This is a genomic window from Streptomyces sp. NPDC046557, from assembly GCF_040645975.1.
Classification (GTDB): Bacteria; Actinomycetota; Actinomycetes; order Streptomycetales; family Streptomycetaceae; genus Streptomyces.
Genome location: NZ_JBEYZH010000010.1, coordinates 110412 through 165821, shown reverse-complemented (window position 1 = coordinate 165821; position 55410 = coordinate 110412). Strand labels below are relative to the sequence as shown.

The following is a 55410-nucleotide window of genomic DNA, read 5'->3' as shown; positions in this document are numbered from 1 at the left end:
CTGAAGAACCAGACGTACAACACCCCGGCGCTCGCCACCCTCTTCCTGCTGAACCAGCAGCTGGAGTGGATGAACGGCCAGGGCGGCCTGGAGTTCACCACCGGCCGCAGTGCGGCCAGCGCCCGCAACCTGTACGGCTGGGCGGAGGCGTCGAAGTACGCGACCCCGTTCGTCGCGGACCCCGCCAAGCGCTCGTCCGTCATCGGCACGATCGACTTCTCGGACGACATCGACGCGGCCGCCGTCGCCAAGGTGCTGCGCGCCAACGGCATCGTGGACACCGAGCCCTACCGCAAGCTCGGCCGCAACCAACTGCGCGTCGCGATGTTCCCGGCGATCGACCCGGCCGACGTGCAGGCGCTCACCGCCTGCGTCGACTACGTGATCGAGAAGCTGTAACGCGCGAACCCGTACAACGGGGCCCCCGGTGCCGCAGGTGCCGGGGGCGCCGTCGTTCCCACGGCCCGGGGCGTCCCGGACATCGTCCGGGTGGCGTTCGCGCACCTCACCGGCCGGGAGGCCACCCGTACGCGATACCTTCATGAGGTCCGGGGCCGAGCGCCCCGGGTGCGGGTCCACTGATACTTGGAGGCAGCGGCGTGAGCGTGCGAGTGACGGCGGCCCAAGGCGGCGTGGACCCCTTCGGCACGGCCCGGTTGCGGCGCGGGGTGCTCGACGCCTGGGGCGCGGGCCCGGCCCGGTTCCGCGAGGACGCCAACGCCGAGGAGGACCTGGCGCTGGGCGGCTACCGCGACCGCCTCGTGGTCGAACTGGCCCAGAACGCGGCCGACGCCGCCGCCCGCGCGGGCGTACCGGGCCGGCTGCGGCTCACCCTGCACCCGGGCGACGGGGAACACGGCCACGCGGTGCTCGCCGTCGCCAACACCGGCGCCCCGCTGGACGCGACGGGCGTGGAGTCGCTGTCGACGCTACGGGCCTCCGCGAAGCGGGAGCCGGCCGGCGCGGGCGGTTCCGCCGAGACCGTGGGCCGCTTCGGCGTGGGCTTCGCGGCCGTCCTCGCCGTCACCGACGAGCCCGCCGTACTCGGCCGGCACGGCGGTGTCCGCTGGTCCCTCGCCGAGGCCCGCGAACTGGCCCGGGAGGCATCGGGCGGCAGCCCCGGCCTCGGTGACGAGCTGCGCCGCCGCGACGGCCACGTCCCGCTGCTGCGACTGCCGTTGCCCGCCGAGGGCACCGCGCCGCAGGGCTACGACACCGTCGTTGTCCTCCCGCTGCGCGACGCCGCCGCCGAGGAACTCGTGGAGCGGCTGCTGGCCGGGATCGACGACGCGCTGCTCCTGACGCTGCCCGGGCTGCGCGAGGTCGTCGTGGAGACCCCCGCCGCCGGGCACCGGGTGCTGTACCGGCGCACCGAAGGCCCGTACACCGTCATCGAGGACTCCGCCTCCGGCACCCACCGCTGGCGCACCGTCCGCCACAGCGGCCCCATCGAGCCCGCCCTGCTCGCCGACCGGCCCGTGGAGGAGCGGCTGCGGCCCTTCTGGACGGTCACCTGGGCGGTGCCCGCCGACATCGAGGGCGCACCCCAATACCCGCGCACCGCGCCCGTCGTCCACGCACCCACCCCGACCGACGAGCCGCTGGGCATCCCCGCCCTCCTCATCGCCTCGCTGCCGCTCGACACCAGCCGCCGCCACCCCGCGCCCGGCCCGCTGACCGACTTCCTCGTGGAGCGCGCCGCCGACGCCTACGCCGAACTCCTGCGCGACTGGGAGCCGGTGAGCACCGACCTCGTCGACCTGGTGCCCGGCCCGCTCGGCAAGAGCGAGCTCGACGGGGCCCTGCGCGGCGCCGTCCTCCAGCGGCTGCCCCGTACGGCGTTCCTCGCGCCCGCCGCGCCCTCCGAGGAGCTGAAGGCGCTGCGCCCCTTCGAGGCGGAGGTGGTCGAGGGCGCCGGCGCCGACACCGTACGGGTCCTGGCGGAGGTGCTGCCGACCCTGCTCCCGGCCGGGCTGGAGCGCCGCCCCGAGCTGCGCCACCTAGGCGTCGGCCGGCTTCCGCTGGGCGACGCCATCGAGCGGATCGCCGGCATCGAGCGCACCCCCGAGTGGTGGTACCGGCTCTACGACAGCCTCGCCGGGGTCGACCCGGACCGGCTCTCCGGCCTGCCCGTACCGCTCGCCGACGGCCGTACCGCGATCGGGCCGCGCCACATCCTGCTGCCCGGCGCCGACACCCCCGCCGGTCTGGCCCGCCTCGGGCTCAAGGTGGCCCACCCCGAGGCCGCCCACCCGCTGCTGGAGAAGCTCGGCGCGCTCCCGGCGACCCCGCGCGCGGTCCTGACGACCCCGCAGGTCCGGGCGGCGGTGGCGGCCTCCCTGGACGCGGGCGAGATCTGGGACGAGGACGCGCCGGACGCCGACGAGCTGGCCGAGGTGGTCCTGACCCTGGTCCGCGACGCCGGCCTGGAGCCCGGCGACGAGCCGTGGCTGGGCGCCCTCGCCCTGCCCGACGAGGACGGCGAACTCACCCCGGCGGGCGAGCTGCTGCTGCCCGGGTCCCCGCTGGCGTCGGTGATCCGCGAGGACGAGATCCCGTACGTCGACGCGGGGTTCGCCGAGCGGTGGGACGCCGAGACCCTCACCGCCGTCGGCGTGCTGGGCACCTTCCAGCTCGTCCGCGCCAACGACGTGGTCTTGGACCCCGACGAACTGGAGCCCCGTGACGGCGACTTCGCAGAGCCGGACGACGCCGGCCTGCTGGACGCCGTCGACGTGTGGTGCGAGGACCTCCTGGACCAGCTCCCGGACACCCCCCTGCCGCCGGTGGCCACCGAACTGATCGGCGTACGGGACCTGGACCTCGTCGACGACGACCGCTGGCCCCAGGCCCTGGCCATGCTCGCCCAGCCCCCGCTGCGCGACGCCCTGACCCAACCCGTGCGGGTCCTGCTCCCCGACGGCACCACCCGCTCGGTGCGCCCGTACACCGCCTGGTGGCTGCGCGACCACCCGGTGCTCGACGGCCGCCGCCCGGCCGGTCTGCGCGCGGCGGGCGGCGACCCGCTGCTGGCCGGGCTCTACACCTCCGCCGACGCCACCGGCTTCGAGGACGAGCAGGTGCTGCAGGCTCTCGGCGTACGGACCACCGTGGACGCCCTGCTCGACGAACCCGGCGGCGCGGCCGAACTCCTGGGCCGCCTCGCCGACCCCGACCGGGAGGTCTCGGACCGCCAGCTGCACGCCCTCTACGGGGCGCTGGCCGAACTGGACCCCGAACAGGTCACCCTCCCCCACGACCTGCGGGCGGTGGTCGACGGCGAGGTCCGGGTGGTGGACGCGGCCGACGCGGTGATCGCCGACGCCCCCGACCTGCTGCCCCTGACGGCGGGCCTGCCGCTGCTGCCGGTCGCCCCCGCCCGGGCCGCCGACCTGGCGGAACTGCTCCAGGTGCGCCGTCTGTCGGACACCGTCCCGGCGGAGGTCACGACCCCGGGCGAGGAGCACGAGGTCCCGGAGGCGGTACGGATCCTGCTGGGCCCCGCGACGCCGCGGACGTACGTCGAGCACGAGGAACTGGTCGCGGGCGGCACGGAACTCGACTGGCGCCGCACCCCGGACGGCACCCTGCACGCCGCCACGCTGGAGGGCGTCGCGGCCGGCCTCGCCTGGTCGGCGGGCCAGTGGCCGCGCCGCTTCGAGGTCGCGGCCCTGCTGGAGGACCCCTCCCGCACGGCGGAACTGGCCCGCGACCGCTGGTTCGACTAGGGCACGTCTGACGGCCCGTACCGGCGCCGCGGCCGCTCCCCCGCTGGGACGTGGTGGTCCCCGTGGCGGCGCACATCTGGGCCGCGGGGACGAGCCGGTACGCCGTGGACAGCCGGTAGGACGACAGTCTGAGCACGGGCAGCACGGGCAGCGCGGTCCACTCTCCGGTGAAGGCCGGGGCGGTGCCGCTGTTGGAGCCGACGGTGCCCACCACGGCGGCCCGCGCCTGCGGCCGGCGGCTGGTACGGCAACGGCGCCGGCGCCGGCTGGGTGTACGCGCCCTACACGGACGACTCCAACGCATGGCGCACCGGCCTCGCCGAGTGCAACTCCGGCTGAGCCGGCTCCCTCGACCGCTGGTTCCCGGCCTAGGCCGGGAACCAGCGGTCGACCCGGCGGAAGGTGAACTCGATCAACACGGAGGCGGCGGCGGCGATGCCGACGGCGGTCCACGGCATCACGTCGCCCTCCAGCCGGAGCTGGAAGAACTGCTGCAACCACGGCACGACCAGGACCAGGAGGAACGCCCCGCCCATCGCCCCGACCAGGGCGATCCGCCACCACGTGTACGGGCGGGCGATGATCGCCAGGACCCACATCGAGGTCAGGAACAGGGTCAGCGTCGCGGCGCTGGTCTCGGCCTGGAGGCTGTCCACGCCGGTGTAGTGGTGGCGGGCGAGCAGGTACGTCACGAAGGTGGCGGCCGCCGCGATCACCCCGCCCGGGATCGCGTACCGCATCACCCGCTTCACGAAGTGCGGTTTCGCCCGCTCCTTGTTGGGCGCGAGCGCGAGGAAGAACGCGGGGATGCCGATCGTCAGCGTCGACAGCAGCGTCAGGTGGCGCGGCAGGAACGGGTACTCCACCTGGGCGCAGACCACCAGGACGGCCAGCAGCACCGAGTAGACGGTCTTCACGAGGAAGAGCGTGGCCACCCGGGTGATGTTGCCGATGACCCGGCGCCCTTCCGCCACCACCGAGGGCAGGGTGGCGAAGCTGTTGTTCAGCAGCACGATCTGCGCGACCGCGCGGGTGGCCTCCGAGCCGGAGCCCATGCTCACCCCGATGTCGGCGTCCTTGAGGGCGAGGACGTCGTTGACGCCGTCGCCCGTCATGGCGACCGTGTGCCCCTTGGACTGGAGGGCCGCGACCATGTCCCGCTTCTGCCGCGGGGTGACCCGGCCGAAGACGGCGTTGCCGTCCAGCATCTCCGCCATGTCGGCCTTCGCGTCGGGCAGTTCGCGCGCGTCGACCGTGTTCTGCGCGCCGGGCAGACCGAGCTTCCCGGCCACCGCGCCGACGGAGACGGCGTTGTCCCCGGAGATGACCTTGGCCTTGACGTCCTGGTCCGCGAAGTAGCGCAGCGTGTCGGCGGCGTCGGGACGCAGCCGCTGCTCCAGGACGACGAGGGCGGTGGGCCTGACCCCGTGGGCCACGGCCGGGTCGTCCAGTTCGCGGGCGGAGTGGGCCAGGAGGAGAACCCGTAGGCCCTGTTCGTTGAGGGCGTCGATCTCCTCCAGGGCCGGGTCACCGGCCGGCAGCAGCACGTCGGGGGCGCCCAGCAGCCAGGTGTTGTTCTCGCCGTCGCCCTCGCTGAAGCTGGCGCCGCTGTACTTGCGGGCGGAGGAGAACGGCAGCGATTCGGTGCAGCGCCACTCCGCGTTGTCGGGGTAGGCGTCGATGATGGCCTGAAGGCTGGCGTTGGGGCGCGGGTCGGACTCCCCGAGCGCGCCGAGCACCTTCTCCACGTACGCGCCGTCCTCGCCGTCGAGCGGGCGCAGCTCGGTGACGTCCATGCCCCCTTCGGTGAGGGTGCCGGTCTTGTCGAGGCAGACGACGTCGACGCGCGCGAGCCCTTCGATGGCGGGCAGTTCCTGGACGAGGCACTGCTTGCGACCCAGCCTGATGACCCCGATGGCGAACGCGACGGACGTCAGCAGGACGAGCCCCTCGGGGATCATCGGCACGATGCCGCCGACGGTCCGGGCGATGGAGTCCTTGACGTCGGAGTCCTTGACGACGAGCTGGCTGACGACGAGGCCGATCGAGGTCGGGACCATCATCCAGGTGACGTACTTGAGGATGGTGGAGATGCCGGTGCGCAGCTCGGAGTGGACGAGAGTGAAGCGGGAGGCTTCCTCGGCGAGCTGCGCGGCATAGGCCGCGCGGCCGACCTTGGTGGCGGTGAACGCGCCGCCGCCGGCGACCACGAAGGAGCCGGACATGACCTGGTCGCCGGGCTTCTTGAGCACCGGGTCGGCCTCGCCGGTCAGCAGGGATTCGTCGATCTCCAGCCCCTCGGCCTGGCCGAGCACCCCGTCGACGACGACCTTGTCGCCGGGCCCGAGTTCGATGACGTCGCCGAGGACGATCTCGGAGGTGGAGATCTCGCCGGTCCTGCCGTCGCGGCGGACGCTGGGCTTGGCCTCGCCGATGACGGCGAGCCCGTCGAGGGTCTTCTTGGCGCGCAGCTCCTGGATGATGCCGATGCCCGTGTTCGCGATGATGACGAAGCCGAAGAGGCTGTCCTGGATCGGCGCGACGAACAGCATGATCAGCCACAAGACGCCGATGATGGCGTTGAAGCGGGTGAAGACGTTCGCCCGCACGATCTCGGAGGTGGAGCGCGAGGAGCGCACGGGCACGTCGTTGACGTCGCCGCGCGCGACGCGTTCGGCGACCTCCGCCGTGTTCAGGCCGCCCGGCCTGAACCGGGGCGCCGGCGGGCGCACCGGGTGGACCGGGTCCAGTTCGGCCCCCGCGTCGGTGGCCGTCCCGGAGGCGGCGGCGCCGGCGCCGCCGTTGCCGTTGCCGTCCGGCTCCGGTCCGTCGGTTTCGGTCTTCGCCCGCTGCGTCATGCTTTCGACGGTAAAGGGGGTTCGAACGCTTCACCCCTTGAGCGGTCGGAAGATCCGACTCCGGGATGACCCGAATCGTCCCCTGGTAGCCCGCGCCGTCAGACCTTCGGCCCGGGCTCCGCGGCATCCGCGGCCTGCTGCTCCTTGTGCCGCGCGATGGCGGCCTCGCGACCGCGGGCGTACCAGATGCCGATCAGGCCGAGGGCGGCGCCGGCCGCCGGGGTCCACACCCACCACAGCAGGCCCCGGTCCGCGAACCACCCGTAGAAGGGGAGCTGGACGAGGAAGAGGACGAACCAGATGATCGTGCCGCCGACGACGGTCGCGACGACGGGGCCCTCCAGGGGCTCGGGGGCCTCGTGCTGTGCGGTCCATTTCGCCATGCGGCCAGTCTAGGCGGGGAGGTCACAGGGGTAGAAGAGAGGCCGTACCGGTCGACTCTGAGGGCGCCTCAGCCCTGTCTACGCGCGGAGATGGACGGCCCTTCCCTCATGTGTTCATACTGAAACGGTTTGCCTGCGACCGGTTTTATTCGTATGAATAACCAAATGACCCTTTGAGGACCGCATGAGCACCTCGGCACCCGCCGCGGCCCCCACCAACGCCATGGACCGTTACTTCAAGATCTCCGAGCGCGGTTCGACCGTCGCCCGCGAGGTCCGCGGCGGCTTCGCGACCTTCTTCGCCATGGCCTACATCATCGTGCTGAACCCGATCATCCTCGGCAGCGCGAAAGACATGTACGGCCACCAGCTCAACGGCGGCCAGCTCGTCACCGCCACCGTCCTGACGGCCGCGTTCTCCACCCTCCTCATGGGCGTCATCGGCAACGTCCCGATCGCGCTCGCGGCCGGGCTCGGCGTCAACACCGTCGTCGCCCTCCAGCTCGCACCCCGGATGAGCTGGCCCGACGCCATGGGCATGGTCGTCCTCGCGGGCTTCGTGGTGATGCTGCTGGTCGCCACCGGCCTGCGCGAACGGGTCATGAACGCCGTCCCGCTCGGCCTGCGCAAGGGCATCTCGATCGGCATCGGCCTGTTCATCATGCTGATCGGCCTGGTCGACTCGGGCTTCGTCTCCCGCATCCCCGACCTCGCCCACACCACGGTGCCCCTCCAGCTCGGCGCCGGCGGCCACCTGCACGGCTGGCCCGTGCTGATCTTCGCGCTCGGCGTGCTGCTCACGCTGACCCTGCTGATCCGCAAGACGCCCGGCGCGATCCTGATCTCCATCGTGGCCATGACCGTGCTCGCGGTCGTCGTCCAGCTGGTCATCGACCTTCCGGCTTCCGCCTGGGGCCTGACCGTGCCGCAGTGGCCGGGCAACCCGGTGGCCGCACCCGACTTCGGGCTGGTCGGCCAGGTCAGCCCGTTCGGCGGCTTCGGCAAGGTCGGCGTGCTCACCGGGGTCCTGTTCGTCTTCACCGTGCTGCTGTCCTGCTTCTTCGACGCGATGGGCACCATCCTCGGCGTCGGCGACGAGGCCAAGCTGACGAAGCCGGACGGCACCTTCCCCGGGATCAACCGGGTCCTGCTCGTCGACGGCCTGGCCGTCGCCTCGGGCGGCGCCACGTCCTCCTCGGCCACCACCTGCTTCGTGGAGTCCACGGCCGGCGTCGGCGAGGGGGCCCGCACGGGCCTGGCCAACGTGGTGACCGGCGCCCTGTTCACCGTCTCGCTCTTCCTCACGCCGCTGGCGACGATGGTCCCCTCCCAGGCGGCGACGCCCGCCCTGGTGGCGGTGGGCTTCCTGATCCTGGCCGGCTCGGTCAGGGACATCGACTGGAGCGACTTCACCATCGCCGTCCCCGCCTTCCTGGCGATGGTGATGATGCCCTTCACCTACTCGATCACCAACGGCATCGGCATCGGCTTCATCAGCTTCTGCACCCTGCGCCTGACGACGGGCCGGGCCCGCGGCGTCCCGGCGGCCATGTGGGTGGTCGCGGCGGTGTTCGTCTTCTACTACGCGATGCCGGCCCTCGGCCTGACGTAGGCGCCGGGGGTCAGGTGAGCCCGTAGAACTTCTCCGTCTCGTCGACGGCGGCCTTGAAGCGCTCGTCGAAGTCATCGCGAATGAGCGTCCGGACGACATAGTCCTGGACGCTCATTCCACGTTTGGCGGCATGAGTCCGGAGGCGTTCGAGCAGCTCCCCGTCTATGCGCATGCTCAGCACATGAGTCCCCATGCCGCACAGAGTCGGGGCACCGCCCCGGGACGCGGGTCACTTTCGGGAAGCGACTCACCCGGACGAGTGACGAAACCTGTGCGGTGGACGAACCCGGTGCGGTGTCCCATGGTGTGACGTGTGACGCCCGGAAACCAGTGTTCTTTAGAGAGGGTAATGAGTTATTCTAAAGAACATGCACGACCTTTCCCATGGCGACGACGCTGCCGCCGTGAACGACCTCCGCTCCGCCGTCATGCGGCTGGGCCGCCGGCTCAAGCACCAGCGCGTCGACGAGTCACTGAGCCCGACCGAGATGTCGGTGCTCGGCACCCTCGCCCGCTGCGGCCAGGCCACTCCGGGCGAGCTGGCGCGGCGGGAGCACGTCCAGCCGCCGTCGATGACCCGCATCGTCGCGCTGCTGGAGGCCAAGGGACTGGTACGGCTGGAGCCGCACCCGGACGACCGCCGCCAGAAGGTGGTCAGCCAGACGGAGGAAGCCGAAGCGATGCTCGAACAGAGCCGTCGCAAGCGCAACGCCTTCCTGGCCGGGCTCGCGGCAGAGCTCACCGAGGACGAATGGGCCAAGCTGCGTGCCGCGGCGCCCGTCCTGGACAAGCTCGCGCACTTCTAATCGTCCGACGCCAGGAGGCGAACGCTTTTGAGTACGGGAACCGGAGCAGACTCCGCACCCGGCCACACATCCACCACTACGCGACCCGCGGGCCGGAGCTCCATGTTCGGCTCGCTGAGGATTCGGAACTACCGGCTCTTCGCCACCGGACAGGTCGTCTCGAACACCGGCACCTGGATGCAGCGCATCGCCCAGGACTGGCTGGTCCTGTCCCTCACCGGCTCGGCCTCCGCGGTGGGCATCACCATCGCGCTGCAGTTCCTGCCGATGCTGATGTTCGGCCTCTACGGAGGCGTACTCGCCGACCGGCTGCCCAAGCGGCCGCTGCTGCTGGCCACCCAGGGCGCCATGGGCCTGACGGGCATCGCCCTCGCCGCGCTCACCCTGGCCGGTCACGTGCAGGTCTGGCACGTCTACCTCGCCGCGTTCCTGCTCGGCCTGGTCACCGTCCTCGACAACCCGGCGCGCCAGACGTTCGTCCCGGAGATGGTCGGCAAGGACCAGCTCGCGAACGCGGTCAGCCTGAACTCCGCCAACTTCCAGTCCGCGCGGCTGGTCGGCCCGGCGATCGCCGGTGTGCTGATCACCGCCGTCGGCTCCGGCTGGGCCTTCCTGCTGAACGGACTGTCCTTCGCCGCGCCGATCGCCGCGTTGCTGATGATGCGGACGCGGGAACTCCATCCGGTGGAGCGGCAGCCGCGCGGCAAGGGCCAGCTGCGGGAGGGCCTGCGGTACGTCGCCGGGCGCCCCGAGCTGATCTGGCCGATCGTGCTGGTCGGCTTCATCGGGACCTTCGGGTTCAACTTCCCGATCTGGCTGTCCGCGTTCGTGAACACGGTGTTCCACGGGGACGCCGGTACGTACGGCCTGTTCAACACCCTGATCGCGGCGGGTTCCCTGGCGGGCGCCCTGCTGGCGGCCCGACGCGGCCACTCCCGGCTGCGGGTACTGGTCGCGGCGGCGGCGCTCTTCTCGGTCCTGCTGATCGTGACGGCGTTCGCGCCGGGGCTGTGGCTGTTCGCGGCGCTCCTCGTCCCGATCGGGATGTTCGGCCTGACGGTCAACGTCACGGCGAATTCGAGCGTGCAGATGGCGACCGACCCCGAGATGCGGGGCCGGGTGATGGCGCTGTTCATGATGGTCTTCACGGGCGGTACCCCGCTCGGGGCCCCGCTGGTGGGCTGGATCACGGACACGTACGGCGCCCGGATCGGCATGGCCGCGGGCGGCGCGGTCTCCCTGGTCTCGGCCTTGGCCATCGCGGTGGTCCTCTCCCGCGTCGGCAACCTCAGCGTCCGCCTCTCCCGCCGTGGCCTCACCTTCGTCCCGGCCCAGCGCACCCTGGTCAAGGCGGCCTGACGCCCCTCCCCGGCGGGGCGACTCCAGCCCCGCCGGCGCCGCCCTTTCCGGCCCCGCCGGCGCAAACACGGCCCGGCCGGCCATATCCAGCCTCGCCGGCGTTTGAGGCGCGGGGTCCGGGGCGGAGCCCCGAAAGCCCGGCGCAGCCGGGGCCGCTCCGCGCAACGGCCCGCACCCGCAACGGAGTCCCGGGTACTAGGGTCAGCCCATGAGGCTGTTCGCCGCCGTGCTGCCCCCCGTCCCCGCCGTCGCGGAACTCCACGAGGCCGTCCGGGCGGCGCGGGCCGCGTCACCCGCCGCCCCCCACCTCCGCTGGACCGCGGAAGAGTCCTGGCACTTCACCCTCGCCTTCATGGGCGAGGTCCGCGAAGAGCTCCTCCCCGACCTCCACGCCCGCCTCGCCCGCGCGGCGGCCCGCACCGAGGCGTTCCCCCTCCGCATCCACGGCTGCGGCCACTTCGGCGACACCGCCCTGTGGGCCGGCGCCGCCGGGGACCTCGACCGGATGCGGCTCCTCGCCGAACGCGCCGACGCCGCCGCCCGCCGCGCCGGCATCCCCATGGAGCAGCACCGCCGCTACACCCCGCACCTCACGCTCGCGCGGGGCGCCCGCGGCGCCACCCTCCGCCCCCACCTCGACGCCCTCACCGCCTTCGAGGGCGCGTCCTGGCGGGTCGACACCCTCAGCCTCGTCCGCAGCAACCTGCCCCCCGGCGGCATCCCCGGCGAGCGGCCCCGCTACGAGGTCGTCGGTGCCTGGCCCCTGGCCGTCGACCCCGCGCCCGCCTGAGCGCCACGCGGGGCACCCCCGCCGCCGGGTGCACCCGGTGATCCCGGCTCCAGATGTTCCCGGGCCACCCGCGCCGGTACGCACATCCGCCAGGCCTCGGTGACCAGCTCCGCGAGCTCGCCCTCTTCCAGGGCGGCCATCCGGGCGTGCGCCCAGTTGTGGCGCAGGTCCCCGGCGCCCGGCAGGGAGAACTTCCCCGGCTCGGCCGCCACCAGATCCGCCCGCTCCTCCCTCGGGAAGGCGAAGCCCAGCTCCTCCTCGTCCCGGGACAGGGCGAGGTAGACGATGCGGCCGATGCGGAACTTCACCCGGTCCCGGATCAGGTGCTCCTCCGTGCGGGGCAGTGCGAGCGCCAGTCGACGTACGTCTTCCACGGTCACCATGTGAGCAGTATCGCGGCCCCACGACCGGTGGCCGGCGGCTGCCGCGTTAGGCTCGACGGGTGGATCCGAAGACCAGAAACCGTGTCATGGCCGGTGTGCTCGTCCTGATGTTCGTCGTCGTCGCCGTGGCGGCCGCCGTCGGCCAGTAGCCCCGCGCCCGCGTTCGGCGCCCGCGCGCCCTTGCCTGGAGTCGACTCCAAGCAGTTGGCTTGGGTCCCATGAAGTACACGCAGCTCGGACGCACCGGACTCAAAGTCAGCCGACTCGTCCTCGGCACGATGAACTTCGGTCCGCAGACAGACGAACCGACCAGCCACGGCATCCTTGACGCCGCGATCGACGCCGGCCTGAATTTCGTGGACACCGCCAACGTCTACGGCTGGGGCGAGAACAAGGGCCGCACCGAGGAGATCATCGGCACCTGGTTCGCCCAAGGGGGCGGCCGCCGGGACAAGACGGTCCTGGCCACCAAGGTGTACGGGAACATGGCCGCCGAGGGCGATCCCTGGCCCAACCACGACAAGCTGTCGGCCCTCAACATCCGCCGGGCCGTCGACGCGAGCCTCAAGCGGCTCCAGACCGACTACATCGACCTCTACCAGTTCCACCACGTCGACCGCCGGACGCCCTTCGAGGAGATCTGGCAGGCCGTCGAGGTCCTGATCCAGCAGGGCAAGATCCTCTACGTGGGCTCGTCCAACTTCCCCGGCTACAAGATCGCCCAGGCCAACGAGACCGCCGACCGGCGCGGCACGCTCGGACTGGTCAGCGAGCAGTGCCTCTACAACCTCGCCGAACGGCGGGCCGAGATGGAGGTCATCCCGGCCGCCCAGGAGTACGGCCTCGGCGTCATCCCGTGGTCCCCGCTGCACGGCGGCCTGCTCGGCGGTGTCATCAAGAAGGAGGCGCAGGGCGGCCGCCGCGCCTCGGGCCGCTCCGCGGACGCCCTGGCCAACAGCGCCGTACGGGGCCAGGTGCAGGCGTACGAGGACCTCCTCGACAAGCACGGCCTCGAGCCCGGCGAGACGGCCCTGGCCTGGCTGCTGACCCGGCCCGGGGTCACCGGCCCGATCGTCGGCCCCCGCACGTCCGAGCAACTCGTCAGCGCCCTGCGCGCGCTGGAACTGGAGCTGGACGAGGAGCTGCTGACGGCTCTGGACGAGATCTTCCCCGGTCCCGGACCGGCCCCGGAGGCCTTCGCCTGGTAGGTGCGGCGCGCGAGCGGCCGGCTCCGCCCGCGCCGGCCGTCGTCCCGTTCGTCACGGGCGGCGGCCGGCGCGCGTCGGGGGCCGGGTCAGCCGCCGGCCGCGCGGTAGGGGCCGCCGACGGACCACGCCTGGTGGAGGGCCGACGCGAACTCGGCCGCCAGCCGGTGTTCGCCGGAGCGGTTGGGGTGGGTGCCGTCGTAGGTGTCCCGCGCCAACTCGTAGCCCTGCGGGCGCGCGGCCAGCAGGATCGGCGAGGCGGGGGTGGAGAGGTCGGCCACCGCCTTGGCGAGCAGCTCGTTGAAGGCGGTCACCTGGGCGGCGAAGGGCGCGTCGGAAGCGGCCCGGACGTTCGGGATGACGGGGAGGAGCACCATCCGGACGTCGGGGCGCGCCGCCCGGGCCTCCGCGATGAACCGGCGGACGTTCACGGCGGTCTGGGGAGCGTCGGTGTAGAAACCGAGGTCTATCAGCCCGAGGGAGACGAGCAGCACGTCCGGCTCGGCGGAGGCGACCGCCGGGCCGATCAGCGGCGCCATGTGCTGCCAGCCCTCGCCCCAGCCGGCCAGGTGGCGGCGGGCGTCCTCGGGGAAGTCCGGGGCCGCGTACGCGTGGCTGACGGGCGCGTCGGCGGCCGCGTCGTACAGCGCGACGCGCGGGCCGACGATACGGAAGGAGTCGCCCAGGGTGGCGCGCAGGTGCTGCCACATCCGGTAGCGCCAGGTGTAATCGCCGGCGCGTCCGATGGTCATGGAGTCGCCGACGAACATGAAACGCATCCGGTCATCATCGCGGATCACCGGACCGCGGCCGCTGTGATGCCCGCCACGCCGGACGGCCTGGCAGGCTGGGGGAATGCGCCCGCTGCCGATCGTGACCGCGTTCACCGCCGCCGTCGTCCTCACCGCGTCCCCGACGGCCACCGCCGCGACCGGCGTCTCGGACTTCTCCATCCAGGACCCGCGCATCACCGAGTCCAGCGGACTCGCGGCGAGCCGCGCCCACCCGGGCGTCTACTGGACGCACAACGACAGCGACGACGGCCCGTACGTGTACGCGGTGGACTCCGCGACCGGCAAGACGGTGGCGCGGGTGACGATGACCGGGATCGGACGACCGCGCGACGTCGAGGCCATCTCGCTGGGCCCGGACGGGCAGTTGTACGTCGCCGACATCGGGGACAACCGGGACGGCACCTGGGACCACGTCTGGATCTACCGCTTCCCGGAGCCGCGGGAGTTGACGGACGTGACGGTCAAGGCCGAACAGTTCACGGTGCGGTACGCGGACGGCCCGCGCAATGCCGAGGCCCTGATGGTGCATCCGGTGACGGGGCGCGTCTACATCGCGAGCAAGAACGAGCGGACGGGCGGACTCTACGAGGGGCCCGACCGGCTGTCGGCCGACGGCACCAACGTGTTCCGGCGGATCGCGGACGTGCCCTGGGTGACGGACGGGGCGTTCTCGCCCGACGGCGGCCGGCTGACGCTGCGCGGCTACTTCTTCGCGAAGACGTACCCGTGGAAGGACGGGCACCCGCAGGGCCCGGGGGAGGCGGTGGCCGCGCCCTGGCAGGGGCAGGCGGAGTCGGTGACGTACTCGGCGGACGGCTCGACGCTGCTGTTCGGCTCGGAGGGAACGAACAGCCGGGTCGTCGCGGTCCCGGTCCGCCCGACGACACCCGACCCGAAGACGACCCCCCCGGGCCCCTCCGGGAGCCCCGCGCCGGGCTCCCCGGCCGCTGCCGCGAAGCCGGGGTCCGGGGCCTTCACCAAGGGCGCGATGGTCCTCGTCCTGGCCACGGCCCTGGTGCTCGGCGGCCGTCGAATCGTCCGGCGCAAACGCTGAAGGGGCGCGGAGCCGGGCGCGTAACCTGCCGGTATGGCCGATGACATGGTGGGGCTGAGCGGGCGGGTCACCGGGACGGTGGGCCCCGGCCTGGTGGGCGAGGTCATCGTCCGCATCCGGGGCGGAGCCGAGCACTTCCTGGCGTATCCGGCGCTGGGCGAACAACGCCCGCTGCCCGTGGGGACGGTGGTCACCGTGGTGGAACACCTCCCGCCGCGCACGGTGTACGTGAGCGCCGCGTACGTCAACTGACCCCCGGCTCCACCTGCGACTCCACCTGCGCGTATCAAGATTGCGACAAGACTCCGCCGACGCCTTCACGCCGGATCCCGGCAGGCGCACACTCGCCTTCTCCGGTGCCGCAACGGCACCGCTCTAAGGGGGCGTTTGCCGATGGACATCGGCGTCGTGGCGGGAGTCGTTCTCGCCGCCGTACTTGTTCTGGTCGGGCTTTTCAAGCTCATGTGGCGGGTCGCCGAACCGAACGAAGCACTTGTCATCTCCGGCTCCGCGCACAGGACCGAGGGTCTGGGCGACGGCATGGGGTTCCGTATCGTCACCGGGCGCGGAACGCTCGTACTGCCGGGGGTCCAGGCCGTACGGAAACTGTCACTGGACCTGAACGAGACCCAGCTCGTGGTGGACTGCGTGACCCACCAGGGCATCCCGCTGAAGGTGCGCGGCGTGGTCATCTTCAAGGTGGGGGACGACACCGTCTCGATCGCCAACGCCGCACGCCGGTTCCTGGACCAGCAGAAGATGATCCCCGAGCGCGTGCACATCGTCTTCGCGGGTCATCTGCGCTCGATCGTGGGCGGGCTGACCGTCGAGGACATGATCCGCGACCGCGAGAAGCTGACCGGTCAGACCAGGGCGGCGTGCGGGAGCGAGATGGAGAAGCTCGGCCTGATCGTCGACTCGCTCCAGATCCACGAGATCGAGGACCCGACCGGCTACATCAAGAACCTGGCGATGCCGCACGCGGCGGCCGTGCAGCGGGACGCGCGGATCGCGCAGGCCGACGCGAACCTGCTGGCGACGGAGGCCGAGCAGGCCGCCTTTGCCCGGATGTCGGAGGCCACGCGGGACAGTGAGATCCTCCAGGCCGGCTACCAGGCCGAGCGGGACAAGGCCGCGGCCGCGGCCAAGCAGGCGGGCCCGCTCGCCGAGGCGGCGGCCCGCCAGGAGGTCGTCGTCCAGGAGACCAGGGTCGCGGAGCTGGAGGCCAACCGGCGCGAGCAGCAGCTCCAGGCGGACGTGCGCAAGCCGGCGGACGCGAAGGCGTACGAGCAGCGCACGCTCGCCGAGGCGGACCGGGACTCCCGGATCTCGGCCGCGCAGGCGAAGGCGAAGGAGACGGAACTCGCGGCGGCGGCCGAGGCCACCCGGGTCAAGGCTGCCGCGGCGGCCGAGGCCGAGGCGGCGGAGGCGCGCGGCCTGGCCAACGCGAAGGCCACCCGGGCGACGGGCGAGGCCGAGGCGGCGGCGACGCAGGCCAGGGGCCTCGCGGAGGCCGAGGCGGCGAAGGCCCGTGGTCTGGCGGACGCGGCGTCGGCGAAGGCGAAGGGTCTCGCCGAGGCGGAGGCCATCAAGGCGCGGGCGGCGGCGCTGGCGGAGAACCAGGAGGCGGTGGTGGCCCAGCAGCTCGCCGAGAACTGGCCGAAGATCGTGGAGGCCGGGGCGGGTGCGTTCGGCAACGTGGAGCACATGGTGCTGCTGAACGGGGCGGAGGGCATGTCGGAGATGTTCGCGAAGGCCCTGACGATGGGCGGCACCGGTCTGGGCCTGGCCCGACAGCTGCTGTCCTCGATGGCGCAGTCCCCGAACCAGTCGGCCACCGTCGTCCCGGCCGCCGCGCCCCCCTCCGGGGAGGTCATCCCGATCTCGGACCAGGCCACCGGGGCCTGACGGCGGGGCCGGGGGCCGTGCCTGCTCGTGCGGCTCCCGGGGGAGCCGCACGACGGCCGGGCCGGGGACCGGTCGGCGCGGGACGGCACCGGCCGCGTCTCGCCGCGCGACCACCCCGGCCGGCCGACGTGCGGCCCTCCGGGGAGGTCATCCCGAGCTCGGACGACGCCGTGCGTGTGTGGACGCGGCGGGCCGCGGGCGAGTCCCACACCGCGGGGCCCGCCCCCTGCCCTGGCCGCACGTCAGCGGGGCCGGCCGCGCAGAAGGCGGCCTCATGACGGCACCTCGGGGGGCCTCCCGGACGGAGTCCGGGGGGCGCCGGGGAAGATCCGGGCGCGGGTCCGGGGCCGAGCCCCACAAAGCCCGGCGCAGCCGGGGGCGCTTGCCCCGCGCGGCGCCGCCCGGCGCCGCGGGCTAGGAGTGGCCCAGGTCGGACGGCGCGAGGTCGGACACCGGCACGGAGCCGGTGTCCGGCGCCGGCCGCAACAGGAACTCGTCCGAGGCCATGGAGTCCAGCACCGGCGGCGCCGGCCGCAGCGGCTTCGGCATGACCGCGGCCTCCGAGTGGCCCCCGCACCCGTAGGACAGCGACACCAACCGCCCGTCCGCCGGACTGAACTCGTTCGCGCAGACACCGAAGGCCTGGCCCAGGGAGCCGCCGATCGCCACGAGGAACCCGCACGACACGCACGACGCCGGCGCCGCCTGGGCCATCGGGGTCTTCGCCCCGAACGCCTCGTCCCAACGGTCCGCCGCACTGTGCAGCCCGTACCGCGACAGGACGCGCGCCCGGCGCATGCCGAGCTCTTCGGCCACCGAGGTGATGGAGCCCCGCACCGGGACCACCGTCCGGTCGGTGACGTCCGCGTCCTCCGCCTCGACCAGCTCGGCCATCTCCTCGGAGACCACCGAGTTCGGCGGCGGCGCGTCCTCACCCGACCAGCCCGGCTCCAGCCGCAGGTCGTCGGCCTCGGTGGGCAGCAGGTCGCCCGGCCCCAGGTCGCCCGGACGCAGCCGCTCGCTCCAGGGCACCCATTCGGGGGCGAGCAGCGCGTCGTCGCCCGGGAGCAGCACCGTTTCGTCGAGGGTGACGAGCTTGGCGCGGGAGGCGCGCGTCACGGTGACGGCCCACCGCCAGCCCCGGTAGGCGGGGTCCTTGCACTCGAAGAAGTGGGTGACGACCCGGTCGCCCTCGGAGACGACGGAGACATGCTCGCCCACCACTCCGGGGGCGGCGGCCTCCTCGGCCGCCGCACGGGCGAGGTCTACCGCCTCGGCACACAGGCGGTCGGGGGTACGGCTTCGCGTCGTCGCAGCACTCACAGGTCTCGTTCTCTCCTACGCCGTCTCACGAGTGCGCCGTCCGTACTGTCGTCCACAACGACCCGTCGGTCTTGTCCGTACGTAGCGCGGGCGGAGCGGACCAGAGGGCCGCGTCGACGTCCGCACCCGATCGGCCTCGGGCGCACCTACCTGCAATCCATTCTGCGGGATCGCGAAGAGGCGCGCGGCCAAGAGCAACCGCCGGTGGCGCGCTACGCACGCTACCTCCTCCGACGCCTCCGGCCCACATGCAAGGTCCGATTCGCGGACAACCCGAGACCGGCCGGGCGCCCGAAACGCGCCGGGGCGGGTCCACGAGGGCCGAGTGGGGCACTATGGCCAGGTGGCACCCGTACGGTCGTCCGCAGACGGCCCGGGACCGGCCAGGCGGGCCGGCCGGGCCGTCGGTCGTGCCCTGCACCTCCCCATCACCGGTACGGTCCGCGGAATCCGGCGGGCCACGCACGCGCACGGGGCGGGCGAATCGGGGCTCGGCAAGCTGATCGAGCTGCACGCCATCAACGGCGCCGGCGATGTGATGATCACCGTCGCGCTCGCGTCGACGGTGTTCTTCTCGGTCCCCACGGACGAGGCACGCGGCCGGGTGGCCCTGTACCTCGCCATCACCATGGCCCCCTTCACCCTGCTCGCCCCGGTGATCGGGCCGCTGCTGGACCGACTGCCGCACGGGCGGCGGGCCGCGATGGCGGGCGCGATGCTGGCCCGGGCCCTGCTGGCCGTGATGATGTCGGGAGCGGTGGCCACGGGCGGTCTGGAGTTGTACCCGGCGGCGCTCGGTGTCCTCGTCGCGTCGAAGGCTTACGGGGTCGTGCGCAGCGCGGTGGTGCCGAGACTGCTCCCGCCGAAGTTCTCACTCGTCAAGGCGAACTCCCGCGTCACGCTGGCCGGACTGCTGGCCACGGGCGCGGCGGCGCCGGTCGGGGCCGGGCTCCAGGCGATCGGGCCGCCCTGGCCGCTGTACGGGGCGTGCGCCATCTTCATCTGCGGGACCTTCGCCGCGTTCACGCTGCCGCACAAGGTGGACGAGGCGAAGGGCGAACGGCGGGCGCGGCTGTCCACCCATGAGCCGCACTCGCGCAAGCCGGGGCTGCGGACGATCAGCCGGCCGGTGCTGTGCGGGCTGCTGGCGAACGCCGCGATGCGCGCGCTGTCCGGGTTCCTGATCTTCTTCCTGGCGTTCCTGCTGCGCGAGCAGCCCTTGGCGGGGCAGAGCGCGGCGGTGTCGCTGGGCATCGTCGGCGTGGCGGCGGGCGTCGGCAACGCGGGCGGCACGGCGGTGGGCGCGTGGCTGCGGGCGCGGGCGCCGGAGACCATCATCGCGGCGGTGCTGGCGGTGACCCTCGGGGTCGCGGTGCTGGCGGCGGTGTTCTTCAGCGGGCTGTTCGTGGCGGTCCTGGGCGCCACGGCGGGCTTCTGCCAGGCCCTGGCGAAGCTCTCCCTGGACGCGATGATCCAGCGGGACGTGCCGGAGGCGGTCCGTACGTCGGCCTTCGCCCGCTCGGAAACCCTGCTCCAGATGGCGTGGGTCCTCGGCGGCGGCATCGGGATCGTGCTCCCGCTGAACGGCGTCCTCGGCATGGTGGTGGCGGCGGCCATAGTCGCCACGGGCACCGCCCTCGCCTTCCGCGGCGCCCTCACCGCTCCCCACCACCACCCCGGCCCCTCCCGCCCCCGCGTGGCGTAGCAACGCGGCCCCGCCGGCGATTGAGGCGCGGGGCCCGGGGCCGAGCCCCGAAAGTCCGGCGCAGCCGGGGCCGCTCGCGCCGCGGCGCCGCACCCGCACCCTCCGCCCCCGGGGGGGGAGCCACGCCCCGCACACCCCCCGTGCGGTGGCGCGACCCACCGGCCCGATAGCCTTCGGCTCATGACCGCACCGCTTTTCCCGGGTAGGGCCCACCGCAGCGTCGCGGCCCTCGGAGCCGTGTCCGCCGGCCTCCTCCTCCTGTCGGCTTGTGGCTCCACCAAGCCGACCCCGCTCGCGACCGTGACCGTCGGCGGCTCGACGGTGTCCTCCGAGAGCACCTGCCGCCCCGCCGGCGGCGAGGAGCTCACGGTCGAGCGGGTCCAGTCCTGCCTCACCAACGCCAAGGACGCCAAGACCATCGCGTACGGCCGCGGCGACACGCTGCGCCTCGGCGTCGACCCCGACGTCGTCAAGGACGACAAGAAGTGGCAGGCGGTCCTCGACGGCCAGCCGATCACCGAGCCGTCCGCGAACACCTACCGCAGCTTCCAGGGCGCCGACGTCTTCGCCACCGGTGGCCAGGGCGAGGCCCCCGCCTCGAAGATGCTGGGCTTCGTCCAGGTCGACGCGAGCGGCAAGCCGCTCGCCGTCTGGACCTTCAAGGTCAAGCTCAAGTAGCCGCACCGTGCGCGCGCTCATCGTGACCGCCGTGGCCGCGGAGGCAGACTCCGTGACCGCCGGTCTCACCCCTCATCCGGACCCGGTCACCCCGGAGCCGCGCACGCTGCCCGGGGGTTATCCGATCCACCGCCGGGACCTGCCCGGTCTCGCCGCCGACGTCCTCGTCGGCGGCGTCGGGCCGGCCGCCGTGGCGGCGGCCACGGCCACCGCCCTCGCGCTGGCCGACTACTCGCTCGTCGTCTCCGCCGGCATCGGCGGCGGGTTCGCGCCCGCCGCCCCACCCGGCTCCCTCGTCGTCGCCGACGCCCTCGTGGCCGCCGACCTCGGGGCCGACACACCCGAGGGGTTCCTGCCGGTGGACGCGCTCGGCTTCGGCCGCAGCGTGCACCTGCCGCCCGCCGAGCTCGCCGCCCGGGCCGCCGAGGCGACCGGCGCGCTGCTCGCACCCGTCCTCACCGTCTCCACCGTCACCGGCACCGCCGCCCGCGCCGCCGAGCTCGCCTCCCGCCACCCGCTCGCCGGCGCCGAGGCCATGGAAGGCTTCGGCGTGGCGGAAGCCGCCGCCGCGCACGGGCTGCCCGTCCTGGAGATCCGGGCGGTGTCCAATCCCGTAGGGCCCCGCGACCGGGACGCGTGGCGGATCGAGGACGCCCTGGCCGCGCTGGCCGACGGCTTCCGCGCGCTGGGACCCGTACTCGTCCACTGGGGAGAACACCATGAGCAGCGGCAGCCCTGACAGCGGTGTCGGTGTCGATGCCGGCGTCACGCCGGTACGCATCGCCTACTCGCCGTGTCCCAACGACACCTTCGTCTTCGACGCCTGGGCGCACGGCCGGGTCCCCGGCGCGCCCACCCTCGACGTCACCTTCGCCGACATCGACCTCACCAACGGCATGGCCGAGCGCGGTGAGCTCGACGTGCTGAAGGTGTCCTACGCCGTGCTGCCGTGGGTGCTGGAGGAATACGCGCTGCTGCCCTGCGGCGGCGCGCTGGGACGCGGCTGCGGTCCCCTCGTGCTCACCCGGGAACCCGGCGTGGACCTGGCCGGGAAGACGGTCGCCGTGCCGAGCGAGCGCTCCACCGCCTACCTGTTGTTCCGGCTGTGGACGGCGGACTTGCTCCCCGCACCGGTCGGCAAGGTCGTGGTCCTGCCCTTCCACGAGATCATGCCCGCGGTGCGCGACGGCCGGGTGGACGCCGGACTGGTCATCCACGAGGCCCGGTTCACCTATCAGGACTACGGCCTGCACTGCCTGGCCGACATGGGCGAGCACTGGGAGTCCACCACGGGCCTGCCCATCCCGCTCGGCGCGATCATCGCCAAGCGCTCGCTGGGGGCGGACACGCTGCGTGCGCTGGCCGACTCGGCACGTGCGTCGGTGCGGATGGCCTGGGACGACCCCGAGGCGTCCCGCCCGTACGTGCGCGCGCACGCGCAGGAGCTGGACCCGACCGTCGCCGACCGGCACATCGGGCTGTACGTCAACGAGTTCACCGTGGATCTCGGCGACGACGGGTACGCGGCCGTGCGCGGACTGCTGACCCGGGCCGCCGCAGAGGGTCTGGTTCCGGCCATCGCGCCCGACGCGCTGCGCTTCCCGTAGCCGCGGACGCCGGTGCCCCGCCCCCCACGGGAGGGAGCGGGGCACCGGTGTCACATCACGTCGTGCGTCGCGTCGCCTCAGACGTCGAGCTGGTCGGCGACCGCCCTCAGCAGTCCGGCGATCTTCGTGCCGTGCGTCTTGTCGGGGTAGCGACCGCGCTCCAGCATCGGAGTGATGTTCTCCAGCAGGGTCGTCAGGTCCTGCACGATGGAGGCGAGCTCGTCCGGCTTACGGCGCTGGGCGGCCGCGACGGAGGGCGCCGGATCCAGCACCGTCACCGAAAGCGCCTGGTCACCGCGCTGCCCGGCGACCACGCCGAACTCCACGCGCTGGCCGGGCTTGAGGGCGTCCACCCCGGCGGGGAGTACCGACGAGTGGACGAAGACGTCGCCGCCGTCGTCGCGGGAGAGGAAGCCGAAGCCCTTCTCACTGTTGAACCACTTGACCTTGCCGGTAGGCACGTCCGTCCTCTGTTCTTGTGCGTGTCGGGTCCGGAGGACCGTGTGACGGCTCCGGACAGCAGTGCAGCGGGTCCCCTGACCCGCCACCTCCAGGCTAATGCTCCGGAAACGGGTGACAAGTCGTTACCCGGTCCTTCCGGCACTGCCGCTTCGGCCAGGGAACTACCCTGGTGAGGTGACTGCTACTCCTCATCCCGATCACGACGACGACGCGCCCCGGCCGGGCGACGGACTGATCAGGGCCGGCGGCATCCTGTTCATCGTCGGAGCCGTCGCCACGCTCGTGACGATGGCACCCCTGTTCCTCGACATCGAGCCGTTCCCGTCGTACGCGTGGGCGGTGTGCATGCTCATGGGCGTCGGGTTCGCCGTCTCGGCGGCCGGCGTGGTCCGCTCCGTGTCCGCGCAGCGCAGGGTGGCCCGGGCGTCCCAGGCCGCCGGCTGAGGTCAGACCTCGCGGGTGCGGGCGTACTCCGCCAGCCAATCCGGCAGCGCGGTCAGGTCCGGCAGTACGACGTCGGCACCGGCCGCCCGCAGCTCCGGCTCCGCGCAGGGGCCGGTCGGTACGGACACCGACACGGCGCCGGCGGCACGCGCCCCGCGTACGTCGCCGACGTGGTCACCGACGTAGACCTGCGCGCCGTACTCGCGCAGGGCCTCGGCCTTGGCCTCTGCCCACAGCCAGCCGATGACGGCGTCGGGCTCGATGCCGAGGTGCTCCAGGTGCATACGGGCGTTGGGCTCGTTCTTCGCGGTCACGACGATCGCCCGCCCGCCGAGCCCCTGCACGGCCTTGATCGCCTCACGGGCGCCGGGCATCGCGGGCGTGGTGTGGATGGCGTGGGTGGCGTAGATCTCCCGGTACCGGTCGACCATCGCCGGGATCTCCTCCTCGGGGAACCACCGGGCGATCTCCTCCTCCAGCGGCGGCCCGAGCCGGGTGACGGCCTCGTCGGCGTCTATGAAGGTGCCCGTCTCGGCGGAGAGCGCCAGGTAGTTGGCCCTGATGCCGGGTCGGGAGTCGATGAGCGTCATGTCGAGGTCGAAACCGACCGTCAACGGCGCGACGGGGGGTGCGGTGGGGGGCGTCTCGGGACTCATGCCAGTCATTGTGCCGAGGGGAGCCGGACCGGTGGGTACGCAGTCTTGCGTCCGACCGATCGAGGGGCGAAATATGCCGACTTGTCATACTGAAAACTCCCTGTCGCCATAGGCCGCCTCAAGCGATCCATGACGCCCTGTCGAACTAACCGGAAACCCCACCCCCACTTACGGCCGTTAAGTCAGAAATCGCCCCCCCTCCCCCGAAGCCGAGCGCCCAAGCCGCGGGCGGCCAACCCCAGCCCTGCCGGCGCTCGGGGCGCGAGGAGCCAAACCCAGCCGCCGGCGCTTGAGGCGCGGGACGCCAACCCAGCCCTGCCGGCGCTTGAGGCGCGGGGCCAAACCAGCCTCGCCGGCGCTTGGGGCGCGGGGCGGGGGGCGGAGCCCCGCAAAGCCCGGCGCAGCCGGGGCCTCGCCGGCGCCGCACCGGTGACCCCGCAGGGCAAGCCGGCCCCGGCCAACCCAGCCCGCCGGCGCGTGAGGCGCGTGAGGCGCGAGGCGGAGCCCCCGCAGGGCCCGGCGCCGGGGCCGCGGGCGAACCGGGCTCAGACCCGCCGCGCCCGCCACGCCACGTACACCGCGGCCAGCACCCCCGCCCCCCGCGCCAGCCACGGCCACATGGCCTGGAACACCGCCCCCAGCTCCTGGTCCCCCAACGCCTCCCCCCACCGCCCGGTGTGCCGCCCCCACAGCCACACCACCGCCCCGGCGAACACCGCGCCCGGCACCCCGAACACCACCGCCTTGCGCTCCGCCGGCCCGAGCACCCGCGACACGTACACCAGCAGGAACCCGGCCGCCAGGACCAGCCAGTACCCCGCCGCCGCCCCGGCGACCAGCACCACCGCCGCCAGGAGCAGGAACACGTTCGGCTTCGGCCGGACCGGCGCCACCACCACGTCACCGACCGCCGTCGGACCGACCGCCGCCGGACCCGCCACCACCGGGCCCGCCGCCACCGCCTTGCGCCGCTCCCGCAGGGCCCGTACGACCACCCGCACGCGGGACGACGGAACCGGGGGCTCCGCGACGGCCGGGGGCTTCGGCCCGTCCTCGTCCTCGTCCTCGTCCTCGCCGAACCGGTCCGGCAGCTCGATGCCCCCGGCGAAGCCCTCCACCTGCGGTCCCGCCCCGTACCCGCCCGGCCCGAGCCGCCACCAGTCCGGCTCGCCGCCGTCGCCGTCGCCCAGCTCGTCCAGCCCGGCCAGGTGCGGCGGCACGTTCTGCGCCGGCCGCGGCTCCGGCACCTGCTTGCGCAGCCCGCGCAGGCCACCGCGACCACTGCCGCCGGCGCCCCGCTGTTCCGGGACCGCCGCAACCACGGTCGCCGCCGCCCCCGCCGCCCCGGTCGCCTCCCCCGCGGCGCCGGGCAGCGCGGACAGCACCTCCTCCGGCGTACCGATCCGCTCCAGGATGCGCCGCACCGCCGCCGGGGTCTCCGGTTCGTACTTGGCGCGCCGCCGGTCGATCTCGTCCCGCAGCCCCGCCACCAGCCGCATCCGGTCCCCCGACGACAGCTGCCGCCGCTGCGCCAAGTCCCCGACCCTGCTCAGGTATTCGTAGACCAGCTGGTCGCTCTCGATCCCCACGCCCCGCCTCCTCCCGTCCCGCCTGACCCGAAGGTAGCGCCTACGCCGTGGAGCCGCTGGCGGCGCAACGGAGACCGCAGCGGATACCGTTGACCGGATGGGGACCGGCCGACGGACCGGCCGACGCGACCAGGAGGCGACCGTGCCCGACCCAAGCACCGCGGAGCCAAGCACCGCCCAGGCCCGCACCGCGGAGCCAAGCACCGCCGAGGCCCGCACCGCGGACGCCCGCACCACCGCGGCCTCCGCCCCGCGCTCCCTCGCCGAGGCGCTCCGCGCCCGCGACGACGTGGCCCTCGCCGCGCTGCTGCACGCCCGCCCGGACCTGCTGACCCCGGTGCCCGGCGACGTCACCCAGCTCGCCACCCGCGCCGGGACCCGCGCCTCCGTGGTCCGCGCCCTGGACCGCCTCGACCGGTTCGCCCTCCAGACGGCGGAGGCCCTCGCCGTCGCCCCGGACCCCTGCCCTTACCCGGTGCTGGAGTCGCTGCTGACCGGTGACACCGGGAGCACCGGCGAGGACAACGGCGCCCGCGCCGCCCTTCCCGGTGCCCTCGGCACCCTGCGCGACCAGGCCCTGGTGTGGGGCGACGACGACCGCATCCGCCTGGTCCGCACCGCCCGGGAACTGCTCGCGCCGTCCCCGACGCGCCCCTCCCCCACCGGGCTGGGTCCGACCGTCGCCGAAGCCACCTCCGGGATGTCGCCGACCCGGATCCAGGAGATCGTGGCGACCGCCGGGCTGCCCGCCACCCACGACCCCGTCTCCGCCGTGTCCGCGCTGAACGCCCTGTTCACCGACCCCGAGCGGATGTCGGCGCTGTTGGACGAGGCTCCGGCGGAGGCGCACCAGGTGCTCGGGCGGCTCGTGTGGGGACCGCCGTACGGGGAGGTGACCCCCGACCCGACACCGCCGGTGCGCTGGCTGCGCGACCGGGGCCTGCTGCTACCCGCCTCGGCGCGCACCGTCGTACTGCCCCGCGAGGTCGCCCTGTACCTGCGCGGCGGGCTGGCGCACCGGGTGACGGAGCCGGTCGCGCCGGCCGTGCGGGTCCACCGCGAGCACCGTCCACAGCTTGTGGACGCGAACGCGGCGGGTCAGGCGCTGGCGGCGCTGTCGACCGTGGAAGAGCTGGTGAAGTCCTGGGAGCACGCCGGTCCTCCCGTGCTGCGGGCCGGCGGTCTGTCCGTACGGGACCTCAAGCGGACGGCGGCGACGCTGGACACCACCGAGCAGTCGGCGGCGTTCTGGGCCGAACTGTCCTACGCCGCCGGACTGGTGGCCGGTGACGCCGAAGCGGACGAGTGGTACGCGCCCACCCCCGCCTTCGACGGATGGCTCGAACTGCCGCCCGCCGAGCGCTGGTCGACGCTGGCGCGGGCCTGGCTGCCGGCGACCCGCACGGCCGGACTGGTCGGCGAACAGGACAGCAAGGGGCGTACGTTGTCGGCGCTCGGCCCCGAGCTGGACCGCTCCGCCGCACCCGAGGTCCGCCACCGGGTCCTCGGCCTCCTCGCCGAGCTTCCCGAGGGCGCCTCCCCCGACCCGGAGGCACTGCTCGCCAGGCTCGCGTGGGAGCGCCCGCCGCGCGGCGCGAGCGACCTGCGCACCCGCCTCGCGCGGTGGACGCTGACCGACGCGGAGGTCCTCGGCGTCACCGGCCGTGGCGCGCTCAGCGCGTTCGGCCGCGCCCTGCTGGAGGGCCGTGACCCGGCGCCGGAGCTCGCCCCGCAGCTCCCGGAGCCGGTGGACCACGTCCTGCTGCAGGCGGACCTGACGGCCGTGGCCCCGGGCCCGCTGCGGCGACCACTCGGGGACACCCTGGCGGTGCTCGCGGAGGTGGAGTCCAAGGGCGGCGCGACGGTGTACCGCTTCACGCCGGGCTCGGTGCGCCGGGCCCTGGACGCCGGGCACACCGCCGTCGACCTGCACGCGTTCCTCGCCGAGCACAGCCGTACCCCCGTCCCGCAGCCGCTCTCGTACCTCATCGACGACGTGGCCCGGCGCCACGGGCACCTGCGCGTCGGCGCCGCCTCCTCTTACCTGCGCTGCGACGACGACGGCATGCTGAACGAGATCCTGGCCGACAAGCGTTCCGCCGGGCTGGGGCTGCGGCGGCTCGCGCCGACGGTGCTGGCCGGGCAGGCCGAGCCGAAGGCCCTGCTCGACGGCTTGCGGGCGATGGGCTACGCCCCGGCCGCAGAGTCCCGTACCGGGGACGTGCTGGTGGCCCGGGCGGACGCGCACCGCTCCCCGGCGCGCTCGGCGCCCGCGCCGGTCCCGGACGGCCCGCCGGTACCGGACGCGACCCTGCTCGGGGCGGCGGTACGGGCGATCCGCGCGGGCGATCTGGCGGCGACGGCGGTCCGCAAGGAGCCCGCCGCCACCCCTTCGGGCGGCGCCGCCCCGGGCGGACTCCCGCGCACCAGCGCGGCGGAGACCCTGGCGACGGTGCAGGCGGCGGCGCTGACCGGCTCGGCGGTGTGGATCGGGTACGTGAACGCGGAGGGCGCGGCGAGCCAGCGGGTCATCGCCCCGGTCCGGGTGGAAGGCGGCTTCGTCACCGGCTACGACCACACGGCGGACGAGGTCCGCACCTTCGCCCTGCACCGCATCACGGGCGTGGCGGAACTGGCGGAGGACCAGGTCTAGCCACCGCTGTCGTGGTCGGCCGGGCCGGACCCGGGTGGAAAACCGTTGGCCCGGCCGGCCGGGCGGGCCGCACCCTGGGGGTATGTCCGCACAGCCCGGTCGCGCGGTGCGCGCCGCCCATGCCGCCACCACCGTCACCGTGTACCAGGCATACGCGCCCGCCCTGGGGGTTCCCGCGGCCCGCGACGGTCGTTTCCCGGCCGCCTGGAAGCGGGAGCGGATGACCTGGGTCAAGCCCTCCTTCCTGTGGATGATGTACCGCTGCGGCTGGGCCACCAAGGCCGACCAGGAGACGGTGCTCGCCATCGAGATCACCCGCGAGGGCTTCGACGGGGCCCTGGCCGGGGCCTGTCTGTCCCACTTCGAACCCGGCACCCACTCCGACCGCGCGGCGTGGCGGGAGGCGCTGTCCCGCTCGCCGGCCCGCGTGCAGTGGGACCCGGAGCGCGACCTGCACCTGAACCCGTTGCCGTACCGCTCGCTCCAGCTGGGGCTGTCGGGCCCGGCGTCCCGTGCCTACGCCGACGCCTGGACGGTCTCCATCCGCGACGTCACCCCGCTCGCGCGGGATATCCACGACCTGGTCCGCTCCGGCCGGACCGACGCGGCGCGCGCCCTGCTCCCGCCGGAGCCCCCGTACCCGACCGGCCCCCTGCCCCACCTGGGGGCGTAGGCCGTGTCGTCCGGCTCCCGGTGCCCCCGCCGGCCCGGGAACCGCCCCGACCGCGCGGCGATGCGGCAGACTGGAGGTTTGGCCGTCCGCGTCCGGGCGGCCCACCCCCCGCAGGAAAGGGACGCGTGTGAACGGGCCTCTCATCGTCCAGAGCGACAAAACCCTCCTCCTGGAGGTCGACCACGAGCTGGCCGGAGCCGCGCGCCGCGCCATCGCCCCCTTCGCCGAGCTGGAGCGCGCCCCCGAGCACATCCACACCTATCGGATCACCCCGCTGGGCCTGTGGAACGCACGCGCCGCCGGACACGACGCCGAGCAGGTCGTCGACGCGCTCGTCGAGTTCTCGCGCTACCCCGTGCCGCACGCGCTGCTGGTCGACGTCGCCGAGACCATGGCCCGGTACGGGCGGCTGACCCTGTCCAAGCACCCCGTCCACGGACTGGTGCTGACCAGCACCGACCGGCCGGTGCTGGAGGAGATCCTGCGGTCCAAGCGGATCATTCCGCTGGTCGGGGCCCGGCTCGACCCGGACACCGTGGCCGTGCACCCCTCCGAGCGCGGCCAGATCAAGCAGACCCTGCTCAAGCTCGGCTGGCCGGCCGAGGACCTCGCCGGGTACGTCGACGGCGAGGCGCACGCCATCGACCTGGTCGAGGACGGCTGGGCGCTGCGGCCGTACCAGCAGCAGGCCGTCGAGGGGTTCTGGCACGGCGGCTCCGGTGTCGTCGTGCTGCCCTGTGGCGCCGGCAAGACGCTGGTCGGCGCGGGTGCCATGGCGATGGCCAAGGCGACCACGCTGATCCTCGTCACGAACACCGTCTCGGCCCGGCAGTGGAAGCACGAACTGGTCAAGCGGACCTCGCTGACGGAGGAGGAGATCGGCGAGTACTCCGGCACCCGCAAAGAGATCCGTCCCGTCACCATCGCCACCTACCAGGTCCTGACGACCAAGCGGAAGGGCGTCTACCCGCACCTGGAGCTGTTCGACTCCCGCGACTGGGGCCTGATCCTCTACGACGAGGTGCACCTGCTGCCCGCGCCCGTCTTCAAGTTCACCGCCGACCTCCAGGCCCGGCGACGGCTGGGCCTGACCGCGACCCTGGTCCGCGAGGACGGCCGCGAGTCGGACGTGTTCTCCCTGATCGGTCCCAAGCGGTTCGACGCACCGTGGAAGGAGATCGAGGCGCAGGGTTACATCGCGCCGGCGGACTGTGTCGAGGTCCGGGTGAACCTCACCGACTCGGAGCGGCTCGCGTACGCGACCGCCGAGACGGAGGAGAAGTACCGCTACTGCGCGACGACCGCGACGAAGCGGAAGGTCACCGAGGCGCTGGTGCGCAAGCACCAGGGCGAGCAGACCCTGGTCATCGGGCAGTACATCGACCAGCTCGACGAGCTGGGCGAGCACCTCGACGCGCCCGTCATCAAGGGCGAGACCTCCAACGCGCAGCGGGAGAAGCTCTTCAACGCCTTCAGGGAGGGCGAGATCAGCGTGCTGGTCGTCTCGAAGGTCGCGAACTTCTCCATCGACCTGCCGGAGGCCACCGTCGCGATCCAGGTGTCCGGCACCTTCGGCTCGCGCCAGGAGGAGGCCCAGCGTCTCGGTCGTGTCCTGCGCCCGAAGGCGGACGGGCACGAGGCGCGGTTCTACTCGGTCGTCGCGCGCGACACGATCGACCAGGACTTCGCCGCGCACCGCCAGCGCTTCCTGGCGGAGCAGGGCTACGCCTACCGGATCATGGACGCCGACGAGCTCCTGGCGAGCGACTGACCCCACCCCGGCGGGCAGCCCCCGCGCGGCCGTCCCCTTCCGCGACGGGTCTCGGCGAGGGCACCCGCGCGGCCGGCTCCCGACGGCGGCCGACAGCGCGCGTCAGGAACGCCAGCAGCGGCACGCACCAGACCCACAGGTGCGGCAGCTCCGGCAGCAGGGCCCGGCCACCGGAGGCGAGGTGGCGGGTCCAGTAGTCGGCGGATGCCTGCGGGAGGACGAGCAGGCCCAGCAGGCCGGTGCCGACGAAGGCGCCCAGTGCTGTCAGGCCGGTCCGGATCCGGCCCGTCAGCAGCAGGTACGGGATGAGGATCGCCGGGGTCAGGGTGATCCCGGCGGCGGTGCCCAGCGCGAAACCCTTGCCGAGCGCCGCGTGCGGCCGGCCCAGGTCCCACACGGCGACGCAGGCCAAGGCCAGGTTGATCTGGCCGGGCAGCGGGCTCTGGAACAGCGGCTCCAACCACAGCCCGGCGACGGTGGCCGCCAGGACGTGCCCGGGCCGGGCCCGCAGTCCCGCGAGCCGGCAGGACGACAGGATCAGCAGGGCGAGCAGGCCCGCGCTCCCCAGGACGAGCACGGCCTTGAGCACCCCGGCCGGCAGCCAGGCGGCCGGCGTGAACAGGATCGCGGCGAACGGCGGATAGGCGGTGGGCGGGCGCCACTCGGCAGCGGAGAAGCCGTGCACCAGGGCGTCGGCCATCGGGACGCGCGGGGCGAGGCAGAGCACCCCCAGCGCGAGCAGCGAGCCGGTGATCAGCAGGCGGTACAGGGGCGACGGCGAGCGGCGGGGCTCGGGGCTCGGGGTCACGCGCGTGACCCTAGTGGATCAGTGACCCCCCACCGCCGGGATCGCGCCGGCTCGCCGCGCGCGCCGACCACGGCGACCCGCCGGAGCACGCCGGTACACGACTGGGGCGCGCCCGTACGCGCGGCCGAAGGCGCGGCCGGAGGCGCGTGCGCGTCCGGGTCATGCCCTGGTCAGCGGCGTATGAGGCCCGTCTCCTCGGAGAACTCCCCCAAGACGACCACGCTCACGGCGGCCGCGGCGAAGACCTTCGCGGCGCGCAGGACGCTGCCGGCGAGGTGGCGGGGACGGTGGTCGGAGGTGGCGGTGGCGGTGGCGCCGCTAGGGCGGCCGCCCTGGATAGGGGTGAGGGTTGCGGTGCTCATGTACCCATGGTGCGTTTTCTCCGGGGATGTCACATCGCCCTGTGGATGGAATCGCGGGGCGTCCCGTCTCCTCCTCCGGGCGCATAGCGGCCCCTAAGGCCCTGCCTCAGGTCTGACACTCCCCCGTATGACACCCACACGGGGTACCGGGCGGCGGGTCCGTAATCCATTCGCGCGCCGGCCGGCCGCCGGCTACACTCGCCGCTCTTGCCGCCTCCCTCCGCCCCATCGGGAGAGCGCCCGCCGGCCGGTACCGGCGGGCACGTGTCCGTACCGCACCGCTCCCCCGGAGCGGGCTCCCGCAGACCAGCCGTTGGAGGCATTCCGTGCCCGCGCACGCCCCCGAGCCCGCCGGCCCCACCCGAGCCGAAGCCACCGCCGCGACCTCCGCCACAGCCCCCGCCGCGGTCCCCGGCACCGGCCCCGACACCGACGCGGCCCACCCCCTCGCCCGCGAGCAGGCCCACCTCACCGCCTCCCGCGCCGCGCTCCGCACGATGCGCGAAGACGTCGAGTCCCTCGACATCCGCGACGTCACCGCGAACTGGGTCAACGCGGTGGTCCTCCAAGGCCAGATCGACGACCGCATCAAGGCCCTCGCCGACCTCGCCCACACCCCCCTCTTCTTCGGCCGCCTGGACTACCTGCACGCGCCGGGTGTCGACCTCGCCGAAGGCGCAGGAGGGGAACAGTTCTACATCGGCCGCCGCCACGTCCACGACGCCGACGGCGACCCCATGGTCATCGACTGGCGCGCCCCCGTCTCCCAGCCCTTCTACCGCGCCTCCAAGGCCGACCCGCAGGACGTCGCCCTGCGCCGCCGCTTCGGCTACACCGGCGGCGAGCTCACCGCGTACGAGGACGAACACCTCGGCGACCCCACCGAGAGCGCCGTCGTCAGCAAGCTCCTCCAGCAGGAGATCGAACGCCCGCGCGTCGGCCCCATGCGTGACATCGTCGCGACGATCCAGCCCGAGCAGGACGAGATCGTCCGCTCCGGCCTGTCCGGCTCGGTCTGCGTCCAGGGCGGCCCCGGCACCGGGAAGACGGCCGTCGGCCTGCACCGCGTCGCGTACCTGCTGTACGCGCACCGCGAGCGCCTCGCCCGCACCGGCACCCTCGTGATCGGGCCGAACCGTTCCTTCCTCCACTACATCGAGCAGGTCCTGCCGGCCCTGGGCGAGTTGGAGGTCAAGCAGGCCACCGTCGACGACCTCGTCGCCCGCGAGGGTCTGGAGGTACGCGCCACGGACGCCGCCGAAACCGCCGTGGTCAAGGGCGACGCCCGGATGGCCGAGGTGCTGCGCCGCGCCGTCCGCTCGCACGTCAGCGCGCCGGTCGAGCCGTTGATGGTGGTGCGCGGGTCGCGCCGCTGGCGGGTCGCCGCGTACGAGCTGGAGGAGATCGTCTCGGAGCTCCTCGCCCGGGACATCCGCTACGGCGCCGCCCGCGACGCGCTGCCGCAGCGGATCGCGCACACCGTCCTCGTCCGCATGGAGCAGGCGGGCGAGGCGCCCGACGACCGCGTGCAGGACGCGGTGGCCCGCAACCCCGCGGTCAAGGTGGCGGTACGGGAGATCTGGCCGCCGGTGGAGCCGGCGAAGCTGGTGCTGCGGCTGCTCTCGGAGCCGGAGTTCCTCGCCACCCACGCGAACGGGATCCTGACGGACGACGAGCAGAAATTGCTGCTGTGGCCGAAGCCGTTCCGCAGCGTGAAGTCGGCGAAGTGGACGGCCGCCGACCTGGTGTTGATCGACGAGGCGCAGGACCTGGTGGAGCGCACGCACTCGCTGGGCCACGTGGTGCTCGACGAGGCGCAGGACCTCTCGCCGATGCAGTACCGGGCGGTGGGGCGGCGCTGCACGACGGGTTCGGCGACCGTGCTGGGCGACCTCGCACAGGGCACCACCCCGTGGGCGACGCGCAGTTGGGACGAGGCGTTGACGCACCTGGGCAAGCCGGAAGCGGTGTTGGAGGAGCTGACGGCCGGCTTCCGCGTGCCGCGCGAGGTGATCGCGTACGCGTCCCGGCTGCTGCCGGCGATCTCCCCGGGGCTGGCGGCGGTGTCCTCGGTCCGCGAGACACCGGGCTCGCTGGTCGTCTCGGCGGTCGCGGCGGCTGAGCTGACGGCCGCCGTGGTCACGGCGTGCCGTGAGTCCCTGCGGTACGAGGGCTCGATCGGCCTGATCGCGGCCGACGCCCGCGTTCCGGAACTGGCGGAGGCGTTGGAGGCGGCGGGGCTGCCGTACCTGGCCCCGGGCGAGGAGACCACGGAGCTGGCCCGGCTGACGCTGGTGCCGGCCTCACTGGCGAAGGGCCTGGAGTACGACTACGTCGTGCTGGACGAGCCGGCGGCGGTCGTCTCGGGCGAGCCGGACGAGCGCACGGGCCTGCGCCGCCTCTACGTCTGCCTCACCCGAGCCGTCTCGGGCCTCCACGTCCTGCACGCGGCGCCCCTCCCGGAGGCCCTGGCACCGGACCGGTCACCGGACCGGTCACCGGACCAGATGTCGGCTCACCCGTAACTCCGGTGGACACGGGGCGGGGACGGCCGGACGATGGAATCACCTCGTGCAGGTGCCCCCGGCCCGCCCCGGCGGGCGGGGCCCACGAGGCGCGGGGCCCATGCCCGGCCACCGCTCCGGGGGGCCCGCGGGCCCCTGTTCCCCACCGAGCCCGGCACGCTCCCCCGCGTGTCCCCGTGTGTCCCCGCGTGATCCCCGCGTGATCCTCGCTCGGTTGTCGCGTGGTCCCCGCTCGGCCGTGTTGTTTCCGAGGGAAGGACGAACAGTGAACCGACGTATACGACTGGCCGTAATGGCGCCGCTGGCCGTGTCCGCACTGACCTTCGGGTCGGTGTCGCTCCTGGCGGGCTCCGCGCAGGCCGCGGCGCCCTCCTTGTCGTGCAGCGTGAAGCAGAGTGCCACCGCGGGCAAGTACGACGTCACCCTCACCGGTGGTCAGCCAGGAGTCGAGGTGACCTTCACGGGTGGCACCAGCAACCACCGATTCATCTCCAGCACCCAGGCCAACGACAGCGGTGTGGCCTCCACCGGCGGCTTCATTCCGGTCGGCGCCGTCACCGCCGAGCAGGGCGGCAAGAAGATCACGTGCGGCACGGTCAAGGAAGCCGAACAGCAAGACGCCCGCGCCCAGTACTCCGCGGGCTTCAAGAAGGGCTTCGACGAGACCAAGGCCAACTGCAAGGCGGCGGCCCCTCCGCAGGGCTTCAACCAGCTCGACCCGAACTTCGAGAAGGGCTTCAACGCGGGCGCGAAGGCCGCACTGGAAAGCAAGTTCTGCGCGGGTTGACGCCGACCGGCCCCTCCGCGTCGCCCCGCGACCGGGGTTGACGAACCGTCAACCCCGGTGCGGGACGTACGACCGCATCCGGCGCGCGTCCGTACGTGGAGGGCCGAAGCCCCTCCACGTACGGGCGCCCGCTCAGCCGAGGGCGGAGCGCCACTCGGCGACGGCCGCCGCCGACACCGGGGCACCCCATCCCGACGGCCGGGCGGCGCCGCCGATGTGGAAGGCGTCGATGCCCGCTTCCCGCAGCGCCGGGAGGTGGTGCAGCGTCAGCCCGCCGCCGACCAGGATGCGCGCCCCGTACCCCGGTTCGCCCTGTCGGGCCGCCTCCGCCGCCAGAACCGCCAGCCCCGCGTCCACACCCGCGGCAGACCCGGCCGTCAGGTAGGTGTCGAGCCCCGGCAGCTCGGCCAGGGCCTTGCGTGCCTGGTCGCGGTCGGCCGCGCGGTCCAGCGCCCGGTGGAAGGTCCACGGGCAGCCGTCCAGCTCCGCCACGACCGCTTCCACCGCGGCCAGATCGGGACTGCCGTCCGGGTTCAGGAACCCGAGGACGAACTCCTGCGCCCCCTCCGCCCGCAGCGCCCGCGCCTGCGCGACGAGGAGGTCGACGGGGCCGGCGGCGAACCCGTCCGTCCGGCGGAGCATCACGCGCAGCGGGATGTCGACCGCGGCCCGGATCGCCGCGAAGGTCTCGCGCGCCGGGGTGAGCCCGTCGGCGGCCATGTCGGTGACCAGCTCCAGCCGGTCCGCCCCGCCGGCCCGGGCCGCGACCGCGTCCCGTGCGTCGAGGGCGATCACCTCCAGCAGCGCTTGGTTGCTCATTCGATGCCATCCTTCGGATACCGAAAATAGGTCTAGTCCAATATCCAGGGTACGGGTCCACGCCCGTGCACCACCAACACAAACACGCCACCCCCACAATGTCCGCATGACCTCCGACCGGACCACCGACCTCCGCGACCGCTGGCGCGCCACCACCACCGGCGCAGGCGCCGACCCCGCCCTCGACCCCGCGCCCCACGCCGACCGCCTCCTCGCCGCCTGGGCGGAGCCACAGCGCCGCTACCACACCACCGCGCACCTGGCCGACGTACTCGCGCGGATCGACGTACTCGCCCCGCACGCGCAGGACCCCGCCGCCGTCGAGCTCGCGGCCTGGTTCCACGACGCCGTCTACCGTCCCGACCGGTCGGAGAACGAGGAGCGCAGCGCCGCCCTCGCCGAGCGCGCCCTGCCCGAGCTGGGCATCGACGCCGCCCGCACCGCCGAGGTGGCCCGTCTGGTCCGCCTCACCGTCACCCACGACCCCGCCCCCGGCGACACCAACGGCGAGGTGCTCTGCGACGCCGACCTCGCCGTCCTCGCCGGCGCCCCCGACGCGTACGCCGCCTACGTCGCCGCCGTCCGCGCCGAGTACGGCTTCGTCCCCGACGACGCCTTCCGCGCCGGCCGCGCCGCCGTTCTACGCCAGTTGCTCGACCTGCCCCGACTCTTCCGCACCCCTCACGGCAGCACCCACTGGGAGGCGCCGGCCCGCCGCAACCTGGCCGCCGAGCTCGCCACCTTGACGGACGGACCTGACGGACGGACCTGACGGACGCAGCGGGGCGCGGGAATGCGCCACCGTTCCGGCTGGTTTGTACGGAACATGCCCGCAGCCTCCGCACGCTCCCGCATGCCCGTCGCCGTCTACATCCTCGGCCTGTCCGTCTTCGCGCTCGGCACCAGCGAATTCATGCTGTCCGGGCTCCTGCCACCCATCGCCGACGACATGGGCGTCACCATCCCGCAGGCCGGCCTGCTGATATCCGCCTTCGCGATCGGCATGGTGGTCGGGGCACCACTGCTGGCCGTCGCCACCCTGCGACTACCGCGCCGTACCACCCTCGTGGGCCTCATCTCCCTCTTCGGCCTCGGTCAGGTCGCGGGCGCGCTCGCCCCCACGTACGAACTGCTCTTCGCCTCCCGCGTGGTCTCCGCGCTCGCCTGCGCCGGGTTCTGGGCGGTCGGCGCGGCCGTCGCCATCGCCATGGTCGACAAGGACCAGCGGGCCCGAGCGATGTCCGTCATGATCGGCGGGCTGTCGATCGCCAACGTCCTCGGCGTGCCCGCCGGGGCCTTCCTCGGCGAGCAGCTCGGCTGGCGCTCGGCGTTCTGGGCGGTCGGCGCCGCCTCCGCCGTCGCCCTCGTCGGCATCCTGGCCCTGATCCCGCGCATCCCGCTGCCCGCCGAGAAGCCGCGGTTGCGCGGTGAGCTGCGGATCTACCGGGACCGCCAGGTGTGGCTGTCGGTCGGCGTCACCTCGCTCGCCGCCGGCGGCGTCTTCTGCTCGTTCAGCTACCTGTCGCCGCTGCTCACGGACGTGGCCGGCCTGGACGCCGGCTGGGTGCCGTGGGTCCTGGGCCTGTTCGGGGTCGGCGCGCTGGTCGGTACGACCGTCGGCGGGCGGGTCGCGGACGCGCACCTGTTCGGGGTGCTGCTGTGGGGCATCGCCGCCTCGACGGTGTTCCTCGTCGCGCTGGCCCTCCTGGCCTCCTTCGCCGTGGCGGCGGTCGCCCTGTCGTTCCTGATCGGCGTCTCCGCCTTCTTCACCGCCCCCGCGCTGAACGCCCGGCTGTTCAACGTCGCCGGCGCCGCCCCCACCCTGGCGGGTGCCACGACCACGGCCGCGTTCAACCTCGGCAACACCGGCGGCCCGTGGCTCGGCGGCACCGTCATCGACGCCGACTTCGGCTTCGCCGCCACCGCCTGGGCGGGCGCCGCGATGACGGTCCCGGCCCTCGCCCTGACGGCCCTGGCCCTCCGCCTCGACCGCCCCGCCCGTTCCCGCGTGGTGGCCGCCTCCGCCTCCCCCGCCACCGAGGACGCCCTGGCCGGACGGTAGCCGGCCGTACGCGGCTCAGCAGCCCGGAACCACCCGCCGGCCCCTCGCAGGGCTCCGCCCCGCCCCCCGCGCCTCATCGCCGGCGTGGTTGCGCCGCGGGTCGGGACTCCCAGCCTTTGCGGCGCGGGCCTGGGCGCAGCACGTGCCTCTCAGCCCCACCGGCGCATGAGGCCCGGGGCCCGACCGGAGCCAGGTACCCCAGCCCCACCCGCGGTGCCTGGGCGCAGCCCAGGTGGGGTCGGCCGGGCAGCCCCCGCGGGCGCACGACGGGCGGCCGGGACGACAGTGGCCAGGCCCCGCAGGGCACCGCACCGCTCAGGCCGTACGCCCCTTGGGGCGCCGCAGCCCCGCCTCGGTGAGGCGGCGGACGAGTTCCTTGCTGCCGATCTCCACCGCCCCCGCCGCCACCGCGTCCGCGTACCGGTACGACGGCACGTCGTAGTGGTCCCGCTCGAACGCCCGCGGCGGGCAGCCGATCGACGCCGCGAAGGCGTGCAGTTCCTCGTACGAGACATCGCTGACCAGGTGCGACCACATCCGGCCGTGCCCCGGCCAGGTCGGCGGGTCTATGTACACCGTCACCCGCCGCTCACCGCCGGCCGAAGACCGGGCCGAGGCCGCCGACCACCGCCACCCGCACGCCCGCCTCCGAGCACACCCAGTGCGGGTCCGGCCCGAGCTCCGGCTCCACGTCCAGCGCGTGTGGTTCGCCGTGCGCGCACACCGGACACAGCGGCCACCGCCCGTACTTCTCCAGCAGCGCGTCCTGAACGTCCTGCGCGACGAGTCCCGCGAGGTAGCCGACCCCCTCCGGCCACTGCTCCACCCACCACCGGCGGTGCGTGACCGCGTCCTCGACGAGGGACACGACATCGGCCTCGGCGACCTCGCCCGCGACGAGATCGGCGAGTACAAGGGCACGGGCGGCATGGAGTGCCTGCTCAATGGGGGTCGCGTGGTCCATGGGCCCATTGTGACCCCGTACGGGCGAGTACGAGCAAGACAGCCTGGGCCGAGGCCCGATTCCCCGACCGGCGCCCGCCCGGGCATGGCGCCTTGACCCCCACCCCGGACGAAATTACGGTGCCGACCTCAGCCGCCAACCCACGAGGCCACGCCGCGACGAACCCACAACCCGACGAACCCACGACCCGACCACCCCACGACGCGACGACCACGCCCCCAGCGCGAGGACCCGCCCATGACCGCCCACGCGGAACTGCGTGCCCAGCTCGACGCCCTCACCACCGAAGCCTTCCGTCCCGACCTCGCCGAGATCGACCGGCTGCCCACCCTCGACATCGTCCGCCTCATGAACGCCGAGGACGCCACCGTCCCGGCCGCCGTCGCCGCCCGGCTCCCACAGATCGCCACGGCCGTCGACGCGATCGCCGCCCGCATGGCCCGCGGCGGCCGGCTCCTCTACGCCGGCGCCGGCACCGCCGGCCGCATGGGGGTACTCGACGCCAGCGAATGCCCGCCGACCTTCAACACCGACCCCCACCAGGTCGTCGGCCTGATCGCGGGCGGCCCCACCGCCATGGTCAAGGCGGTCGAGGGCGCCGAGGACTCCGCCGACCTCGCCGTCGACGACCTCACCGCGCTCGACCTCACCGCCACCGACACCGTCATCGGCGTCTCCGCCTCCGGCCGCACCCCGTACGCGATCGGCGCCGTCGAGTTCGCCCGTACGCGCGGCGCGCTCACCGTCGGGCTGTCCTGCAACGCCGGCTCCGCCCTCGCCACCGCCGCCGAACACGGCATCGAGGTCGTCGTCGGGCCCGAATTCCTCACCGGCTCCACCCGGTTGAAGGCCGGCACCGCGCAAAAGCTCGTCCTGAACCTCATCTCGACCGTCACCATGATCCGGCTCGGCAAGACGTACGGGAACCTGATGGTCGACGTCCGCGCCACCAACGAGAAGCTGCGGGCCCGTTCCCGCCGCATCGTCGCCCTCGCCACCGGCGCCCCCGACGAAGAGATCGAGGCCGCGCTCGCCGCCACCGACGGCGAGGTCAAGAACGCCGTCCTCGTCATCCTCGGCGGAGTCGACGCCCCCACCGCCGCCGCGCTCCTCACCGAAGCCGACGGCCACCTGCGCGAGGCCCTCACCCGGGCCCGCTGACCGCCCCCCGCGCCCCACCGCGCCCCACCGACCAGCAGCGAGGCGAACCACCACGATGTCCCCCGACACGCACCGCGCCACCGCCGCCGCGATCCTCCCCCTGGTCGGCGGCCCGGACAACGTCACCTCGATCGCGCACTGCATGACCCGGCTGCGCATCGGCCTGCGCGACCGCTCCCTCGTCCGGGACGAGGCGCTCAAGGCCCTCCCGGCGGTCCTCGGCGTCGTGGACGACGACACCTACCAGATCGTGCTCGGCCCGGGCGCCGTGGCCCGCGTGACCCCCGCCTTCGAGGCGCTGGTGCGCGAAGCAGGCCCCACCGGCGGCAAGGCCACCGCCGAGGCCGGCAAGGCCACCACCGGGTCCGCCACATCCGACACCGAGGCCGGCACCGACGCCACCGCCGAGGCCCTTCGGACGCGCGGGACAGCGCTGAAGGAAGCCCGTACGGCGCGCAACTCCACCCCCGTCAAACTGGTCCTGCGCCGCATCGCGAACATCTTCGTCCCGCTCATCCCGGCCCTCATCGGCTGCGGCATCATCGCCGGGCTGAACGGCCTGCTCACCAACTCCGGCCTGCTGCCCGCCGTCGTCCCCGCCCTGGCCGCGATCGCGTCCGGCTTCATGTCCCTGATCGCCGTGTTCGTCGGCTACAACACGGCCAAGGAGTTCGGCGGGACGCCCGTTCTCGGCGGCGCCGTCGCCGCGATCATCGTCTTCCCGGGCGTCGCGAAGATCGAGGCGTTCGGCCACCACCTCGCCCCCGGCCAAGGCGGCGTGCTCGGCGCGCTCGCCGCCGCGCTGCTCGCCGTATACGTGGAGAAGTGGTGCCGCACCTGGGTCCCGCAGGCCGTGGACAACCTGGTCACGCCCACCCTCACCGTCCTCCTCCCCGGCCTGGTCACCCTCTTCGGCCTGATGTACGTCGCCGGCGAAGTCGCCGAGGACATCGGCTGGTTCGCCGACCGGCTTCTGGCCACCGGCGGCGCGTTCGCCGGGCTGGTGCTGGGCGGACTCTTCCTGCCGCTGGTCATGCTCGGCCTGCACCAGGCTCTGATCCCGATCCACACCACCCTCATCGAGCACTCCGGCTACACCGTGCTGCTGCCGATCCTCGCCATGGCGGGCGCGGGCCAGGTCGGCGCGGCCATCGCCGTCTACTTCCGTCTCCCGCGCAACCGTTCCTTGCGCACCACCATCAAGTCCGCGCTCCCGGCCGGTTTCCTGGGCGTCGGGGAGCCACTGATCTACGGGGTCTCCCTGCCGCTGGGCCGCCCCTTCGTCACCGCCTGCGTCGGCGGGGCGGCGGGCGGCGCGTTCGTCGGCCTCTTCAACCAACTGGGCGCGGGCTTCGGCTCGACGGCCATCGGCCCCTCCGGCTGGGCCCTGTTTCCGTTGCTGGCCGGCCCGTCCGGGCTGGGCACGGCCATCGCCGTCTACGCGGGCGGCCTGGCGGTCGGTTACGCGGTGGGCTTCGCCGCCACCTACTTCTTCGGCTTCACCCCGCAGATGCTGGCCGACCTGGACACCGACCCGGACCCGGACGCTCCCCCCGCCGCCGAACCGGCGCAGGAACCGGCACTGGCCTGACCGGCGTCCCCGTCGCCCCTCCGTCCCACGATCGGGCTAACGGGGACGCAAGCCGCCCTCCGGGGTGCGCATATGCCAGCAGCCTGTGCACATGTACGTCTCCTCCCCATACGCCGACTACGCCGCGACGGCGGTGGCATCTGGCGCTCTCCCATACCGTCCCGTCCCCCGGCAGGCCGGGCCTCGCGGAGATCCGTACCTTCTTCGCCCACCCCGACGCCTGGGGCACCGGCATTACCGCCGCCGTGATGACCGCGACGCTGGACCGTCTGCACGACGACGGGTACGACGGCGCCCACCTCCGGACCCTGCGCGACACCCCGCGCTCCCGCCGCTTCTACACGAAGTCCGGCTTCACCGAATCCGGCGCCACACGCACCCACGACTTCGGCGACGGAACCCCCCTCGCCCAGGTCGAGTACGTCCGCCCCCGCTGATCACGCCCCGCACGCCCCGGTGGCGGTGCGCAGGTAGGCCACCAGGTCGTCCACCGAGTACCCGAGCTTCGGCCCGCGCTCGGCCGCCATCAGCAGGAGCTGGCCCACGATCTCGGCGCCCCACCCGTCCGTGCCGTCCCGCGACCACTCCCACAGCCGCTCGATCCCGAGACCCGACATCTGCAGCCCGTGCCGGACCCGGATCTCCCCGCACAGCGGGGCCACCGCGTCGAGCAACCGCGCCCCCGGCCGCTCGCAGCGCAGCCCGAAGCACCCGCCGAAGTCCTCGACCACGCACCCGACCGGCGGCCGGGCCTTGATGGCGTCGTAGCGCGGGTCATCGAACGGCGGGAACTCGTCGGCCGGGCTGTGGACCAGCGAGAACCGCTGCCAGCCGGGCGGCGGAGGCGGCTGCGGACGCCACGCCGTGAGACCGAACGCCTCCTGCACCAAGGCCGTCGCCTCGTCCGCCGTATCGGCCGTTTCGCTGACTCTCCGTTTCCCGTCGTCCCCGACGGCGGTCCACAATCCACTGCGCTCGTCCCGCGCGACCCGCACCGACAGACCCATACCCACACGCTTCCACCCGGCCCTGACCATCCCCTTCTCCAGCCAGCACAGCTTCCACGCCAGCTCGAACTCCCACCCGCGCGCCGCCTCCGCCAGCCCCCTCAAGACGGCGTCACAGCGCGCGCGCTCGTCACCCGTCACGGATGCGCCCGCTCGTGCAGCACGGCGGCCAGCCGCAGCGCGGTGTCGAGGTTGCAGCGCCCCAGGTCGACCAGCGGAAGCCCGTAGGTCCCAGCCGCCGACACCCCGTCCACGCCCAGCGAGGGAAACACCACGCCCACGTCCCCGAGGGCCTCCTTCAACTGCCCCACAGCCTCCTCGGCCGCCAGCAACCGTTCATTGGGCGAGAGCACCATGACACGTCCCTTTCGCTCTGAGTAATCGCGTTCCGCACACAGCGTGGCTACTCGGTAGCTAGCCTTTCAACGTCGGGCCGCGCACAAACGCACTTGTTGGACCAGGAGTTGCCATGCCAGGACCAAAGCACCTCGACCCCTCCTCCTCACCCCGTGCCCTCCTGGGCGCCGAACTCCGCGTCGCGCGCGAACGCGCGGGCCTCACCCAGGCCGAACTGGCCGAACGGCTCTTCGTCAGCGGCTCGTTCATCGGCCAGCTCGAAGCGGGTACGCGTCGAATGCGCTCCGACATCGCCCGCCAGATTGACGAGGTCCTCCAGACGGACGGCTTCTTCGCCCGCAACTGCGGGGCGGTGGCCAAGTCCAAGTACCCGGACCACTTCGCGGCGGCAGCCGAGGCGGAGGCGCTGGCGAAGACCATCCGGGAGTACGCACCGCTGATCATCCCGGGGCTGTTGCAGACGGCGGCGTACGCGCGGGCCATCTGCCGCGCCTACCAACCGACCGCGACGGAGGAGGTGATTGAGGAACTGGTGAGCAACCGTCTGGAACGGGCAATGCTGCTCGGCAATCCAACAACGCCCATGTTTTGGTGCGTGCTCGACGAGGCGGTACTGCGGCGGGAGGTCGGCAGCCCGGCGATCATGGCGAAGGCATTGCGGCGCATCATGACCCTGATTCGCTGCAACCGGGTCGTCACCCAAGTGCTCCCGTTCAAGGCGGGGGCTCACGCCTCGATGGGTGGCTCCCTCCAGCTCATGCACTTCGAGGACGCGCCGCCCCTCGTATATGCGCAAGGCAACGGAACAGGGCAGCTGTTGGACGATCCGGCTGAAGTAGCCCGTCACTCGTTGACCTACGATCTGCTCACGGCCAACGCGCTCTCACCACGTGAATCACTGGCCTTGATCGAGTCCGCGGCGGAGGATTACGAGCATGACGAGCACGCCTGAATACGACCTGTCGACGGCCACCTGGCACAAGTCGAGCTACAGCGACGGCAGCGGCGGTAGCTGCCTGGAGATGGCCACCTGGCGGAAGTCCACCTACAGCGACGGCACCGGCGGGGACTGCCTCGAAGTCGCCGACGGCCACCCCCACATCGTTCCCGTCCGGGACTCCAAGCGACCCGAAGGCCCGCACGTGGTGTTCCACGCACGGGCCTGGGCCGACTTCGTGGGGTCGCTCAGAGACCGTTGGTGAAGAGCAGCTCGTTGGGGCTGCCCTTGCTGACGCTGCTCAGCACGTCCTTGCTGGAGCCGGTGCCGAGGAACTCGGCGATCTCCGCCGGGGTCGCGGCCGGGTGCGCCTGCTTGTAGAGCACCGCGACGCCGGCGACGTGCGGCGAGGCCATGGACGTGCCGTTCAGGGCCACGCTGCCGCCGCCGAGCTTCGCGGAGGTGATGTCCTGCCCTGGGGCGTAGAGGCTGACGCAGGTGCCGTAGTTGGAGAAGCTCGTCTCCTCGTCGTATCTGTTGGTCGCGCCTGCCACCACCACGCGCGACGCCGACGCGGGCGAGACGTTGCACGCGTCCTGCGCTTCGTTGCCCGCCGCGACGACCGGCAGGACGCCCGCGTCGGACAGGGCGTCCGCGGCAGCGTTGACCGACGCCGACCTGGGACCGCCCAGGGAGGCGTTCAGGACGGCGGGCTGCTTGGCGTTCTTGGCCACCCAGTCCATGCCGGCGATGATGCCGGAGTACGAGCCCGTGCCGTCGCATCCCAGGACCCGGACGGACACCAGGTTGGCCTTGCGCGCCACGCCGTACGTCGCACCGGCGACCGTTCCCGCGACGTGCGTGCCGTGGCCCTGGCAGTCCATGCCCTGCTTGCCGTCGCCCATGGCGTCGAAACCGAACGTCGCGCGCCCGCCGAACTCGTCGTGCTTGTAGTCGATGCCCGTGTCGAGGATGTACGCGGTCACCCCCGCGCCGTTGCCCTTGGTGGTGAAGGTGTTGTCGAGCGGCAGGGTCTTCTGGTCGATGCGGTCCAGGCCCCAGAGCGAGGTCGGGGCGCTCAGCGCCCGGCCGTCGTCCTGGTCCGAGACGGTCGACACGGCCCGCACCTTCGTGTCCTCCTCGACCGACTTCACCCCGAGGGCCACCCGGGCGATCTGCAGTTGGAGCGGGGTCATCGACACCGCGAAGCCGTTCATGGCGTGGCTGTAGAGGAACCGGGCCTTCAGCCCCAGCTTCTTCGTCAGTGCGGCCGGGTCGACCCCCTTCTCCAGGGTCACGATGTACTGGCCGGGTACCGCGTTCGCCGAGGCGATCAGCGGGGCCGGGGTCGGCTCGGGGGCGGCGGCGGACGCGGTTCCGGCCAAGGCCGGGGTCATCGCGAGCAGCGCGGCGATCGTCACACGGGCGAGCAGGCGCATGGGGGCAACTCCAAGGAGCCGGCGGAAGGGTGGATGCCCCGCCACCTCACGGACGACGCAACGTCGCGGAGCTGAGCGCGGCCTCCCCTGCATCGGGCGGCCACCGGCGGGACTTGAGGCCCACGCCCCCGGTTGGCCGACAGCCCGAAGAGGGGCGCGTCCGTCCATCGCACAAGCTGCGGAACCGATCAGCCTCCTTGCCGCGCCCGGCCCTCCCACCTGCCCGCACGATGCCCGCCGATCCGCCCGCCCCACGGAAGTTCCCCCGTACGGTCCAGCCCGCGCGGCGCGCGCCGGGGGGCGCATTCGGCGTTCACCACCGGCGGCCGGGGCCACGCCGCCGCACGTCGTTGACCGGGACACCCCCGCGTGGTGGCCTCGCCCCCATGCGCACTCGACCGAGTTGGACCCGCCGGGCGGCCGTCGCCGTCACCGCCCTCGCCGCCGTGGCCGCCCTCCCCCTCACCGCCGCCTCCGCCACCACTGCGGCGCATCCCGCGCCCGACCCCGCGCCCGTCGCGGCTCCGGCTCCGGCTCACTGGCCGACGTATCTGGTGACCGTGCGACGGGGTATGGACCCGGCGCTCCTGGCCGGCCACCACGGAATCACGCCGGTCCACGTCTTCCGCACCGCGATGAACGGCTTCGCCGCCCCGCTCTCCCCCGCGCAGGTCGCCGCCCTGCGGGCGAACCCCCTGGTGGAGTCCATCGAGGAGGACGGCGTCGGCTCCTCGTTCGGCGCCCCCGCCTGAACCGACCGGCCGGGCGGGCGCGCCACTCCTGCTACGTCCGGTCGGTCTCCAGCGTGTCCGCGTGGCGGTGGGCGACCTTCCACTCGCCGCCCTCGCGGCGGTAGACCTGGGTCGCGCGCAGGACGTACCGGCGCGGCTCGCCGTTGACCGACGTGTGCGTGCGCTCGTAGCCGACCGTGTAGGCCATGTCGCCGACGACGTCCACCGCGACGATCTCGTGCTCGTACGAGGCGCAGTCCGAGAACTCCTCCGCCAGCTTGTGGAAGAGCGCGGCGACCTCCTCGTACCCGACGGCCGACATCCAGGCGCCCGTCACCGACACCGGCTCACGCCGGGACCAGATCGCGAAACGCGGCCCGGCGTCCCCGTTGTGCAGGGCGATCTCGGCATCCCGCAGCCGGGTCCGCGCCCAGTCGAGGAACGCGTCACGTTCGTCGCCCATCGTCGGCCTCCCGGGGCTCTCCGCCCCCCTTCCCACCGTACGCCGGTGCTCCCGGCAGCCTTCGGAGGGAAAATGGACGGAAAGGGTGCTCGGGGACGGGCTCACGAACTTGGAGGCGTCATGGCAGCCGCCGAACAGGTCCTGTGGCGCTCCCACTCGTCCAACCGGTGGATGCAGGGGACGGCCGTCCTCCTCGGGGTGATCGCGGTCGGGCTCGCGGTCGCCGGGACGGCCGGGCCGAGGGGCATGATGTGGGCGCCGGCCGTGGTGCTGTTCCTGTCGGCGCTGCTGCTCCTGGTGTTCGCCTCGGTGACCGTGCGGCTCACCGGCCGGGCGCTGGAAGTGGCCTACGGCCCTGTCGGGCGTCCCGTGCGGCGCTGGGCCCCCGAGGACATCGAGGCCCCGGCGCGCGTGGAGGACCGCCGGCCCTCGCAGGTCGGCGGCTGGGGATACCGCCTCGGCAAGCTCGGTACGACGGTGATGATACGAGGGGGCCCCTGCCTCGTGATCCGCTCCGGTGGCCGCGACTTCGCGGTCAGCGTCGACGACGCCGACCGGGGCGCCGCGCTCGTGAACTCCCTCCCCCGCGGCCCCCTCCCCCGCGGCATCCTCTGACGCGGCCGAGCGCGGCGGGTACTGGCCGCTAGCCTCGGTAGACGCGCAGGTCGGAGACCTCGTAGGACATCTCCGTGACCTCCGGCTCCGGCGCCGGGTGGTAGTTGCCCGCGCACACCGACAGGTTGACGATGAGGTACGCGTGCCAGCCGCGGCCCACGCCCCGGCGGTCGGAGAAGACACGGGCGCCGTTGACCCACCAGACGACCGAGTTCCGCCCGAACTCCACCCTCAGGTCCACCCACGCACCGGGGCGGACCGAGGGGTCGCGGTGGTAGCGGTGCGCCTCGCGGACGTGGTTGGAGAGTTCCAGCAGGTCGGGGTTGTCGGGGTGGTACTCGAAGACGTCGATCTCTTGGCCGCCGTCCCGCCAGGTCCAGATCGCCGGCCAGGCGCCCTCTTCCACGGGGAGTCGCACCCGCGCCTCCAAGAGGTCGCCGGTGCGCACCATGAAGCCCTCGTCGCTGCCCTCGGTGGTGAGCAGTCCGGTGTCCCAGTTGCCGTCCGGGCGGCGCGTGGCGCGGAAGACGCCGCCTCGGCTGTAGGTGGGGTCTTCCACCAGGTGGTCGAGCTTGTTGTCGCCCGGGTTGACGGGGCCGCCGTCGGGATACGCCCAGGAGCGGCCGGCGACCCATTGGGTGAGGGAGGCGAAGTCGGCGGTGAAGACGGGGGTGCGGCGAGGTGCGGGTACCGCCGCTCCGCCACCGCCCCCCGGGGCGAGGCGGGACGTCAGGCGCCCCAGCCAGCCGAGCAGGTCCGTGTCCATGCAGGGTGTCTTCCCGGCAGCGGAGCGAGCCATGCCGGATTTATCGCCGTGGGTAATCGAGTGGTTGCGTTCAGCTATCGCCGTGGTGGGGGTCGCGCGCCGCCGCGAGGAACGCGCGGATGAGTTCGGGCGACTTCACCCCGCGCTCCCGCTCCACGCCGCTGGAGACGTCCACGCCCCAGGCGCCGGTCGCCCGCAGGGCCGCGCGCACGTTGGCGGGGTCGAGGCCACCGGCCAGCAGCCAGCGGCCCCGGGGCGCCGTGAACTCCTCCGAGCCCCAGTTCCACGGCTTGCCGGAGCCGGGGTCGGGGGCGTCGATCAGCAGCAGGTCCTCGCCGTACTCCCCGGCCGCCACGACGGCGGCGGCGGTGGCGCGGATGAGCGTACGGCCGGGGGCGCGCAGGGCCTCGTAGTAGGCGGGGCCCTCGTCGCCGTGGAGCTGTACGGAGCGCACCCCGCTCTCCTGCGTCAGCCGCCGGACCTCCTCCACGGACTGCCCGCGGAACACCCCGACGGTGAGCACCCCGGCGGGCACCCGCGCGGCCAGCTCCCGCGCGGTGGCGGCGTCGACGGTCCGCGGGCTGCCCGGGGCGAACACGAACCCGACGGCATCGGCCCCGGCCGCCACGGCCACGTCGACGTCGTGCGCGGTCTTCAGCCCACAGATCTTGACGAAGGCCCTGCCGGCTCCACTGCTCTCGCTCATGCCCCCGAGTCAACCAGACCGCCCCGCCGCACGTATCCCCGTCCCGAGCACCGGGCAGCCCGTCAACCCGGCGGCACCATCACCGGTAAGAGGTCAGAAACACCTCCCGACCGCATTATGTCGTCGACGACATAATGCGGTCGCCGCATGGATGACCTACCGGATCTCCGCCCGCTCGCCCTCCACCTCGGCCGTCTCGGTGCAGGCGAAGATCTCCCGGGTGGAGGGCGCCGACGCCGTGCCCACGTTGCCCTTGCTGCTGCGCCTCGCGCGGGCCCTGGACGCTTCGCTGAACATCGCCCTCGGCGAGGACCAGGAAGAAGTCAGGTTCGTCGCGCGGCCGGCCGCCTGAGCGGCGCGCCGCGGGAACGCCCGAGGGCGGCACCCCGGTGGGGGTGCCGCCCTCGAACGTGAAGCGTGATGAACAGCCGATCAGCCGGAGGCCGATCAGAAGTCCATGTCACCGCCCGGCATGCCGCCCGGCGCACCGGCGCCGGCCTTCTCGGGCTTGTCGGCGATGACGGCCTCGGTGGTCAGGAACAGCGCGGCGATCGACGCGGCGTTCTGCAGCGCGGAGCGCGTGACCTTCGCCGGGTCGATGATGCCCTCGGCGATCATGTCGACGTACTCGCCGGTCGCGGCGTTCAGGCCGTGGCCGATCGGGAGGTTGCGCACCTTCTCGACGACGACGCCACCCTCCAGACCACCGTTGACGGCGATCTGCTTGAGCGGGGCCTCCAGGGCGAGCTTCACGGCGTTGGCGCCGGTCGCCTCGTCACCGGTGAGCTCCAGCTTCTCGAAGACCGAGGAGGCCTGGAGCAGGGCCACGCCACCACCGGCGACGATGCCCTCTTCGACGGCCGCCTTCGCGTTGCGAACGGCGTCCTCGATGCGGTGCTTGCGCTCCTTGAGCTCGACCTCGGTCGCGGCACCGGCCTTGATGACGGCCACGCCGCCGGCCAGCTTCGCGAGGCGCTCCTGGAGCTTCTCGCGGTCGTAGTCCGAGTCGGAGTTCTCGATCTCGGCGCGGATCTGGTTGACGCGACCCTGGACCTGGTCGCTGTCACCCGAGCCGTCGACGATGGTCGTCTCGTCCTTGGTGATGACGACCTTGCGGGCGCGGCCGAGCAGGTCGAGACCGGCGTTCTCCAGCTTGAGGCCGACCTCCTCGGAGATGACGGTGCCGCCCGTGAGGATGGCGATGTCACCGAGCATGGCCTTGCGGCGGTCGCCGAAGCCCGGGGCCTTGACGGCGACGGACTTGAAGGTGCCGCGGATCTTGTTGACGACCAGGGTCGACAGGGCCTCGCCCTCGACGTCCTCGGCGATGATCAGCAGCGGCTTGCCGGACTGCATGACCTTCTCCAGGAGCGGCAGCAGGTCCTTGACCGAGCCGATCTTGGAGTTGACGATCAGGATGTACGGGTCGTCGAGCGACGCCTCCATACGCTCCATGTCGGTGGCGAAGTACGCCGAGATGTAGCCCTTGTCGAAGCGCATGCCCTCGGTGAGCTCAAGCTCCAGACCGAAGGTCTGGGACTCCTCGACGGTGATGACGCCTTCCTTGCCGACCTTGTCCATGGCCTCGGCGATGAGCTCGCCGATCTGGGTGTCGGCGGCGGAGATGGAGGCCGTCGAAGCGATCTGCTCCTTGGTCTCGACATCCTTGGCCTGCGCGAGCAGGGCGGCGGAGACGGCCTCGACGGCCTTCTCGATACCACGCTTGAGGGCCATCGGGTTGGCGCCGGCGGCCACGTTGCGCAGGCCCTCGCGGACGAGCGCCTGGGCCAGCACGGTGGCGGTGGTCGTACCGTCGCCCGCGACGTCGTCCGTCTTCTTGGCGACTTCCTTGACCAGCTCGGCGCCGATCTTCTCGTACGGGTCCTCGAGCTCGATCTCCTTGGCGATGGAGACACCATCGTTGGTGATCGTGGGGGCGCCCCACTTCTTCTCAAGGACGACGTTGCGACCCTTGGGGCCAAGGGTGACCTTGACGGCGTCGGCGAGCTGGTTCATGCCACGCTCGAGACCGCGCCGGGCCTCCTCGTTGAATGCGATGATCTTGGCCATCTGAAGTGGTCCTCCAGGACTGGGGTGGATTGCTCCTGGACCGCGCCCGCGCCCGCGACGGACGGCCGACGAGCCCGACGGTTCCTTCCCGCCGGACCCTTGGGCCTCACCGACCCGGTCCTCGTTTCAGTAGCACTCTCGACTGGAGAGTGCTAACGCCAATGATTAGCACTCGACCCCGTCGAGTGCAAGCGGCTTCGGGCAACGCCGGGCGAAGTCCCCGGCCGGGGACGCACGAGGGGCCCACATCCCGTGTCCGGGATGTGGGCCCCTCGTGCGTGTGCGGTCCTGAGACCTGTTGCGTCTGTGGTCGATCGCGCCGGGTCAGCCGAGTGCGAGCTTGACCATGTCCGCCTGAGGACCCTTCTGGCCCTGCGAGATCTCGAACTCGACCCGCTGACCCTCTTCAAGGGTGCGGTACCCGTCCATCTGGATGGCGCTGTAGTGGACGAACACATCCGCACCACCGTCGACCGCGATGAAGCCGTAGCCCTTCTCCGCGTTGAACCACTTGACGGTGCCCTGAGCCATGCCTAACTCCCCTATTACTGGCCCTTGCGCAGGACCGCACTTCGCGGACCCGGGTCAGAACTTGCGCCGGAACGCCTCGACCGCGGCTGAATGTATCCGCACCGGTGCTGTGTGCAACAGGTCATTCCGACGAGAATTCTGGACAAGAAGGAATGGGGAAATCAAGCGAAATTTAGGCATGTTCCCGGGCAACTCGGGCCCGACATCCGGCACCAAAGGCCCATACCAGGCTCGCATGTTGACTCAATGTCAACCATCCGGTGGCCCGCTCATATGCGGCGGGCAAGAACAGCGGAGGGGACTTCCCCAACCCTACCGCGCCCAATCAACCAGAATTGCCCCCTCCGCTTTTAGCGGAGGGGGCAATTCTGGGACGTCCGGTGTCGCTGATCCGGTTGTCAGCAGCCGCCCGCCACGGCGGGGATGATCGAGACTCCCGCGCCGTCCGGCGTCACCGTCTGCAGGCCGCCCTCGAAGCGCACGTCGTCGTCGTTGACGTAGACGTTCACGAAGCGGCGCAGCTTGCCCTGGTCGTCCAGGACGCGGGCAGCGATGCCCGGGTGGTTCTTCTCCAGGGACTCGATGACCTCGGAGAGGGTCGTGCCCTCGGCGGGGACCTCGGCCTGGCCGCCGGTGTAGGTGCGCAGGATGGTGGGGATGCGGACGTTGACGCTCATGGCGCTACTGCCTTTCCGGGAACAGGGGGTGGGTCGGGCCTCAGGCCAGGCCGGCGGCGCGGAACGCGTCCAGGCTGGGGCGGATGGTGGCGGTCTGGCCGCTGTCCGAGGCCACCGCCTCCAGGGTCTTGAGGCCGTCACCGGTGTTGAGGACGACCGTGGTCAGCGAGGGGTCGAGCTGCCCGTTCTCGATGAGCTTCTTCGTCACGCCGACGGTCACACCGCCCGCGGTCTCGGCGAAGATGCCCTCGGCCCGCGCGAGGATCTTGATGGCCTCGACGACCTGCTCGTCGTTGACGTCCTCGACGTAACCGCCGGTGCGACGCGCGATGTCCAGGACGTACGGGCCGTCCGCCGGGTTGCCGATCGCCAGCGACTTGGCGATGGTGTTCGGCTTCTGCGGGCGCACCACGTCGTGACCGGCCTTGAAGGCGGTCGACACGGGCGAGCAGCCCTCGGCCTGCGCGCCGAAGATCTTGTACGGCTTGTCCTCGACCAGGCCGAGCTTGATCAGCTCCTGCAGACCCTTGTCGATCTTCGTCAGCTGCGAGCCGGACGCGATGGGGATCACGATCTGGTCCGGCAACCGCCAGCCGAGCTGCTCGCAGATCTCGTAGGCCAGTGTCTTGGAACCCTCGCCGTAGTACGGACGCAGGTTGACGTTGACGAAGCCCCAGCCCTCGCCCAGCGGGTCGCCGATGAGCTCGGAGCAGAAGCGGTTGACGTCGTCGTAGTTGCCCTCGATGCCGACGAGGTCGCCACCGTAGACAGCGGCCATCACGACCTTGCCCTGCTCCAGGTCGTGCGGGATGAACACGCAGGACCGGAAACCGGCGCGGGCGGCCGCGGCGCCGACGGCGCCGGCCAGGTTGCCCGTCGAGGAGCAGGAGAGGGTGGTGTAACCGAAGGCGCGGGCGGCCTCGACGGCGATGGCCACGACACGGTCCTTGAAGGAGTGCGTCGGGTTGCCGGAGTCGTCCTTGACGTAGAGCTTGCCGGTGATGCCGAGCTCCTTGGCCAGGTTGGCCGCGTCCACGAGCTTGGTGAAGCCCGGGTTCAGGTTCGGCTTGGAGGCCACGTCCGCGGGGACGGGCAGCAGCGGGGCGTACCGCCAGATGTTGTCGGGACCGGCCTCGATCGCGGCGCGCAGGGCCTCGGGGTCACCGGTGGGCAGGTCGTAGGCGACTTCCAGCGGTCCGAAACACTCGACGCAGGCGAAGATCGGGCCGAGCTCGAAGCGGGTACCGCACTCACGACACGAAAGGCCGGTGGCAGGTCCGAGATCGACAGAGGTGCCGGTGGATTCGGCAGAGGTGGCGACAGTCTGTGCAGCCATGATGGCGAGGCCCTTTCTCCTCATCTTCCCCATGGCGCACTTCGCCATGAGACGGAATTGGCACCTTCCCTAGCCGGGGACCTCGCTGACGTCGCCGTGGTGGGCGATCGCGAGAACCGACTGGAGGGTTGCCGGGGCTTCAACGGGCCGTGTCCCTCTGCCCCTCTGGATGAGCGGTATGGCACCGGGCCGCGCGCTCTATGGCGCGTCCGGGCGTTTGTGCACGAGGACCCCGGCATGCCGTGGTCCTTCGCGTTGTTCAAGACTGTAACCGAAGGCCCGGGTGGTTGAGACAGCTGTCCGAACGGCGAGATGGATCACATTTCGCCCGAAAACCGCCTGCCGCTCCACCCGCCCGATCACCGTCCCGTCACCGATCCCCTGGAGTCCCCAAGTGCTGGAAGAGGTGGAGCGCTGGCTGGCCGACCGCTCCTGGTCCGCCGCCGACCGACCGCTCGACCAGCTGCTCGACCGCAAGCGCGCGTCGGGAGCGACGGTCAGCGTGGTGCTGCCCGCACTCGACGAGGAGGCCACGGTCGGCGCGATCGTCGAGGTGATCCGCCGCGATCTGATCGAGGGGCTGCCGGCCCCCTTGGTGGACGAGCTGGTCGTGGTCGATTCAGGGTCGGGCGACCGTACGGCCGAGGTCGCCGCGAAGGCCGGCGCGCGGGTGGTGCACCGCGACGAGATCCTGCCGCGGCTCCCGGCGGTGCCCGGCAAGGGTGAGGTGCTGTGGCGCTCGCTGCTCGCGACCACCGGCGACATCGTCTGCTTCGTGGACGCCGACCTGCGGGACTTCTCCTCCGCCTTCGTCTCCGGCATCCTCGGGCCGCTGCTGACCGAGCCGGACGTGCACTTCGTCAAGGCGATGTACGACCGGCCGCTCGGCGACGCCCCCGGACAGGGCGGCCGCGTCACCGAGCTGGTGGCCCGGCCCCTGCTGAACCTGCACTGGCCGCAGTTGGCCGGCTTCGTCCAGCCGCTGGGCGGCGAGTACGCCGTACGGCGCTCCCTGCTGGAACGTCTCCCCTTCCCCGTCGGCTACGGCGTGGAGCTGGGGCTGCTGGTCGACGCGCTGCACACGGTCGGACTGGACGCGCTGGCGCAGGTCGACGTCGGCGTACGGCTGCACCGCCACCAGGACGGGCAGGCGCTCGGCCGGATGGCCGCGGCGATCTACCGCACGGCGCAGTCGCGGCTCGCGCGCGGGCACTCCCCCGGGTACCGCTGGGGGTACCCGCACGTACGCCCCGCGCTGACCCAGTTCGAGCGGGGCCCGGAGGGCTTCGTGCCGCGCACGCACGCCGTGGACACCGAGGAACGACCGCCGATGCTGGAGGTCGAGGAGTACGCGGTCCGCCGCGTGGCCTGACGCGGCCTGGAGTGACGCGGCGTCGCGTGATGTGACGTGACGCGGCGCCGTTCGGCGTGTGACGCGGAGTGGCGTGGCGGTGGGTTTGAGGCGCCTGCGGCGGGGTTAGGTTCGCGGCATGGCTTCCCAGGTACTCGTCGCCGCGAACCGCGGTCCCCTCTCGTACGCCCACGCCCCCGACGGCACCCTCGGCGCCCGGCGCGGCGGGGGCGGTCTGGTCTCCGGGCTCTCCGCGGCACTCGCGGAGCAGCCGGACGCGGTGTGGATCTGCGCGGCGCTGTCGGAGGGGGACCGGGAAGCGGTGCGGCGCGGGGTCTCCGAACCCGGCGTCCGGATGTTGGACATCGATCCCGCGGTGTACGACGCCGCGTACAACGGCATCGCCAACTCGGTGCTCTGGTTCACACACCACCACCTGTACGACATCCCGCGCGAGCCGGTCTTCGACGCGGAGTTCCGGCGGCGCTGGGACTCGTACGTCCTCTACAACCGGGCCTTCGCGGACGCGCTGGCGGCGGAGGCCGACGAGGGCGCGGCAGTGCTGGTGCAGGACTACCAGTTGGCGCTGGTGCCGGGCATGCTGCGCGTGCTGCGGCCCGACCTGAGGATCGCGCACTTCACGCACACCCCGTGGGCCTCGCCCGACGTGCTGCGGATGCTGCCGCGGTACGTGGTGGAGGAGCTGACCTGGGGGATGCTCGGGGCGGACCTGCTGGGCTTCCACACCGGGGAATGGGCGCGGGCGTTCCTGTCGGCGATGCCGTTCGACGGGGCGCAGGGCAGCGCGGAGGAGGTCCGGGAGGGGACCGTGGAGCACCGGCGGGAGTCGGTGTGGGCACGGCGCACGACCGAGGTACGCGCGTTCCCGCTGGGCGTGGACGGC

The 55410-nt window shown here is 72.9% G+C and carries 55 protein-coding genes, 1 pseudogene and 1 riboswitch (2 of these 57 running past the window's edge); of the genes and pseudogenes, 32 read left to right on the top strand and 24 right to left on the bottom strand.

Annotated features, from left to right (window positions below; all coding sequences use genetic code 11):
* Positions 1-399: the 3' end of a phosphoserine transaminase gene (gene serC, locus ABZ934_RS19910; RefSeq protein WP_361314761.1), read on the top strand. Its footprint begins 723 nt before the window's first position; only the last 399 of its 1122 coding nucleotides appear in the window; the start codon falls outside the window, past its left edge; it ends in the stop codon at positions 397-399.
* Between the two features lie 200 nt (positions 400-599).
* Complete coding sequence (locus ABZ934_RS19905; RefSeq protein ID WP_361314758.1) at positions 600-3728, top strand: molecular chaperone Hsp90; 3129 nt, start codon at positions 600-602, stop codon at positions 3726-3728.
* A gap of 368 nt (positions 3729-4096) precedes the next feature.
* On the opposite strand, the gene ABZ934_RS19900 is transcribed toward ABZ934_RS19905, so the two are convergent.
* Entirely contained in the window at positions 4097-6586 is a 2490-nt protein-coding gene (locus tag ABZ934_RS19900) for a cation-translocating P-type ATPase (protein WP_361314756.1), read from the bottom strand.
* A 98-nt stretch (positions 6587-6684) separates the two neighbouring features.
* A complete protein-coding gene (locus ABZ934_RS19895; RefSeq protein WP_361314753.1) occupies positions 6685-6969 on the bottom strand; it encodes a DUF2530 domain-containing protein in 285 nt (94 codons plus the stop codon).
* A gap of 184 nt (positions 6970-7153) precedes the next feature.
* Between ABZ934_RS19895 and ABZ934_RS19890 the strand changes: the two genes are divergently transcribed.
* Positions 7154-8581, top strand: a complete 1428-nt coding sequence (locus ABZ934_RS19890; RefSeq protein WP_361314750.1) for an NCS2 family permease — start codon at positions 7154-7156, stop codon at positions 8579-8581.
* 10 nt (positions 8582-8591) lie between these two features.
* On the opposite strand, the gene ABZ934_RS19885 is transcribed toward ABZ934_RS19890, so the two are convergent.
* On the bottom strand, positions 8592-8774 hold the full coding sequence (locus ABZ934_RS19885) for a hypothetical protein (RefSeq protein ID WP_031146958.1): 183 nt from the start codon (positions 8772-8774) through the stop codon (positions 8592-8594).
* A gap of 175 nt (positions 8775-8949) precedes the next feature.
* On the opposite strand from ABZ934_RS19885, the gene ABZ934_RS19880 reads away from it, so the two are divergent.
* The 3 genes from ABZ934_RS19880 to thpR all read left to right on the top strand — a co-directional run bounded on the left by ABZ934_RS19880 (position 8950) and on the right by thpR (position 11536).
* A complete protein-coding gene (locus ABZ934_RS19880; RefSeq protein ID WP_361314748.1) occupies positions 8950-9387 on the top strand; it encodes a MarR family transcriptional regulator in 438 nt (145 codons plus the stop codon).
* A gap of 27 nt (positions 9388-9414) precedes the next feature.
* Positions 9415-10746, top strand: a complete 1332-nt coding sequence (locus ABZ934_RS19875) for an MFS transporter (RefSeq protein WP_361314746.1) — start codon at positions 9415-9417, stop codon at positions 10744-10746.
* A 208-nt stretch (positions 10747-10954) separates the two neighbouring features.
* The gene (gene thpR, locus ABZ934_RS19870) at positions 10955-11536 is read left to right on the top strand and encodes an RNA 2',3'-cyclic phosphodiesterase (RefSeq protein WP_361314743.1); all 582 of its coding nucleotides are present in this window, start codon (positions 10955-10957) and stop codon (positions 11534-11536) included.
* Here the strand turns inward: thpR and ABZ934_RS19865 are convergent.
* The gene (locus tag ABZ934_RS19865; RefSeq protein WP_361314741.1) at positions 11485-11919 is read right to left on the bottom strand and encodes an MmcQ/YjbR family DNA-binding protein; all 435 of its coding nucleotides are present in this window, start codon (positions 11917-11919) and stop codon (positions 11485-11487) included. The genes thpR and ABZ934_RS19865 overlap by 52 nt on opposite strands.
* Positions 11920-12137: 218 nt before the next feature.
* Between ABZ934_RS19865 and ABZ934_RS19860 the strand changes: the two genes are divergently transcribed.
* Positions 12138-13127, top strand: coding sequence for an aldo/keto reductase (locus tag ABZ934_RS19860; RefSeq protein WP_361314738.1), 990 nt, complete (start codon positions 12138-12140; stop codon positions 13125-13127).
* Between the two features lie 86 nt (positions 13128-13213).
* Here the strand turns inward: ABZ934_RS19860 and ABZ934_RS19855 are convergent, their stop codons facing one another.
* A complete protein-coding gene (locus ABZ934_RS19855; protein ID WP_361314735.1) occupies positions 13214-13903 on the bottom strand; it encodes a GDSL-type esterase/lipase family protein in 690 nt (229 codons plus the stop codon).
* A 76-nt stretch (positions 13904-13979) separates the two neighbouring features.
* Between ABZ934_RS19855 and ABZ934_RS19850 the strand changes: the two genes are divergently transcribed.
* The 3 genes from ABZ934_RS19850 to ABZ934_RS19840 all read left to right on the top strand — a co-directional run bounded on the left by ABZ934_RS19850 (position 13980) and on the right by ABZ934_RS19840 (position 16880).
* Positions 13980-14972, top strand: a complete 993-nt coding sequence (locus tag ABZ934_RS19850) for a WD40 repeat domain-containing protein (protein ID WP_361314732.1) — start codon at positions 13980-13982, stop codon at positions 14970-14972.
* Between the two features lie 33 nt (positions 14973-15005).
* Positions 15006-15224, top strand: a complete 219-nt coding sequence (locus tag ABZ934_RS19845) for a hypothetical protein (RefSeq protein ID WP_361314730.1) — start codon at positions 15006-15008, stop codon at positions 15222-15224.
* A 141-nt stretch (positions 15225-15365) separates the two neighbouring features.
* Complete coding sequence (locus ABZ934_RS19840) at positions 15366-16880, top strand: SPFH domain-containing protein (protein ID WP_361314727.1); 1515 nt, start codon at positions 15366-15368, stop codon at positions 16878-16880.
* A 414-nt stretch (positions 16881-17294) separates the two neighbouring features.
* Here ABZ934_RS19840 and ABZ934_RS19835 read toward each other — a convergent pair whose 3' ends face one another.
* Positions 17295-18203, bottom strand: coding sequence for a DUF3027 domain-containing protein (locus tag ABZ934_RS19835; RefSeq protein ID WP_361314725.1), 909 nt, complete (start codon positions 18201-18203; stop codon positions 17295-17297).
* 343 nt (positions 18204-18546) lie between these two features.
* On the opposite strand from ABZ934_RS19835, the gene ABZ934_RS19830 reads away from it, so the two are divergent.
* From ABZ934_RS19830 to ABZ934_RS19815, 4 genes are all read left to right on the top strand, one after another.
* Positions 18547-19908, top strand: a complete 1362-nt coding sequence (locus ABZ934_RS19830) for an MFS transporter (RefSeq protein WP_361314723.1) — start codon at positions 18547-18549, stop codon at positions 19906-19908.
* A gap of 180 nt (positions 19909-20088) precedes the next feature.
* Positions 20089-20586 (top strand): DUF2771 domain-containing protein, encoded by a 498-nt coding sequence (locus ABZ934_RS19825; RefSeq protein WP_361314720.1) that lies wholly within the window; start codon positions 20089-20091, stop codon positions 20584-20586.
* Positions 20587-20593: 7 nt separating this feature from the next.
* On the top strand, positions 20594-21325 hold the full coding sequence (locus ABZ934_RS19820; RefSeq protein ID WP_361314718.1) for a futalosine hydrolase: 732 nt from the start codon (positions 20594-20596) through the stop codon (positions 21323-21325).
* Entirely contained in the window at positions 21306-22193 is an 888-nt protein-coding gene (locus tag ABZ934_RS19815; RefSeq protein ID WP_361314715.1) for a 1,4-dihydroxy-6-naphthoate synthase, read from the top strand. Before ABZ934_RS19820 ends, ABZ934_RS19815 begins: the two co-directional genes overlap by 20 nt.
* 77 nt (positions 22194-22270) lie before the next feature.
* Here ABZ934_RS19815 and ABZ934_RS19810 read toward each other — a convergent pair whose 3' ends face one another.
* Complete coding sequence (locus ABZ934_RS19810; protein ID WP_030961842.1) at positions 22271-22654, bottom strand: cold-shock protein; 384 nt, start codon at positions 22652-22654, stop codon at positions 22271-22273.
* A 175-nt stretch (positions 22655-22829) separates the two neighbouring features.
* On the opposite strand from ABZ934_RS19810, the gene ABZ934_RS19805 reads away from it, so the two are divergent.
* Positions 22830-23099, top strand: a complete 270-nt coding sequence (locus ABZ934_RS19805; protein WP_361314712.1) for a hypothetical protein — start codon at positions 22830-22832, stop codon at positions 23097-23099.
* A gap of 2 nt (positions 23100-23101) precedes the next feature.
* Here the strand turns inward: ABZ934_RS19805 and ABZ934_RS19800 are convergent, their stop codons facing one another.
* The gene (locus tag ABZ934_RS19800; protein ID WP_361314709.1) at positions 23102-23755 is read right to left on the bottom strand and encodes an HAD family hydrolase; all 654 of its coding nucleotides are present in this window, start codon (positions 23753-23755) and stop codon (positions 23102-23104) included.
* 545 nt (positions 23756-24300) lie between these two features.
* Positions 24301-25344, bottom strand: coding sequence for a hypothetical protein (locus tag ABZ934_RS19795; protein WP_361314707.1), 1044 nt, complete (start codon positions 25342-25344; stop codon positions 24301-24303).
* A 97-nt stretch (positions 25345-25441) separates the two neighbouring features.
* Here ABZ934_RS19795 and ABZ934_RS19790 point away from each other — a divergent pair, with 97 nt between their 5' ends.
* From ABZ934_RS19790 to ABZ934_RS19780, 3 genes are all read left to right on the top strand, one after another.
* Complete coding sequence (locus ABZ934_RS19790; RefSeq protein WP_361314704.1) at positions 25442-27997, top strand: helicase C-terminal domain-containing protein; 2556 nt, start codon at positions 25442-25444, stop codon at positions 27995-27997.
* 82 nt (positions 27998-28079) lie between these two features.
* Entirely contained in the window at positions 28080-28670 is a 591-nt protein-coding gene (locus tag ABZ934_RS19785) for a DUF4291 domain-containing protein (RefSeq protein ID WP_361314701.1), read from the top strand.
* Between the two features lie 127 nt (positions 28671-28797).
* The gene (locus ABZ934_RS19780) at positions 28798-30441 is read left to right on the top strand and encodes a DNA repair helicase XPB (RefSeq protein ID WP_361314698.1); all 1644 of its coding nucleotides are present in this window, start codon (positions 28798-28800) and stop codon (positions 30439-30441) included.
* On the opposite strand, the gene ABZ934_RS19775 is transcribed toward ABZ934_RS19780, so the two are convergent.
* The gene (locus tag ABZ934_RS19775) at positions 30407-31249 is read right to left on the bottom strand and encodes a glycosyltransferase family 87 protein (protein WP_361314695.1); all 843 of its coding nucleotides are present in this window, start codon (positions 31247-31249) and stop codon (positions 30407-30409) included. The two genes, ABZ934_RS19780 and ABZ934_RS19775, sit on opposite strands and share 35 nt — an antisense overlap.
* A 170-nt stretch (positions 31250-31419) precedes the next feature.
* Positions 31420-31611 carry a hypothetical protein gene (locus ABZ934_RS19770; RefSeq protein ID WP_361314693.1) on the bottom strand — a complete coding sequence of 64 codons (192 nt, stop codon included), beginning with the start codon at positions 31609-31611 and terminating at the stop codon, positions 31420-31422.
* 497 nt (positions 31612-32108) lie between these two features.
* Between ABZ934_RS19770 and ABZ934_RS19765 the strand changes: the two genes are divergently transcribed.
* The gene (locus ABZ934_RS19765) at positions 32109-34136 is read left to right on the top strand and encodes an AAA family ATPase (protein WP_361314856.1); all 2028 of its coding nucleotides are present in this window, start codon (positions 32109-32111) and stop codon (positions 34134-34136) included.
* A gap of 265 nt (positions 34137-34401) precedes the next feature.
* A complete protein-coding gene (locus ABZ934_RS19760) occupies positions 34402-34923 on the top strand; it encodes a hypothetical protein (RefSeq protein ID WP_361314690.1) in 522 nt (173 codons plus the stop codon).
* Positions 34924-35055: 132 nt separating this feature from the next.
* On the opposite strand, the gene ABZ934_RS19755 is transcribed toward ABZ934_RS19760, so the two are convergent.
* Entirely contained in the window at positions 35056-35742 is a 687-nt protein-coding gene (locus ABZ934_RS19755; protein WP_361314688.1) for a copper homeostasis protein CutC, read from the bottom strand.
* Between the two features lie 106 nt (positions 35743-35848).
* On the opposite strand from ABZ934_RS19755, the gene ABZ934_RS19750 reads away from it, so the two are divergent.
* Positions 35849-36514 carry a hypothetical protein gene (locus ABZ934_RS19750; protein ID WP_361314685.1) on the top strand — a complete coding sequence of 222 codons (666 nt, stop codon included), beginning with the start codon at positions 35849-35851 and terminating at the stop codon, positions 36512-36514.
* A gap of 81 nt (positions 36515-36595) precedes the next feature.
* Complete coding sequence (locus tag ABZ934_RS19745) at positions 36596-37804, top strand: Cmx/CmrA family chloramphenicol efflux MFS transporter (protein ID WP_361314853.1); 1209 nt, start codon at positions 36596-36598, stop codon at positions 37802-37804.
* A 315-nt stretch (positions 37805-38119) separates the two neighbouring features.
* Here ABZ934_RS19745 and ABZ934_RS19740 read toward each other — a convergent pair whose 3' ends face one another.
* Together ABZ934_RS19740 and ABZ934_RS19735 are read right to left on the bottom strand one after the other, a co-directional pair.
* Positions 38120-38386: a DUF4031 domain-containing protein gene (locus tag ABZ934_RS19740; RefSeq protein ID WP_361314682.1), complete on the bottom strand. Its 267-nt coding sequence runs from the start codon at positions 38384-38386 to the stop codon at positions 38120-38122.
* 7 nt (positions 38387-38393) lie between these two features.
* The gene (locus tag ABZ934_RS19735; protein ID WP_361314680.1) at positions 38394-38768 is read right to left on the bottom strand and encodes a hypothetical protein; all 375 of its coding nucleotides are present in this window, start codon (positions 38766-38768) and stop codon (positions 38394-38396) included.
* 237 nt (positions 38769-39005) lie between these two features.
* Here ABZ934_RS19735 and murQ point away from each other — a divergent pair, with 237 nt between their 5' ends.
* Genes murQ through ABZ934_RS19720 form a run of 3 tightly spaced genes read left to right on the top strand, consistent with a single transcriptional unit; the run spans position 39006 to position 41957 of the window.
* Positions 39006-39929: an N-acetylmuramic acid 6-phosphate etherase gene (murQ, locus tag ABZ934_RS19730; RefSeq protein WP_361314677.1), complete on the top strand. Its 924-nt coding sequence runs from the start codon at positions 39006-39008 to the stop codon at positions 39927-39929.
* A gap of 55 nt (positions 39930-39984) precedes the next feature.
* Positions 39985-41520, top strand: coding sequence for a PTS transporter subunit EIIC (locus ABZ934_RS19725; RefSeq protein WP_361314674.1), 1536 nt, complete (start codon positions 39985-39987; stop codon positions 41518-41520).
* Positions 41517-41957, top strand: a complete 441-nt coding sequence (locus ABZ934_RS19720) for a GNAT family N-acetyltransferase (RefSeq protein ID WP_361314851.1) — start codon at positions 41517-41519, stop codon at positions 41955-41957. The genes ABZ934_RS19725 and ABZ934_RS19720 overlap by 4 nt, the downstream gene beginning before the upstream one ends.
* Here ABZ934_RS19720 and ABZ934_RS19715 read toward each other — a convergent pair whose 3' ends face one another.
* Both ABZ934_RS19715 and ABZ934_RS19710 read right to left on the bottom strand, forming a co-directional pair.
* Positions 41958-42668, bottom strand: coding sequence for a hypothetical protein (locus ABZ934_RS19715; RefSeq protein WP_361314671.1), 711 nt, complete (start codon positions 42666-42668; stop codon positions 41958-41960).
* Positions 42665-42883, bottom strand: coding sequence for a hypothetical protein (locus tag ABZ934_RS19710; protein WP_361314668.1), 219 nt, complete (start codon positions 42881-42883; stop codon positions 42665-42667). Before ABZ934_RS19710 ends, ABZ934_RS19715 begins: the two co-directional genes overlap by 4 nt.
* A 113-nt stretch (positions 42884-42996) precedes the next feature.
* Here ABZ934_RS19710 and ABZ934_RS19705 point away from each other — a divergent pair, with 113 nt between their 5' ends.
* Together ABZ934_RS19705 and ABZ934_RS19700 are read left to right on the top strand one after the other, a co-directional pair.
* Positions 42997-43836, top strand: coding sequence for a helix-turn-helix transcriptional regulator (locus ABZ934_RS19705; protein WP_361314665.1), 840 nt, complete (start codon positions 42997-42999; stop codon positions 43834-43836).
* A complete protein-coding gene (locus tag ABZ934_RS19700) occupies positions 43820-44086 on the top strand; it encodes a DUF397 domain-containing protein (protein WP_361314663.1) in 267 nt (88 codons plus the stop codon). Before ABZ934_RS19705 ends, ABZ934_RS19700 begins: the two co-directional genes overlap by 17 nt.
* Here ABZ934_RS19700 and ABZ934_RS19695 read toward each other — a convergent pair.
* Positions 44070-45260 (bottom strand): S8 family peptidase, encoded by a 1191-nt coding sequence (locus ABZ934_RS19695; protein ID WP_361314660.1) that lies wholly within the window; start codon positions 45258-45260, stop codon positions 44070-44072. The two genes, ABZ934_RS19700 and ABZ934_RS19695, sit on opposite strands and share 17 nt — an antisense overlap.
* A 386-nt stretch (positions 45261-45646) precedes the next feature.
* On the opposite strand from ABZ934_RS19695, the gene ABZ934_RS19690 reads away from it, so the two are divergent.
* Positions 45647-46012 carry a protease inhibitor I9 family protein gene (locus ABZ934_RS19690; protein WP_361314657.1) on the top strand — a complete coding sequence of 122 codons (366 nt, stop codon included), beginning with the start codon at positions 45647-45649 and terminating at the stop codon, positions 46010-46012.
* A 31-nt stretch (positions 46013-46043) separates the two neighbouring features.
* Here ABZ934_RS19690 and ABZ934_RS19685 read toward each other — a convergent pair whose 3' ends face one another.
* A complete protein-coding gene (locus tag ABZ934_RS19685) occupies positions 46044-46454 on the bottom strand; it encodes a nuclear transport factor 2 family protein (protein ID WP_361314654.1) in 411 nt (136 codons plus the stop codon).
* 120 nt (positions 46455-46574) lie between these two features.
* On the opposite strand from ABZ934_RS19685, the gene ABZ934_RS19680 reads away from it, so the two are divergent.
* Positions 46575-47069 (top strand): hypothetical protein, encoded by a 495-nt coding sequence (locus tag ABZ934_RS19680; RefSeq protein WP_361314651.1) that lies wholly within the window; start codon positions 46575-46577, stop codon positions 47067-47069.
* Between the two features lie 28 nt (positions 47070-47097).
* Here ABZ934_RS19680 and ABZ934_RS19675 read toward each other — a convergent pair whose 3' ends face one another.
* Positions 47098-47835 carry a beta-glucanase gene (locus tag ABZ934_RS19675; protein ID WP_361314648.1) on the bottom strand — a complete coding sequence of 246 codons (738 nt, stop codon included), beginning with the start codon at positions 47833-47835 and terminating at the stop codon, positions 47098-47100.
* A 70-nt stretch (positions 47836-47905) separates the two neighbouring features.
* The gene (locus tag ABZ934_RS19670; protein ID WP_361314646.1) at positions 47906-48541 is read right to left on the bottom strand and encodes a phosphoribosylanthranilate isomerase; all 636 of its coding nucleotides are present in this window, start codon (positions 48539-48541) and stop codon (positions 47906-47908) included.
* A gap of 202 nt (positions 48542-48743) precedes the next feature.
* Between ABZ934_RS19670 and ABZ934_RS19665 the strand changes: the two are divergent.
* A pseudogene (locus tag ABZ934_RS19665) lies at positions 48744-48893 on the top strand (transcriptional regulator); the annotation flags it as partial.
* Between the two features lie 95 nt (positions 48894-48988).
* On the opposite strand, the gene groL reads toward ABZ934_RS19665, so the two are convergent.
* From groL to thrC, 4 genes are all read right to left on the bottom strand, one after another.
* Positions 48989-50611: a chaperonin GroEL gene (gene groL, locus ABZ934_RS19660; protein ID WP_361314643.1), complete on the bottom strand. Its 1623-nt coding sequence runs from the start codon at positions 50609-50611 to the stop codon at positions 48989-48991.
* Positions 50612-50935: 324 nt separating this feature from the next.
* Positions 50936-51142, bottom strand: coding sequence for a cold-shock protein (locus ABZ934_RS19655; protein WP_030009783.1), 207 nt, complete (start codon positions 51140-51142; stop codon positions 50936-50938).
* Between the two features lie 398 nt (positions 51143-51540).
* A complete protein-coding gene (locus ABZ934_RS19650) occupies positions 51541-51819 on the bottom strand; it encodes a MoaD/ThiS family protein (protein ID WP_361314640.1) in 279 nt (92 codons plus the stop codon).
* Positions 51820-51859: 40 nt separating this feature from the next.
* On the bottom strand, positions 51860-53155 hold the full coding sequence (gene thrC / locus ABZ934_RS19645; protein WP_361314638.1) for a threonine synthase: 1296 nt from the start codon (positions 53153-53155) through the stop codon (positions 51860-51862).
* Positions 53156-53172: 17 nt separating this feature from the next.
* A riboswitch (SAM riboswitch) is annotated at positions 53173-53331 on the bottom strand.
* Between the two features lie 218 nt (positions 53332-53549).
* On the opposite strand from thrC, the gene ABZ934_RS19640 reads away from it, so the two are divergent.
* A complete protein-coding gene (locus tag ABZ934_RS19640) occupies positions 53550-54527 on the top strand; it encodes a glucosyl-3-phosphoglycerate synthase (protein WP_361314636.1) in 978 nt (325 codons plus the stop codon).
* Positions 54528-54645: 118 nt separating this feature from the next.
* On the top strand, positions 54646-55410 hold the 5' portion of the coding sequence (locus ABZ934_RS19635; protein WP_361314633.1) for a trehalose-6-phosphate synthase. It continues 672 nt past the right edge of the window; only the first 765 of its 1437 coding nucleotides appear in the window; its start codon is at positions 54646-54648; the stop codon falls past the right edge of the window.

What these genes read in the sequence shown, in the direction of transcription:
- ABZ934_RS19765 (WP_361314856.1), top strand. Translation starts at nt 32,109, where the DNA reads ATGCGCGAAGACGTCGAGTCCCTCGACATCCGCGACGTCACCGCGAAC.
- ABZ934_RS19855 (WP_361314735.1), bottom strand. Translation starts at nt 13,903, where the DNA reads ATGCGTTTCATGTTCGTCGGCGACTCCATGACCATCGGACGCGCCGGC.
- thpR (WP_361314743.1), top strand. Translation starts at nt 10,955, where the DNA reads ATGAGGCTGTTCGCCGCCGTGCTGCCCCCCGTCCCCGCCGTCGCGGAA.
- ABZ934_RS19850 (WP_361314732.1), top strand. Translation starts at nt 13,980, where the DNA reads ATGCGCCCGCTGCCGATCGTGACCGCGTTCACCGCCGCCGTCGTCCTC.
- ABZ934_RS19745 (WP_361314853.1), top strand. Translation starts at nt 36,596, where the DNA reads ATGCCCGTCGCCGTCTACATCCTCGGCCTGTCCGTCTTCGCGCTCGGC.
- ABZ934_RS19695 (WP_361314660.1), bottom strand. Translation starts at nt 45,260, where the DNA reads ATGCGCCTGCTCGCCCGTGTGACGATCGCCGCGCTGCTCGCGATGACC.
- ABZ934_RS19900 (WP_361314756.1), bottom strand. Translation starts at nt 6,586, where the DNA reads ATGACGCAGCGGGCGAAGACCGAAACCGACGGACCGGAGCCGGACGGC.
- ABZ934_RS19750 (WP_361314685.1), top strand. Translation starts at nt 35,849, where the DNA reads ATGACCTCCGACCGGACCACCGACCTCCGCGACCGCTGGCGCGCCACC.
- ABZ934_RS19800 (WP_361314709.1), bottom strand. Translation starts at nt 23,755, where the DNA reads ATGAGTCCCGAGACGCCCCCCACCGCACCCCCCGTCGCGCCGTTGACG.
- ABZ934_RS19755 (WP_361314688.1), bottom strand. Translation starts at nt 35,742, where the DNA reads ATGAGCAACCAAGCGCTGCTGGAGGTGATCGCCCTCGACGCACGGGAC.
- ABZ934_RS19675 (WP_361314648.1), bottom strand. Translation starts at nt 47,835, where the DNA reads ATGGACACGGACCTGCTCGGCTGGCTGGGGCGCCTGACGTCCCGCCTC.
- ABZ934_RS19700 (WP_361314663.1), top strand. Translation starts at nt 43,820, where the DNA reads ATGACGAGCACGCCTGAATACGACCTGTCGACGGCCACCTGGCACAAG.
- ABZ934_RS19685 (WP_361314654.1), bottom strand. Translation starts at nt 46,454, where the DNA reads ATGGGCGACGAACGTGACGCGTTCCTCGACTGGGCGCGGACCCGGCTG.
- ABZ934_RS19885 (WP_031146958.1), bottom strand. Translation starts at nt 8,774, where the DNA reads ATGGGGACTCATGTGCTGAGCATGCGCATAGACGGGGAGCTGCTCGAA.
- ABZ934_RS19670 (WP_361314646.1), bottom strand. Translation starts at nt 48,541, where the DNA reads ATGAGCGAGAGCAGTGGAGCCGGCAGGGCCTTCGTCAAGATCTGTGGG.
- murQ (WP_361314677.1), top strand. Translation starts at nt 39,006, where the DNA reads ATGACCGCCCACGCGGAACTGCGTGCCCAGCTCGACGCCCTCACCACC.
- ABZ934_RS19860 (WP_361314738.1), top strand. Translation starts at nt 12,138, where the DNA reads ATGAAGTACACGCAGCTCGGACGCACCGGACTCAAAGTCAGCCGACTC.
- ABZ934_RS19790 (WP_361314704.1), top strand. Translation starts at nt 25,442, where the DNA reads ATGGGGACCGGCCGACGGACCGGCCGACGCGACCAGGAGGCGACCGTG.
- ABZ934_RS19705 (WP_361314665.1), top strand. Translation starts at nt 42,997, where the DNA reads ATGCCAGGACCAAAGCACCTCGACCCCTCCTCCTCACCCCGTGCCCTC.
- ABZ934_RS19655 (WP_030009783.1), bottom strand. Translation starts at nt 51,142, where the DNA reads ATGGCTCAGGGCACCGTCAAGTGGTTCAACGCGGAGAAGGGCTACGGC.
- ABZ934_RS19785 (WP_361314701.1), top strand. Translation starts at nt 28,080, where the DNA reads ATGTCCGCACAGCCCGGTCGCGCGGTGCGCGCCGCCCATGCCGCCACC.
- ABZ934_RS19680 (WP_361314651.1), top strand. Translation starts at nt 46,575, where the DNA reads ATGGCAGCCGCCGAACAGGTCCTGTGGCGCTCCCACTCGTCCAACCGG.
- ABZ934_RS19690 (WP_361314657.1), top strand. Translation starts at nt 45,647, where the DNA reads ATGCGCACTCGACCGAGTTGGACCCGCCGGGCGGCCGTCGCCGTCACC.
- ABZ934_RS19770 (WP_361314693.1), bottom strand. Translation starts at nt 31,611, where the DNA reads ATGAGCACCGCAACCCTCACCCCTATCCAGGGCGGCCGCCCTAGCGGC.
- groL (WP_361314643.1), bottom strand. Translation starts at nt 50,611, where the DNA reads ATGGCCAAGATCATCGCATTCAACGAGGAGGCCCGGCGCGGTCTCGAG.
- ABZ934_RS19735 (WP_361314680.1), bottom strand. Translation starts at nt 38,768, where the DNA reads ATGGACCACGCGACCCCCATTGAGCAGGCACTCCATGCCGCCCGTGCC.
- ABZ934_RS19710 (WP_361314668.1), bottom strand. Translation starts at nt 42,883, where the DNA reads ATGGTGCTCTCGCCCAATGAACGGTTGCTGGCGGCCGAGGAGGCTGTG.
- ABZ934_RS19725 (WP_361314674.1), top strand. Translation starts at nt 39,985, where the DNA reads ATGTCCCCCGACACGCACCGCGCCACCGCCGCCGCGATCCTCCCCCTG.
- ABZ934_RS19815 (WP_361314715.1), top strand. Translation starts at nt 21,306, where the DNA reads ATGAGCAGCGGCAGCCCTGACAGCGGTGTCGGTGTCGATGCCGGCGTC.
- ABZ934_RS19890 (WP_361314750.1), top strand. Translation starts at nt 7,154, where the DNA reads ATGAGCACCTCGGCACCCGCCGCGGCCCCCACCAACGCCATGGACCGT.
- ABZ934_RS19840 (WP_361314727.1), top strand. Translation starts at nt 15,366, where the DNA reads ATGGACATCGGCGTCGTGGCGGGAGTCGTTCTCGCCGCCGTACTTGTT.
- ABZ934_RS19650 (WP_361314640.1), bottom strand. Translation starts at nt 51,819, where the DNA reads ATGAGCGTCAACGTCCGCATCCCCACCATCCTGCGCACCTACACCGGC.
- ABZ934_RS19825 (WP_361314720.1), top strand. Translation starts at nt 20,089, where the DNA reads ATGACCGCACCGCTTTTCCCGGGTAGGGCCCACCGCAGCGTCGCGGCC.
- ABZ934_RS19865 (WP_361314741.1), bottom strand. Translation starts at nt 11,919, where the DNA reads ATGGTGACCGTGGAAGACGTACGTCGACTGGCGCTCGCACTGCCCCGC.
- ABZ934_RS19880 (WP_361314748.1), top strand. Translation starts at nt 8,950, where the DNA reads ATGCACGACCTTTCCCATGGCGACGACGCTGCCGCCGTGAACGACCTC.
- thrC (WP_361314638.1), bottom strand. Translation starts at nt 53,155, where the DNA reads ATGGCTGCACAGACTGTCGCCACCTCTGCCGAATCCACCGGCACCTCT.
- ABZ934_RS19845 (WP_361314730.1), top strand. Translation starts at nt 15,006, where the DNA reads ATGGCCGATGACATGGTGGGGCTGAGCGGGCGGGTCACCGGGACGGTG.
- ABZ934_RS19895 (WP_361314753.1), bottom strand. Translation starts at nt 6,969, where the DNA reads ATGGCGAAATGGACCGCACAGCACGAGGCCCCCGAGCCCCTGGAGGGC.